We start from the raw sequence: 57,671 nt of genomic DNA, 5'->3' as shown, positions 1-57,671 counted from the left end.
CGTACAGGTCGCGCACCACGGCCGCGCCGGCGCGGGCCGCGGCTGTCGCCACCTCGGTGTCGTCAAGGCCGGTGGTTGTGTCGATCATGGCGCGCAGAGTAGCGGCGAGGGGGCGGCCTTGAGGGTGTGGTCGCGAGGACGGACAGGGAGACACGCGTCACACCGGCGGTTGTCACATCCACGGCCGGTCGGTCCGTCAGAGGTGTGTAGCCATCGACAACGGCAGAGGAGCGGACACCATGGACGCACGCTTGAACTTCTTCACCAGTCCGATCGCCGGCAAGGCCCTGAAGCACTTCACCTCGGCCGGAAAGGCGCTCTCGGACTCGACGCTGCCGACCGCCACGCAGGAGCTGGTGAAGATCCGTGCCAGCCAGATCAACGGCTGCGGATTCTGCCTCGACATGCACACCAAGGAAGCGGCCGCCGAGGGCGAGTCCTCGCTCCGCCTCAACATGATCGCGGCATGGCGGGAGGCGAAGGTCTTCACCGAGGCCGAGCGGGCCGCCCTTGAACTGACGGAGCAGGGCACCCGCATCGCGGACGCGGCCGGTGGCGTCACGGACGAGGCCTGGGCCGACGCGGCCAAGCACTTCGACGAGGAGCAGCTCACCGCGCTGGTCTCGCTGATCGCCCTCATCAACGCCTTCAACCGCCTGAACGTCATGGTCCAGCAGCCCGCCGGCGACTACGAGGTCGGCCAGTTCGGATAGGCCGGACCAGCGGAAGACCCCCAGGGCCCGGGCGAGTTGCCGCCCGGGCCCTGCGGCGTCCCCGCAGGGGTGAGGCGTCTTCGCACAGAGAGCAGAAACTGAGAGCAGAAATGGAGAAGCACGGTCGGCGAGCCACGGCTAGCGTGACCGCCATGCACCATCGCGACGCGCTCGACGGCGACGGCGACGGCGACGGCGACGCCCTCGCGCTCCTCGATCGGTGAACGAGTTGTCCGAATGCGAACTGATGTGCGACGGCCACTGGCTAGTCTGACGCTCCGGACACTCGAAGCCGACCGGATGATCGAGCCAGGCGACGCCGACGGAGCCCGCGAAGACGGCGCCGCCCCGAACATGGAGACACGACACGATGAGCAAGGCCCCGAGTACGGACCCACAGCCGCCCGCGTCGCACCCCGCCGACAGCCACGACCTGATCCGCGTGCACGGCGCGCGCGAGAACAACCTCAAGGACATCAGCATCGAGATCCCGAAGCGCCGTCTGACGGTGTTCACCGGCGTCTCCGGCTCGGGCAAGAGCTCCCTGGTGTTCAACACGATCGCCGCCGAGTCGCAGCGGATGATCAATGAGACGTACAGCGCCTTCGTGCAGGGCTTCATGCCGACGCCGGCGCGGCCCGACGTCGACGTACTCGACGGGTTGACCACCGTGATCACTGTCGATCAGCAGCGGATGGGCGCCGACCCGCGCTCCACGGTCGGCACCGCCACCGACGCCAACGCGATGCTCCGCATCCTCTTCAGCCGCCTCGGCGAGCCGCACATCGGCCCGCCCGGCGCGTACTCCTTCAACACCGCGTCGGTCCGGGCGAGCGGCGGCATCACCGTCGAGCGCGGCGCCGAGAAGACGAAGACCGTGAAGGCGACCTTCAACCGCGTCGGCGGCATGTGCACGCACTGCGAGGGCCGGGGCAGGGTCTCCGACATCGACCTCACCCAGCTCTACGACGACTCCAAGTCGCTCTCCGAGGGCGCCTTCACCATCCCGGGCTGGAAGTCGGACAGCGTCTGGACCGTCGGGGTCTACGCCCAGTCCGGCTTCCTCGACCCCGACAAGCCGATCTCCCGCTTCACCAAGAAGGAGATGCGGGACTTCCTCTACGGCGAGCCGACCAAGGTCAAGGTCAACGGCGTCAACCTCACGTATGAGGGGCTGATCCCCAAGATCCAGAAGTCGTTCCTGTCCAAGGACAAGGAGGCGATGCAGCCGCACATCAGAGCGTTCGTGGAGCGCGCGGTCACCTTCACCGTCTGCCCCGAGTGCGACGGCACCCGGCTCAGCGAGGGCGCCCGGTCCTCGAAGATCGACAAGGTCTCCATCGCCGACGCCTGCGCCATGGAGATCAGGGACCTCGCCAAGTGGGTCCGCGGCCTCGCCGAGCCGTCGGTGGCACCGCTGCTCACCGCGTTGCAGCAGACCCTCGACTCGTTCGTCGAGATCGGCCTCGGCTACCTCGCGCTCGACCGGCCGGCCGGCACGCTCTCCGGCGGTGAGGCGCAGCGCGTCAAGATGATCCGCCACCTCGGCTCCTCGCTCACCGACGTCACGTACGTCTTCGACGAGCCCACCATCGGTCTGCACCCCCATGACATCGAGCGGATGAACAGCCTGCTGCTGCGGCTGCGGGACAAGGGCAACACGGTGCTCGTCGTGGAGCACAAGCCGGAGACGATCGCGATCGCCGACCACATCGTCGACCTCGGCCCCGGCGCCGGTACGGCGGGCGGCACCGTCTGCTTCGAGGGCACCGTGGAGGCGCTGCGGGCCAGTGACACCGTCACCGGCCGCCACCTCGACGACCGGGCCGCGCTCAAGGAGGCGGTGCGGACACCCACCGGCAAGCTGGAGATCCGCGGGGCCACGGCGAACAACCTGCGAGACGTCGCGGTCGACGTCCCGCTCGGCGTGCTCTGCGTCGTCACCGGCGTCGCCGGTTCCGGCAAGAGCTCCCTCCTGCACGGCTCGATCCCGGCCGACGCGGGCGTGGTGTCGGTCGACCAGACCGCCATCAAGGGCTCCAGGCGCAGCAACCCGGCGACGTACACCGGACTGCTCGATCCGATCCGCAAGGCGTTCGCCAAGGCCAACGGCGTCAAGCCGGCGCTGTTCAGCGCCAACTCCGAGGGCGCCTGCCCCACCTGCAACGGCGCCGGCGTCATCTACATGGACCTGGCGATGATGGCCTCAGTCGCCACCCCGTGCGAGGACTGCGAGGGCAAGCGGTTCCAGCCCTCCGTCCTGGAGTACCACCTCGGCGGGCGCGACATCAGCGAGGTGCTCGCGATGTCCGTGACCGAGGCCGAGGAGCTCTTCGGCGCGGGCGAGGCGCGTACGCCCGCCGCGCACAAGATCCTCGAACGGCTCGCCGACGTCGGGCTCGGCTACCTCACCCTCGGCCAGCCGCTCACCACACTGTCCGGCGGCGAGCGGCAGCGGCTCAAGCTGGCGACGCACATGGGGGAGAAGGGCGGCGTCTACCTCCTCGACGAGCCGACCACCGGCCTCCACCTCGCCGACGTCGAGCAGCTGCTCGGCCTCCTCGACCGGCTCGTGGACTCCGGCAAGTCGGTCATCGTCGTCGAGCACCACCAGGCGGTCATGGCGCACGCCGACTGGATCATCGACCTCGGCCCCGGCGCCGGTCACGACGGCGGCCGCATCGTCTTCGAAGGCACCCCCGCCGACCTCATCGCGGCCCGCTCCACCGTCACAGGTGAACACCTCGCGGCGTACGTCGGCACGTCAGCGGGGCGTCCGCGACGCTGAGGACGTCGCCGAAGGCGTGGGGGGTGATGACCGGCCGCGCGGCGTACGGCAGGTCGTAGTGGGTGGGGCGCCGGACCCGGTGTCGGGAGGAGCGCCGATTAACGGTGCGGCTCTTCCCTTGGGCAGGATGGGGCCATGACCGAGATCCGCACGCCCCGCCTCCTCCTCCGCCGCTGGCACGACGACGACCTCGCGCCGATGGCGGACATCAACGCGGACCCGCGGGTCATGGAGTGGGTCGACGACGGCCGGGTGCGCGATCTGGAGGAAACCGCGGAGGCCATCGAGCGGTGGGAGGAGGAGTGGGACGACGAGGGGCTCGGCCTCTTCGCCGTCGAGCTCCTGGCCTCGGGCGAACTGGCCGGCTTCACCGGGCTGTCCTACCCCGACTTCCTGCCGGACGCCGGCCCCGACGCGGCCATCAGCTGGCGGTTCGGCTCCCAGTTCTGGGGCCAGGGGTACGCGTCCGAAGCCGCCCAGGCCACGCTGGAGTTCGCGCTCCAGGACAGGGGGCTCGACCGGGTCGTCAGCTTCAGCCGGCTGGGCGACAGCGCCTCCGAGAACGTCATTCGCAAGCTGGGCATGGTGCTGGAGCGGGAGACGGTGCACCCGGTGTACGGACACGCGCTGCACGTGCACGCGATCGATCTCACCGAGTACCAGGCGTGAGGCACGCCCCGCGGGCGTGACCGTGCCCGAGCGGGCTACAGCAGGTGGGCGTTGGGCGACTTCGCCGCGTCGGCGTACTCGGGCAGTTCGAGGACGGTGACGCCGGCCGCCTCCAGGTGCTCCGTGCCCCGCGCGTCGCCCACGAAGGTGCCGGGCTCGCGCCAGGCCGTGACCACGCGCCGGAGTCCGGCCTCGCTGATCAGCCGGGCGCAGGGGCGGGTCCGCGAAGCGCGCTTCCCGCACGGTTCCAGGGAGCTGTACAGCGTCGCCTCGGAGAGGCGCGGATCGGCGGCGTCGATCTTGGCGAGGGCGCTCTGCTCGGCATGGTCGTCCGCGCCCGTCTCGCGGGAGTGGGCGCGGGCCAGCTCGGTGCCGTCGTCGGCGATGACGACCGCGCCCACGCTGAACGCGCTGTCCGATGGCGGGCACTGCTCGGCGAGCCGGCAGGCGATGGCCAGCCAGGCCCGGTCGGCCACGGTGGGCTGATCGGCGGGGCCGGGCCGGCCGCAGGCGGAGGGGGTACGGTCGTTCATACGGTGCTGGCCTCCTCGATGGCGTATCGCACGAGTACCACGTACCCCGTGGTTCTAGGCCGTGTCAGCGACCTTGCTCCGCACGGTGAGGCGGTCGGCCAGATACCGCTGGAACTGCCACAGGGGACGCTCCAGGTGCGAGAAGCGCCCGCCCGACGGGGCGGGACCGGTGGCCAGGCCGCGCTGGACACCCCGCACGGCGACCAGGTCCTCGTTCTGGATCACCTCGAACTGCCGCCGCGACGCCGCCACGTACGCGTCGAAGTCCGGCTGCCGCTCGGCCTGCGCCGGGACCAGCACCGTCACGAGCGCGTCGTGCGTGACCGGGCCCGTGGGTACCCAGCGCACGAACGTGACGCTGTCGGGCAGCAGGGCCATCACCAGGTTCGGGAAGACCCCCGCGACCGTCATGCCGGACAGCTGCCGCGTGCCGAGCCCGGGAATGAGCGTGCCGACCACGGGCGCGCCCCCTTCCGCCCGCGCGACCCCCGCTCCGGCCACGAACGGGGTGTACATGCTGAACCAGCGTCCGTCGCTCTCGTCGACGACGGTGTCCTTGCCGGGGACGAGGGTGTCGAGCGTGCCGGCGTGCGTTCCCATGTGGTGGTAGTTCTCCGAGCCGTTCTCGAAGGCCACCTTCCAGTTCGCGGGCACACCGTCCCACCGGTCCGTGTACGCCACCACCAGGTCCGCGATGCCGTACGGCGCGAGCCGGTCGCTCAGCTCCGTCAACTGCGGTGCCAGCGGCGGCGCGTCGGGGTCGGCGCAGACCATGAGCAGCCCGTTCCAGACCTCCAGCCGGTGCCGGGGCAGCCGGCACGCCGCGCGGTCGAAGTCGACCTTGCCCATCATCGGGGCTCCGGCCAACTGTCCTACGTACTCGCCGTTCAGCCGGTACGTCCAGGTGTGGTACGGACAGGTGAGGCGCTGCAAGGAGCCCCGCTCGGGGGTGGTCTCGGGCGGCAGGACGTCCATGAAGCGGTGCCTGCACACCCGGGACAGCGCGTGCAGCCCGCCGCCTTCGTCGCGCGTGATGACCAGCGGCTCACCGGCCGCGTCGGTGCGCAGGTAGTCACCGGGCCGGGCGACCTGAGCGACGTGGCCCACGCACAGCCAGTCGCCGCGGAAGACGCGCTCGTGTTCGAGCCGGTGGAAGTCCTCGTCGGTGTAGGCGCGGGCGGGCAGGGTCTCGCCGCGCTCAAGGGGCAGCTCGGAGAGGCGCGCCAGTTCGTCGAGCAGAGGGTCGAGCGCGTGGTGGGTGGGGTGAGGTCCGTCGTGCAGCATGGTGGCACCGCCTTCGTCCGGGATCTCCTTGGATCTCCTTGGATCTCCATGGGGTCTCCTTCCATGCTGGGCGGCCGTCCCCGGCGGTGAATCGCCGCCGAGGACGACATTCCGGTACATCCTTTGGATTACTGGCAAATCGCCTCGACGTCGCGGGCCGGGCAGGGGCCGCCGTCCGGCAGGGTCACGACGTGGTCGGCGGCGGCGATGCCCGCCCGCTCGTGGGTGACCAGGAGAGTGGTGCGGCCGCGGGTGGCGTCGAGGATGTCGGCGAGCACGGCGGCCGCGGTGTCCGGGTCGAGTCCCTCGGTGGGTTCGTCCAGGACGAGCACGGGCGGGTCGGCGAGCAGCGCGCGGGCCAGCAGCAGGCGGCTGCGCTGGCCGCCCGACAGCGCGGAGCCGTCCCCGCCGAGCAGGGTGTCCCAGCGGTCGGGCAGCGACTCGACCCAGTCGAGGAGCCGGGCCCCGCGGGCCGCTTCGCGCAGGTCGGCGTCCGTGGCGTCGGGACGGGCCAGGAGGAGGTTGGCGCGGATCGTGGTGTGGAAGACGTGCGCGTCCTGGGTCATGCCGGTGATCGCGCGGCGGGCGTCGGCGCCCGCGATGTCGCGCAGTTCGCGGCCGCCGACGCGGATGCTCCCGGATTCGTACGGGACGAACCGCATCAGCGCCGCGATCAGCGTCGACTTGCCGGAGCCGCTGGCGCCGAGGAGCACGACCCGGCGGCCGGGCGGCAGCCGCAGGCTCACCCCGTCCAGTGCCCGGGGCCCGCCGGGGCGGTGGCGCACCCGCAGGCCGGTGATGTCGACGCCGAGCGGCTCGTCGCGGGGGAGCGGGACCGGGGCGGGCGGGTCGACCACGGGGGGCGGTGTGTCGAACAGGTCCGCCAGCCTACGGGCCGAGGCCCGCACTTCGGCGAGGCGCCGGGCGGCGGCGGGCAGCGACGCGAGGGCCTCGAAGGAGACCAGGGCGAGGACCGCGAGGACGGTGAGATGTACGGCGGGCAGCGCACCTGCCGCGTGCGCGCGCAGCGCCGACCAGGTGACGCCGACCGTCGCCCCGCCCTGGAGCAGCAGCACCGCGGCCGAGGCCAGCGAGGTGGTCAGGGCCTTGTGGCGCTCCAGCGCGGCGATCCGGGCGGCGGCCCGGCAGACCCGCCGGTGGGCCCGGCCCCGGGCGCCGTACGCGGTGAGGTCCGCCGCGCCCTGGGCCAGGTCCAGGGTGAGCGCGGTGAGTTCGGCGCGCGCCACCTTCTCCGCGCGGCCCGCGCGCCGGGACAGTGCGAGCACCAGGGCGGGCACCAGGAGCCCCGCCACCGCCAGGAGCAGCCCGAGCAGGACGCCCGCCTGCGGCAGCAGTACGGCTGCCGTGCCGGTGGCGGCGACGGCCACCGTCCAGGCGGCGGCGGCCGGGAGCAGGACCCGCAGCAGCAGGTCCTGGGCGGCGTCCACGTCGTCGACGAGGCGGGTCAGCAGATCGCCGCTGCGGAAAGCGGGCGTGCCCGCCGGGGCGAGCGGCACCAGAGCCTCGTACACCCGGGTGCGGAAGCCCGCGACGGCGCGCAGTACGCCGTCGTGGCCGAGGAGCCGGTCGCCGTAGCGCAGCGCTCCGCGTCCCAGGGCCAGCGCGCGCACGGCGACGATCGCCAGGGTCACCGAGGCGAGCGGCGGCTGCTGCGCGGCGCGGGTGATCAGCCAGGCGGCGGTGGCCATCAGCGCGGCGGCGGCGAGTTCGCTGCCGGCCGAGGCGAGCGCGGCGGGCAGCAGTCTGCGCCAGTACGGCAGGAGCTGACGCAGGAGGCGGAAGGTGGGGCGCGGCTCGCGCGCCGGGGCGGGGGCCTTGGCGAGGGCGGTCATGAGGCCACCAGCCCTTTCGTGAGCGGGGTTCGGGGGAGGGCGAGGCTGCCCGCACGCACCGTGACGATCCGGTCGGCGTGGGGCAGCAGGCTCGTACGGTGTGCGACCACGACCGAGGTCCGGCCGCGCATGAGGTCGACCGTGGCGCGCGTGACCGCGGCCTCGCTCTCGGGGTCCAGGTGGGCGGTCGGTTCGTCGAGGAGCAGCACGGGCGCGTTCTTGAGGAACGCCCGTGCCAGGGCGACGCGTTGGCGCTGCCCGGCGGAGAGCCCCGCGCCGTGCTCACCGAGCACCGTGTCGTACGCCTGCGGCAACTGTGCGACGAAGAGGTCCGCCGAGGCCGCCCGCGCCGCCGCCCGCACCTCGGCGTCGCTCGCGTCGGGGCGCCCGAGCCGGATGTTGTCCGCGACGGACGCCGCGAACAGATGCGGGCGCTGCGGCACCCACGCCACCTGGGCGCGCCACTCGTCGGGGTCGAGGTCCGCGAGGTCGGTGCCGCCGACCGCGACCCGGCCCGACGCGGGGACCACGAAGCCGAGGAGCAGTGCCAGGAGCGTCGACTTGCCCGCCCCGCTCGGCCCGACCAGGGCCACGTGCTCGCCGGGGCGCACGGTGAGGGAGACCTGCCGGAGGGCGGGCGCGGCGCGGCCCGGGTACTGGACGGTGACCTCGTCGAAGCACAGGGACGCCACGCGGGCGTCGGGGGTGCGGGCGCGGCCGACGGCGGGCTCCTCCTCGTCGTCGAGGAGCGCGAAGACCCGCTCGGCCACCGCGATGCCCTCGGCGCTGTCGTGGAAGGCGGCGCCCGCGGCGCGCAGCGGCAGATACGCCTCCGGGGCGAGGAACAGCACGGTCAGGGCCGTACGCAGGTCCAGATCGCCCCCGAGCAGCCGCAGCCCGACCGGGACCGCCACCAGCGCCACGGAGAGGGTGGCGACCGTCTCCAGGACGAAGGAGGACAGGAACGCCACGCGCAGCGTCCGCATGGTGGCCCGCCGGTGGGCGTCCGCCATCTCGCCCACGACCTGGGCCTGCTGCCGCTCACGGCCGAACGCGCGCAGCGTCGGCAGCCCGGCCACCACGTCCAGGAAGTGACCGCCGAGGCGCGCGAGCAGCGTCCACTGCCTGGCCGTGCGCCTGGCGGTGTGCATGCCGACCAGCGCGCCGAACACCGGGATCAGCGGCAGCGTCACGACGACGATCAGCGCCGAGGTCCAGTCGGTCCACGCCAGCCAGGCGACGACGGTGAGAGGTATCACGGCGGTGGCCGTCATCGTGGGCAGGTAACCGACGACATAGGGGTCCAGGGCGTCGAGTCCGCGGGTGAGCAGCGTCGCGGTCTCACCGTGGCGGCGGGCCGCGAGCCGCAGAGGGCCGGTCTGCCGCAGCCTGCCGCTGACCCGGTCCCGCAGCGCACGCTTGGCATCGGCCGCGGCGCGCTGCGCGAGCACTCCGCGGGCCCAGGTCAGCAGCGCGCGCAGCGCCATCACGGTGCCCAGCGTGACCAGCGGTACGGCGTGGAACGCGCGCCCGGCGAAGCCGTCCGCGAGGACCGTCGCCAGCAGGACCGCCTGGGCGATGACGAGCCCGGCGCCGAGCAGTGCCAGCGCCGTGGAGCAGGTCATGTGGCGCCGTAGCGCGGGCAGTTCGCGCATGAGCCGGCGTTCGACGGGCTTCATGGTGGGGCCTCTCTCGTCGTGTGCGCGGCTCAGTCGCGTACGCGGCTCAGAAGTAACTGGTGACGTCAGAAGTAGCTGGGGTGACGGCGGCCCGTCCGGCCCCGGAAGGCCCACCAGCTCCACGCCTGGTACGCGAGGATCACCGGCACGACCAGGACTCCGAACGCGCTCAGGATCTTCAGGGTGGCGCCGTCCGTCATGGCGTGGTCGATGTCCAGGCCCTCGCCCGCCGAGCTGATCAGCAGATACGGATAGTGGCCGGCCCCCACGAGCAGCACGGGCAGCGCCGTCGCGCAGCAGGTGGCGACGAACGCGAGGACGTCGTGCCCGCGGGAGAGCCACCACCAGGCGCCCGCGAGCGCCGCCGTGAACAGGACGGTGATGACCGCCGAGGTCGCGCGGTTCGTCATCGAGGCGCCCGCTCCGAAGAGCGTGAGGAGCAGCGCGAGGGAGCCCACGGCGGCGGCCCCGCACAGCAGATCGGCTCCCAACCCCCTTGCCTTGACGCCAAGTTCCGGCTCGGACCGCAGGGCGACGAAGGCCGCGCCGTGCGCCGCGAAGAGCAGTGCGGTGGTGACGCCGCAGGCCAGCACGAACGGTGTGAAGACGTCACCGAACCCGATGTGGAAGCTCCCGTCGGCCCGACGGGGCACGCCGTGCAGCAGCAGCCCCACGACGAGTCCCCAGCACACGGCGGGAAGCCCACCGCCGAACACGATCAGGGCGTCCCACCACCGGCGGCCGAGGGCGCTGCGGGAGCGGCGCCGCAGCTGGACCGCGGCGTTGCCGAGGACCAGGCCGACGAGGATCGCCACGATCAGCGGATACAGGCCCGACAGGAGGGTGCCTTCCAGGTGCGGGAAGGCGCCGAACATGACGCCGGCGAAGGCGACCAGCCAGACTTCGTTGCCGAGGAAGAACGGCGCGATGGCGTCGAGCGCGGCGTTCTGCTCCCGACCGCCGAGCGAGGGGTGCAGCATCTGTACGCCGTAGTCGTAGCCGCCGAGCACGAAGTACCCGGCGAGCAGCAGGCCCAGGAGGGCCAGCCAGAGGATCTCCGGACTCATTTCACTCCACTCTTCTCCATATAGGCGCTGTCGGACAGATCGTCGGGCAGCTCGTCGGGGAGCGGCTCGGTGGCGCCGAGTTGGGTGGCCCCCGGGCCGCGGCGGGCGAATTTCGTGATCAGGGTCCAGTTCGTCACCGCCAACGCCAGGAAGACGGCGATGAACACGGCGCAGGACACGGCCAGGGAGGCGGTGCTGACGTTCGACAGCGCGTCCTCGACCTTCAACTCACCGTGGACGAGCCAAGGTTGGCGTCCGACCTCGCGGACGACCCAGCCGCCCGCAGCGGCGATGAAGGGGAACGGCACCGTCGCCACCAGGACGTGGGCGAGGGGGCGCCAACGGATCAGCCAGTCCTTCCACAGCAGGATGACGGCGATGAACATGATGGTGGACACCGTGTTGCCGATGACCGTCATCACGTCCATCGAGATCCGGATCGCGTCCTGCCAGGGCACGTAGTTCCCCGGCCCGTGCTCCTTGACGAGCTGGGCCTGCACCTCGGCGACGCCGCTGTTCTCCAGGACCGCGTGCTTCATGGGCTGGGTCCGCTCGATCACCGGCCGCTGCATTTCGCCGATGACGACGACGAAGAAGGAGGCGACCATGCTCACCCACACCCCGAGGCGCAGGGAGCCGCGGAACAGTTCGGCCTCCTTGGTGCCCCGGGCGAAGTGCCAGGCGCTGATCCCGGCGACGAAGACCCCGCCCGTGGTCAGTGCGGCCAGCGCGATGTGGCCGAGCGCGACCAGGGCGCTGGAGTTGGTGAGCAGCGCTCCGAAGTCGGTCAAGTAGGCGACGCCGTCGCGCACTTCGTAGCCGACGGGGTGCTGCATGAAGCCGTTGGCGACCATGATCCAGTACCCGGAGGCGTACGCGGTCAGGGCCACCAGCCAGATGAGCGTGATGTGCACGCCTCTGCGCAGGCGACCCCAGCCGAAGATCCACATGCCGAGGAAGGTGGACTCCGCGAAGAAGGCGATGAGGGTTTCGAGCGCCAGCGGGGCGCCGAAGACATTGCCCGCGAACTTGCTGAGGCCGCTCCAGCTGAGCCCGAACTGGAACTCCATGACCAGGCCGGTGACGATGCCGACCGCGTAGTTGATGACGTAGAGCTGTCCCCAGAAGCGGGTCATGCGCTCCCGGACGGCTCTCTTGACGGGGTCACGGGTGTACGCGGCCCGGGTGTGCATGATCGCCACGAGAGGGACGAGCCCCATGGTGAGGATCACGAACAGCCAGTGGATGCCGGTCGTGGCCGCGAACTGGAGTCGGGCCAGATCCGCAGCGCTCATGATGCGACCTTCTTCGGTGAGGGACGGGCGGGTGGTCAGGGGCGGGGCGGTGGCCCCGCTGGAGACGACCGTAGGGAGAATCGCTTATGCGTTCCAAGACCGGTTTCGTCATGTGTAGATGTCCCAGAAGGCATAAGTGAAGGTGGACCGTGGATCTTCTCCAGCTGCGCTACTTCCAGGTCGTGGCCCGTTACGAGCACATCAGCCGCGCCGCCGAGGAGCTGCGGGTCGCCCAGCCCTCGCTCAGCCGTGCCATCGCGCGCCTGGAGGCCGATCTGGGCTCCACGCTCTTCGACCGGCAGGGCCGCCGCATCCGGCTCAACCAGTACGGAGCGATCTTCCTGCGCCATGTCGACCGCGCCCTGAGCGAGCTGGACGACGGCCGCAGGGCCGTGCGTGAGGGCCGCGACACGGGGCTCGGCCGGGTCAGCGTCGCCTCCGAGACCCTCCTGACGATCACGCCGCTCCTGGCCAGCTTCCGGGCCGCATACCCCCGCGCCGACGTGCGGCTCTTCCAGTCGAACGCGGAGGACATGGACCGCCGGCTGCGCGCCAGGGAGGTCGACTTCTGCGTGGCGTCACAGCCGTTGACCGGGGCGAACCTCGAATCGGTCGAGCTGAGCCGGGAGGAGGTGCTGCTCGCGGTCCCACTGGGGCACTGGCTCGACGGGCGGGAGCGCGTGACGATCCCGGAGATCGCCGACGAGCCCTTCGTCACCACGAGGACCGGACACTGGCAACGCGCCCTTCTGGACCGCCTGTTCGCGTCCGAAGGGCTGACCCCGCTGCTGACCTGCGAGGGCGATGAACCGGCCGCCAGCCAGGACATGATCAGCGCGGGACTCGGCATCGGCCTCATCCCGGCGGTGTCCCGCCAGGTCCGTTCGCACATGCGCGTCCCGGTCGCCTGGGTGCATGTGGACGCGCCCGACTGCCACCGCGTACTCACCCTGGTGTGGAACCGCGACACCTACCTGTCGGAAGCGGCCCTGAAGTTCCGGGAGTTCACCACCAGCAGGCCCTTCGCGACACACCACCTGCCGGATCCGCGCCGCGACGGCATCATGTAGGCATGATCACCATTCATCTGACGTACGAGATCGACGCCGACAAGCTTGAGGACTTCGAGGAGTACGGCCGCCGCTGGGTCGGGCTCGTCAACCGCTTCGGCGGGACGCACCACGGCTACTTCCTGCCGAGCGAGGGCGACAGCGACATCGCCTACGCCCTCTTCTCGTTCCCCGGTTTCGCCGCGTACGAGCAGTACCGCACGGACAGCGCGTCCGATCCGGAGTGCCAGGCCGCGGTCGAACTGGCTCGTCGCACGCGCTGCATCAAGCGGTATGAACGCCGCTTCCTCCGGCCGCTCGACGGCGTGTCCTAGGCCGGGGGAGACCGGACCCGCCGCTGACAGGGCGGGCCACCGGACCACCGGGCTACCTGTCCCTGGACAGAGTGAGAAGTTCCGCGAAGAGCCCTCCGCCTTCGGCGAGTTCGTCGTAACGGCCCTGCTCGGTGATGCGCCCGTGCTCCATGACGAGGATGCGGTCCGCCACCCTCGTGTTCTCCAGCTGGTGGGTGACCACGATGGTGATCCGGTCCGCGGCGATGTTCTTGATCCGGGTGAAGATGTCGCGCTCGCCCCGGGCGTCCATCTGCGAAGTGGGCTCGTCCAGGATCAGCAGCGGCGGGCGCCGATAGAGCGCCCGTGAGCACGCCAGACGCTGCCACTGCCCGCCGGACAGTTCGGCACCGCCCCACACCTCACGGGCGAGCAACGTGTCGAGGCCGCCCGGCAGTTCCTCCACCGCGTCGCGCATCCCGACGGCGTCGACGGCGTCCCACACAGGGCCGTCGTCGACGGTACGGGGCTGCCCGAGGGTGACGTTCTCCCGGACGCGCAGCGGCCACTGGGCGAAGATCTGCGGGACGAGGCCGGTGCAGCTCCACACGGAATCCGGATCGACCGAGGCGAGGTCCATGCCGTTCCACAGGACACGTCCCTTGTCCGCCAGGTAGATGCCGGTGATCAGCCGCGTGAGGGTCGACTTCCCGGAGCCGTTCTCCCCGACGACGGCGAGCACCTCTCCGCGCCGCAGGGTCAGGGAGACGCCGTCGACCGCCGGGCGGTCCTTGCCGGGGTACCGGTAGGTCACCTCGTCGAGGCGGATCTCCTCGACCGGCGCGGTGACTTCCCGTCCGCCGCGCTTGGGGGCGCGTGCGGCGGCATCGTCCAGGAACGTCTGCATGTCGGTGAGGTACAGACTGGTGTGGAAGACCGCGGCTCCGTTGATGACGACCTGGGAGAGGGCGGCGAGCGCGGTCTGTACGGCGACGATGGCGGTGGCGGCGATGGCGAGCGGGACACGGCCGGTCACCGCCAGCCACGCGAGACCCGCCCAGGTACCGGCGAGGAAGACGCCGCCGAGGAGCGCGCTGGTGAGGGCGATGCGCAGGTTGCGGGGTGCGGCCGCCAGGGTGCGCCGGTCGATCCGTTCGGACAGGGAGCGGTACCAGAACAGCAGATAGGAGGTCATGCCGTTGGCGCGGACCTCGTCGGCGTACTTGGGCGTGGTGGCCCACCAGCGCGTCATGTGCCGGACGTTGCGGTCGCTGACGTTGGCGTAGTGGACCTCGTAGTCGACACGGGCCGTCATGACCGCACCGACGCCGGCGGGCAGGACCGCGAGCACCAGCAGGGGCAGCATCAGCGGGTGGAGGCAGGACAGCACCCCGCACGCGGTGACCATCTTGATCAGCGCGGACATGAACCGCTGGGAGTCGGTGATCATCACATGCGTGCGGGTCACCCCCATCTCGGCGGCCTCCTGCCGGTCGGCGAAGCCTTCCGCGGCATGGGCGGCGGCCTCGACCCGGCAGACGGCTTCGACGAGCCCCGTATCGGCCTTGGTGATGACCGGCGGGGTCAGACGCCGCTCGGCGTAGGTGGCCACGCCGGTGGAAAGCCGCCCGAGTCCGGCCGCCGCCGCGACGACGAGGAGGGCGGGCAGGGCCTCGTGCAGACGACCGGACACGGACCCGGTGCCGAGGAGCCGGTGCATGGCGCGGGCGGTCGCCGTCAGCAGCACGGCGGCGGACACACCGGTGACGGCCTGACAGCCCAGCAGCAGCACGACGGCCGCGCGGTCGGCGGCCCACGCCATGCGCGCGATCCGCCGCAGCACGGCGGGCAGTCGCAGACAGAGCGCGCCGAACGACGCCTCGCCCAACGGATTGACGCTGTACTCACCGGAGTACTTGATCTCAGCGGGCGGCGGCGCCGGCACCCCACTGTTCGCGGAACCCGTGGCGGTCACACGCTCACCTCCTCGTCTTTGCCACTCGGGAAACAGGGCCTGCCGGTGCTTCGTAACGGTGACGAGGGGACGAAGTCCCGGACGGGAGAGTCACTCCGAAGAAAGTGTCTGCGACCCCGCGCGGCAACGCGCCAGGAACGCCACTATGCGCCTCCCCGGAGCGTTTTGATGAGTACGGCACAAGGGGGGGATCGATCGACGCGGCGAAAGAGGGCCACAGTGGCGTATGGGCCCCTTCTCGCCCGAAGTTGGGAAGCGCCTTCGGTATTCCGGGAATCATCCCGGCGGCCACTGGTCCCGCCCCCTGAGGGCTCAGGGGTCCTCTCTGTGCCTGCCGCGCCCCGTTCCCGCCAGCTGTCCGGCCGCTCCCGCACCGAGGTGCCGGAGCGCGGTCTGCCATGCCCTCGCGAGCGTCGAGACGACGTGCGTGCCGTGGCCGATGCGGTCCTCGGCGTCGGGTGACAAGGTGAAGCTCTTCTCGGCGACCTGAACGCTCTTCAGGTCCGGGTGCGTCTGATCGACCGACCCCGGTGTCCAGGACGGCGGTGGTACGCGCGTTCGTACGACCGTCCCGCGCGCCGGTGCCGCCCGTGAGCGCCGACCAGAGGCCCGCCGTACCGGACTGGGCGTGCTGAACGCCTCGCGGCCCACGGCGGGCAGCGCGCGGCGGTCACGGGCGAGGTCCTTGAAGGTGTCGCCCGCGCGAGCGTTGACCGGCCGGGCCGGTACCCGACGATCAGCGGCAGTGAAGCGCGGTGCACGTCGTCGTACTTGTTTTTGACGAGCTGCGTGACGTCGAAGAGCCGCCGGTCCAGCCTGCCCGCGTCGATCAGGGCCTGGGAGTCCTGCGGCACGACGTACAGGTGCCCGGCCTCGCGCCGCACCGAGATCGTGACCTGCTCGCGGCCCTTGCCGCGGTTGAGCCGAACGACCTTCTTGTTCCCCGCCCTCGCGCTGGGTTCTCTCTTCCCTACGGTCCGGCCGGGTCCCGGAGTCGGCCGAGGCCGCCATCCGATGTGCCTGTGCCCCGACCGTGCTGATGCGGTCGACCGTTACACGCGATCTCGGTCATGTTCGGTTCTCGGGAGGCGGAAGAGATCACCGCGCTGTTGCGCCGAATGCCGAGGCGTCCCGTTTGCGCGTCAACAGCCAGGGATACACGGTCATGGCACTTGGCGCGAGAGGGCCACGAGAGCGCCACGAGAGCGCCACGAGAGGGAAAGGACGGGACACATCATGGGTCACGGCGGAGACGTCATCGCGGAACTGACCACCGACCACCGGGAGGTCGAGGAGCTCTTCGGGAAGATCCAGGCGCTGCCCCCGGGCGACAAGCAGCGCAAGGTCTACGCCGAACAGGCCGTCATCGAGCTGGTGCGGCACTCGGTCGCCGAGGAGGAGTACCTCTACCCGGCCGTGCGCGAACTGGTGCCGGGCGGTGACGCCACCGCCGACAAGGAGCTCAAGGACCACGCCGAGGCCGAACAGACCATGAAGGACCTGGAAGGCGTCGAAGCCGACGACCCCGAGTTCGACCGGCTCATGGGCGAGCTGATGACGGAGATCCGCTCGCACATCCGCGACGAGGAGGACAACCTCTTCCCCCGGCTACGGGAGGCCGCCACCGGCGACACCCTGTCGGAGCTGGGCGACAAGGTCCGCCGGGCGAAGAAGACGGCGCCGACCCGCCCGCACCCCTCTGCCCCCGACACTCCGCCGGGCAACAAGCTGCTGGCTCCCGGCGTGGGCATGGTGGACCGCATCAGGGACGCCCTCTCGGGGCGCGGCAAGGACTCCTGAACTCCTGGCCTCAAGGAGCCCGGGGAAAGGCCTGCTCGGTCCAGATGGTTTTGCCGGAGGGGGTGTAGCGCGTCCCCCACCTCTGTACGAGTTGCGCGACGATGAACAGGCCCCGCCCGCCTTCGTCGTCCTCGCCGCTGTGGCGCAGGTGCGGTGAGGTGTGGCCCCGGTCCGCGACCTCGCACAGGAGGGTGCGGTCACGGATGAGGCGTACTTGGATCGGCCCTTCGGCGTATCTGACCGCGTTGGTCACCAGCTCGCTGACGACGAGCTCGGTCGCGAACGACAGCTCCCCGAGGCCCCAGTGGTGCAGTTGGTGGGTGGTCAGGTCCCGGGCGCGGCCGGCGGCGACCGGTTCCGCGGGCAGTTCCCACTCGGTGACCTGCGCCGTGTCGAGTTCGCGCGTACGGACGAGCAGCAGGGCCGTGTCATCGGCCGTCGAGCCGCCCGGCAGGAGTTCCGCTACCGCCCGGTCACACAGTTCTTCGAGTGAGGCGTGCTGGTCGCTGAGTACCCGTCCCAGGGCGTCGAGTCCGTGATCGATGTCGCGGTCGCGGGCCTCGACCAGGCCGTCGGTGAAGAGAGCCAGCAGACTGCCCACCGGCAGCTCGATCTCCAGGGACTCGAACGGCAGGCCGCCGAGGCCCAGGGGCGGGCCGGCGGGCAGCTCCGGGAAGGACAGCCGGCCGTCCGGGTCGACGACCGCGGGCGGCAGGTGCCCGGCTCTGGCCATGACGCAGCGCCGCGAGACCGGGTCGTAGACCGCGTAAAGACAGGTCGCCCCGGTGGTCACGTCGGCGTAGGCGCCGCCGGACGTCCCCGGCTCGCCCCACTGCTCGTCCGCCGACTGCGCCACCAGATCGTCGAGCCGCGACAGCAGCTCGACGGGGTCCATGTCCATCTGGGCGAACGCGCGTACGGTCGTACGCAGCCGCCCCATGGTGGCGGCCGCCTGCAGACCGTGGCCGACCACGTCCCCCACCACGAGCCCGACCCGGGTCCCGGACAGCGGGATGACGTCGAACCAGTCACCGCCGACCCCTGTCACATCGTCCGTGGGCAGATAGCGGTAGGCCAGGTCGACCGCTGACTGCTCCGGCACCTGGCGCGGCAGCAACTGGCGTTGGAGGGCGAGGGAGGCGGTGCGCTCACGGGTGAATCGGCGGGCGTTGTCGATGGACACGGCCGTACGGGCGACCAACTCGTCGGCCAGCGCCACTTCGCCGCTGTCGAAGGTGGCCGAACCGATGTCGCGTACGAAGGTGACGAGTCCCAGGATGCTGTTCCCGGCCCGCAACGGCACGACCAGGGTCATGTCGTCGAACACGAGGCCCCCCGAGGAGAGGCTGCGATCCTGCGGTGAACCAGACGGGTACTGCACGGGAAGGGGCTGCTGCTCCGGCTTCTTCCGGTCGGCGTCCTCGGCCTCGTCCGCTGAGCATCGGGCGACCCGTACCAGAGACATCGCCGCCGAGCCGCTGGTGGCAGGCACCTCGCCCTCCAGCACCGCCCTCGCGAGGTCGACCGTCACCGTGGTGGCGAACTCCGGTACCGCCACCTCGGTGATCTTCTCGGCCGTGGCCGTCACATCGAGGGCGGTCCCGATGCCGCGGCCCGCCTCGACGAGCAGGGCCAGCCGTCGCTGCGCCTTGTAGCGATCGGAGATGTCGAACGCGTCCTCGCACACTCCGAACACGTGTCCGTCGGCGTCCTGAAGCCGATAGTAGGCACAGGACCAGAGGTGGTCGGTTTCCGGGTCGGTGGGAGGCCGACCTTGAAAGTGCAGGTCAAGAAAGGGTTCTCCGGTCTCCAGTACGTGACGCATCACCGCGTCGAGAGTGGGCGGATGCCCTTTGCTCACGAATTTTCCCTCGGAGTACAGCTCATCGGCCCGAGCGCCGCGGAACTCGGCGAACGGGCGTCCGATCTCCCCTTCGTACGCCGCGTTGCACCAGATCAGGCGCAGGTCGGTGTCGTAGATGGCGAGGCCGACGGGTGACTGGGTGGCCAGTCCGTGCAACAGGGCCAGCCGGGACTCCCACAGCCGCAGATCCCGCAGCTCCGTAGCGACGACGACGCGCGCCGCGGCCCCGGCCCCGGGCCCGGCGCCGGCCAGGGGACACACCGCGGTGGCGACGACCAGCTCACGCCCGTCCCGGTGCCGGGCGATACGGATCTCGTTCCCCCGGAACTCGGGAGTCAGCGGAAGGGCGAAGGGCGCCGGACCAGGACCGGGACCGTGACCAGGACCGGGACCGTGACCAGGACCGGGTGACAACAGAAACGTGGCGAGGGGGCGGCCGATGATCTCCTGCGGCTGATAGCCGAGGAGCCGCTCCGCCCCGGGGCTCCACCCGATGACCATGTCCTGCGCGTCGACGACCGCGGTGGCCGCCCTGGCGATGTCGAGGGGACCACGAAAGTCAGCACTCCGCTCCGCGTTCCATGCAGTCATGACGCCACACCAGCCCCGTTCATTCCCTACAGAATCCGCCGTCCCCGAGGCATGCACAACCGCGCCCGCGCCTGCCGTTGCCGCCGACAGCAACGTCTGGTAAGGCGATCGCCGACTGAACACAACCCTCGTCCCGTCCGTATCCAGGAGCCGAACGTGTTCCCGGCCCAGCCGGTGATCGAACCCGGTATCCCACAGGAGGCGACGAGTTGAGGCACAAACGAATCCCCAAGCGGAAGGCCGTTCTGGCCGGAGCCGCAGCGATGGGCATAGCCACCGCGGGTGTCCTGCTGCAGCATGCCGGTGCCGCGCAGTCCGGGCAGTCCGGGGCGGGGGCCGGGTCGGGGCCCGAGGCCCGACAGGTCGGCGCGGCATCGGCGACAAGGGTTGCCGAGCGGCTGGCCGCGCAGCTCGGCGACGCCTACGGCGGGGCGTTCTACGACGAGCACAAGCAGCAGCTCGTCGTCAACGTCGTAGGCAACGACAAGGACGCGAACGTGCGGGTGAAGAAGGCCGGGGCGGTGGCGCGCAGTGTCCGTAACAGTGCGGGCGCACTGGGGACCGCCGCGCGGACGCTGTCCCACCGCGCCGACATGTCCGGAACCGCGTGGGCCACGGACCCCAGGACCAATCAGATCCTGGTCACGGCCGACCGCACGGTCACCGGAGAACGGTGGGACAGTCTGGAGGCGACCGTCGCGTCGCTCGGTACGGGAATGGCCCGCGTTCAGAAGTCCGCGGGGGAGTTCAAGCTCTTCGCCTCGGGCGGTGACGCGATCTTCGGGGGCGGCGCGCGCTGCTCGCTCGGGTTCAATGTGACGGCCGAGGACGGGCGCCCCGGATTCCTCACCGCGGGACACTGCGGGGTCGCCGCCCAGCAGTGGTCGGAGGACCCGAACGGCGCGCCGATCGGTACCGTCCAGGCGGCGACGTTCCCGGGAGACGGTGACTTCGCGCTGGTGACGTACGACGATCCGGCTGTGGCCGCGCCGGGCGAGGTCGATACGGGCAACGGCCAGGCCACACAGATCGTTCGGGCCGCCGACGCGGCCGTCGGGCTGGAAGTGTCCCGCATGGGCAGCACCACTGGGCTCCGGGACGGAGTGGTCACCGGGCTCGACGCCACAGTGAACTACCCGGAAGGCACGGTCACCGGGCTCATCCAGACCGATGTCTGTGCCGAACCGGGAGACAGCGGGGGTCCGCTGTTCACCCGCGACGGGAGCGCGATCGGCCTCACTTCGGGCGGCAGCGGCGACTGCACCGCGGGCGGCGAGACATTCTTCCAGCCCGTCACCACGGCACTGGCCGCGGTCGGCGCCGAGATCAGTGCCGGTGGCGACTGAAGGCCGCGGGGACGGATTGTTGATACTGGACGTGCCGCGCGCCGCGCCACCGCCCTCAACGAGGCGCAGAGAGAGAAGAGTTCGATCCAGTGAGTACAGGCGAGGACGTCATCAGGCCGATCCCGGAGATCCTTCGGGACCATGTCTCACTCCGTGGGGAGAAGGTCGCCTTCCAGGACCGCCGAGTGCGCAGGACCTACCGGGACCTGGAGCGGCGGACCGGACGGCTGGCCGGTCACCTGGCCGGGCTCGGGCTCGGGCTCGCGCGGGGCGAGCGGGTCGCCGTCCTGCTCGGCAACCGCGTCGAGGCGGTCGAGAGCCTGCTGGCCGCGGTCCGGGCGAGCGCGGTGGGCGTACCGCTGGACGCAGGTGTCCCGGAAGCGGAACTGGATCGTCTGTTGGACGACTGCGGTGCGCGTGTGCTCGTCACCGATGAGGCGAGGCTGAACCGTCAGCCGGGGCTGCGCTCCCGCCCCGGTCTGACTCTGGTGGTGGCCGAGGGCGGCGGTGAGGAGGACGGTGACGGTCGTTTCACCGCCGACAATCCGGGCGTGCGGCCGGACGCGTCCGGTGCGCGGGGCGGTGTCGTCCGGTACGAGGATCTGGCGGGCACGGAGGCGGTGACGCCCGCCCGGGACGATCTGGGGCTGGATGAGGTGGCGTGGATGCTGTACACCTCCGGCTCCTCCGGTGCCCCCAAGGGAGTGCTGTCCACGCAGCGCAACCGCCTGGCGCCGGTCGAGGCGGGCCTCGTCGGTGTGCTCGGCCTGTCGGAACGGGACCGGCTGCTGTGGCCGCTGCCGCTGCACCACGCCATGAGCCAGGTGGTCTGCGTCCTCGGGGTGACCGTGACCGGGGCGAGCGCCGTGCTGCTGCCCCGGTTCTCGGTACGGGATGTCCTCGGTGAACTGCGCCGCGAGGACGCTCCCTGCACACTCCTCGGCGGGGTACCGACCACGTACTCGGCCTTGCTCGACGAGGTGCGGGGCCTCGACGACGTACAGGGTAGGGACGGCGAGCGCCGCGACAGCGGTCTCGGCACGCCCGCGCTGCGCGGCTGCGTCAGCGGAGGCGCCTCCGCCGGACCCGAGTTCCGCAGGTCCTTCGAGGCGGTCTGCCGCGTCCCCTACCTGGAGCACTACGGCAGCACCGAGGCCGGCCCGGTCACCATGACGGCACCCGGCGAGGCGTCGGCGGGCGAGTCCTGCGGCCGTGCGCTGCCGGGCACCCGGATCCGGGTCGGGGGCGGCGTGGACGGACAGGACACCGGTGAGGGCGAGTTGTGGGTGAGCGGCCCCGGAGTCATGGCCGGCTATCACGGCGCGCCGGAGGCCACCGCCGAGGTGCTGCGCGACGGCTGGTTCCGTACCGGTGACCTGGCGAGGATCGAGCCGTCCGGCGAGCTCGTGATCACCGGCCGGGCGAGCGACCTGATCATCCGGGGCGGTACGAACATCCATCCCTCGGAGGTGGAGGCGGTGCTGCGGCGGCTGCCCGGCGTCGCGGACGCCGCCGTGGGCGGACGCCCGCACCCCGTCTTCGGCGAGGTGCCGGTCGGTTACGTGGTTCCCGGGGCCGACGGTGGCGGCACTCTGGACGGAGGCGCTCTGCTGGCCGCGTGCCGCGCGGAACTGTCCGCCTACAAGGTGCCCGCCGATCTGTACGAGGTGGACCACATTCCCCGTACGGCCTCCGGGAAGGTCCAGCGGTACGCCCTGGCGGGCCTGAGCGCGCGGGCGCTGCGTGCCGGGACGGAGACCGGCACGACGGATGACCTGCTGGCCCTGGACGACCCGTCGCCCCTGGATGACCTGCTGGCCCTGGTGCGCGGTGAGACGGCGGCACTGGTCGGCTGTGCGGTGGAGGAGGTGGAGCCCGAGACCGCCCTCCGCGACCTGGGCATGGACTCGCTGACGGCAACCGCACTCCGGGAGCGCCTGTCGGCGGCCACCGGTCTTCCCCTCTCCGAGGCCGTCGCCTTCGACTTCCCCACGGCCGCGGCGCTGGCCGCCCACCTCCGCTCGCGCGGCGCCGCCGCTCAGCGCGCCACCGGCACCGCGCACGCGGGCGCGGGCGTGGGCGGTGCCGGGCCGGACGACGACCCCGTGGTGATCGTAGGGATGGCCTGCCGCTACCCCGGAGGCGTGACCTCCCCCGAGGAGCTGTGGAAGCTGGTGGCCGAGGGAAGGGACGCCATCGGCCCGTTTCCGACCGACCGCGGCTGGGACACGCGGGCCCTGTACGACCCGGACCCCGGGCGGCCCGGCCGGACGTACGTGCGTGAGGGCGGTTTCCTCTCCGGCGTCGACCGCTTCGATCCCGGCTTCTTCGGCATATCGCCCCGCGAGGCCGTCGCCATGGACCCGCAGCACCGGCTGCTCCTTGAAGTGGCCTGGGAAGCCTTCGAGCACGCCGGGCTCGTACCCCGCACCCTGCGCGGTTCGCCGACCGGGGTGTACGTCGGGATGATGTACAGCGACTACGCGAACCGTCTCGCCGAGACGCCCGAGCAGATCGAGGGCTACCTCAGCCTGGGCAACGCGGGCAGCGTCGCCTCGGGCCGCATCGCCTACACCTTCGGCCTGGAGGGGCCGGCTCTCACCGTGGACACGGCATGCTCGTCGTCCCTGGTGGCCCTGCACCTGGCGGCCCAGGCGCTGGAGCGCGGGGAGTGCTCGTTCGCGCTGGCCGGCGGCGTCACGGTGATGTCCGGGCCGTCGTCGTTCGTGGAGTTCAGCCGGCAGCGGGCGCTGGCCCCGGACGGCCGCTGCAAGGCGTTCGGGGCCGGCGCCGACGGCACCGGGTGGGCCGAGGGCGCCGGCATGCTGCTGCTGACCCGGCTGTCCGAGGCGCGCCGCGCCGGGCTTCCCGTGCTGGCGGTGGTGCGCGGCTCGGCGGTCAACCAGGACGGAGCGAGCAACGGACTGACGGCACCCCACGGACCGGCGCAGCAGCGAGTGATCCGGCAGGCCCTCGCGCAGGCGCGGCTGACGCCCGAGGACATCGACGCGGTGGAGGCGCACGGCACCGGTACCCGGCTCGGTGACGTCATCGAGGCAGAGGCGTTCCTGGCGACGTACGGGCGCGAGCCGCGGGAACGTCCGCTCCGGCTGGGCTCGGTGAAGTCGAACATCGGTCACACCCAGGCCGCCGCGGGAGTGGCGGGAGTGATCAAGACGGTGCAGGCGATGGCGTACGGTCTGCTGCCGCGCACGCTGCACGCCGACGTACCGACCGACCGGGTCGACTGGTCGTCGGGGCGGGTGGCGCTCCTGTCCCGGTCGGTGCCGTGGCCGAGGACGGACCGCCCGCGCCGGGCCGGAGTGTCCTCCTTCGGCATCAGCGGCACCAACGCCCATGTGGTGATCGAGGAGGCACCGGCGGACGCGGACGCCCCCTCGTCGATCCCCGTGCCGGTAGCGGCGTCCTTCGCCGTCCCCGTGGCGGCGAGGAGCGCGTCCGAGCTGCGGGCCCAGGCACGACGGCTGTACGCGCGGGTGGCCGCCGACCCGGACGCGACCCCACTGGACATCGGGTACGCGCTCGCCACCACCCGGACCGCCTTCGAGCACCGGGCCGTGGCGGTGGCCCGCGACCGCGCCCAACTACTCACCTCCCTCCAGGGGTTGGCCGAAGGGGCCAGCCCGCCCGGAGTGCGGACGGGCACGTCCCGCCGCCGAGGCCCGCTGGCCTTTCTCTTCACCGGCCAGGGCAGCCAACACCTCGGTACGGGGCGGGAGTTGTACGCGGCACGGGAGCTGTACCCGGGCTTCGCCCGGTCCTTCGACGAGACGTGCTCCCTGCTCGACCCTTGGCTGCCGGTGCCCCTGCGAGACGTCGTGTTCGCCGGTCCCGGCACGGAGACGGGCGCGCTCCTCGCGACGGCCCGGTTCGCGCAGCCCGCGCTCTTCGCCCTGGAGACGGCCCTGTTCCGGCTGTTGGCGGAGTGGGGTGTGCGCCCCGATCTGGTGGCCGGGCACTCGCTCGGCGAGGTGACCGCGGCGCACGTCGCCGGAGTGCTGTCCCTCAAGGACGCCTGCGCGCTGGTGGCGGCCCGGGGCCGGCTCATGGACGCGCTGCCTCCGGGCGGCGCGATGGCCTCCCTGGACGCGAGTGCGCAGGACGTGACGAGCCACCTCACCGGGATGGACTGCATCGGGACGGGTCGTGCCGTGGAGGTCGCCGCCGTCAACGGGCCCTCCTCCGTGGTCGTCTCCGGGGACGAGGCGGCCGTCTCGCGGATCGTCACGGAATTCCGCGAGCAGGGTCGGTCCGCGACACCTCTGCGGGTGAGCCATGCCTTCCACTCCGTACGGATGGAACCCATGCTGGCCGACTTCGCGGAGGCGGTGCGCCCCCTGACCTTCGCCGCGCCGCGGCTTGCCCTGGTCACCGCCGTGTCGGGACGTGCGGCCACCGAGGAGGAGCTGCGCTCACCGGAGTTCTGGGTGGACCACGTCCGCCGCCCGGTCCTCTTCGCCGATACGGTGACCTACCTGCGGGACCGTGGCGCGGCGCACTTCGTAGAGGTGGGTCCGGACGGGGTGCTGTCCGGCCTGGTACGGGACTGCCTCGCCGGGCCCCGGTCTGAAACCGGGCCCGAGTCCAATCCCGAGTCCAATCCCGAGCCGCCTCCGGCGACGCTGATCCTGCCGACACTGCGCAAAGCCCGGCCGGAAGCGGACGCACTGACCGAGACCGTGGCGGCCCTGCACAGCCATGGGGTGCCCGTCGACTGGGAAGCCGTCTTCGCCGGTCACCGCCCTCGGCGCGTTCCCCTGCCCACGTATGCCTTCGAGCGCCGCCGGTACTGGCTCGACGCCTTTTCGCGACACGGGCCCGCGCCCGCACCCGTACCCGCACCCGACAAGCCGGCCCATCCGTTCCTGACCCACCGCACCGCCACGGCCGACGGCGGGCTGCTGCTTGCCGGGCCGCTCTCCACGCATGACCACCCCTGGCTGGCCGACCACACGGTGGCAGGGGCGGTGCTGCTGCCGGGAACGGCCTTCGTGGAGATGGCCCTGCATGCCGGCGCGTCGGTCGGCACGCCCGGCCTGGACGAACTCACCCTGACCACGCCGCTGGTGCTGCCCCCGGACGGAACCGTCGACCTCCAGGTGACGCTGTCGGGCCCGGACGCCGCGGGACGCCGAACTGCCCTCTTCCACGGCCGGCCGCATACGTCGGACGACCACCGCCCCTGGAGCCTGCACGCCTCCGGGACACTCGTACCGGAACGGCAGCCGGAGCACCGCGCCACGGTCGGCACCGATACCTGGCCGCCGCCGGGTGCCGTCCCGCTGCACGCCGACGGGGCGGCCGGTGACCCGTACGACGCGCTGGCCGGGTCCGGGTTGGACTACGGCCCCTCTTTCCGGGGCCTGCGCGGCGCCTGGCGGCACGGGGAGGAGCTTTACGCGGAAGTCGCCCTGCCCGAGGGCGCGTTGGCCGGAGTCGCGCTGCCCGAAGGCGCGCAGGTCCCCCTCACGCGGGGAAGTGGCTCGGACTTCCTGCTGCACCCCGCGCTGCTGGACGCGGCCCTGCACGTCCTCGCTCTCGACAGCCGCTTGCCGCGTCGTGCCGGGCCGGGCCGGGCCGACGGCAACGGGGTGCGTCTGCCGTTCGCCTTCGAAGGCGTGACGCTGCACGCGGACGCCGTCGGCGGGCAACGGCTGCGGGTGCGGATCTCTCCCGGGCCGAACGGCCGGGCCCGGGTGGAGTTGACCGACGGGGGAGGGGCCCTGGTGGCGACGGTGCGTTCGCTGACGCTGCGGCCGCTCCCGGAAACCGGGTCGAGTACGGCGGACCCGGACACCGGTCTTCTCCACCGGATGGACTGGGTGCCCTTGCCCCAGCCGCCCCCCGTATCCGCGACCGCGCCCTCATGGGGCGTACTGGGGCCGGTCGGCACACGGCTGGTCGATGCCCTCGCTCCCCGCGGATCCGGCGTTCCGGTCTACCCCGATCCGGCATCGGCGGGCGACGGTTCACCGGCCGTGATCGTCGCCTCATGTCCGTCGCCGTCGGAGACGCCGCTCGGCGCGCAGGACCCGGCGGCGCAGATGCTGGAGACGGCGAGCCGGGCCCTGCGGCTCATTCAGGACTGGCTCGCCGAGCCACGGCCGGCCGACTCCTGCCTCGTCCTCGTCACCTCCGGTGCCGTCTCCCCGGTCGACGGCGATGCGGCCGGTCCCGACGCCGTTGCCGACGTGAACGCCGACGCGAAGGACTTCGTACCGGCTCACGCCGCCGTGTGGGGTCTGGTCCGCTCGGCCCTCCGCGAGCATCCGGGCCGTCTGGCCCTGCTCGACGTGGACGACCACCCCGACTCCTGGCAGCTCCTCCCCACTCTCCTGGCCGCACCGGCACCGGCACCGGAGACGGCCGTACGGAACGGGAAAGCGTTCGTACCCGAGCTCGTACGCCTGGACCACCGCGAGGAACATCCCCACCGGCGACTCGATCCCGAGGGCACCGTACTGATCACCGGCGGCACCGGTTCGCTCGGCATGCTGGTCGCTCGGCACCTGGTCACCGACCATGGCGTACGGCATCTGCTCCTCGCCGGCCGACGCGGACCGCGGGCGCCGGGAGTGGAGGCACTGGTCGACGAACTCACCGCGATGGGAGCCGACGTGAGGGTGCGGGCGTGCGACCTCACGGACCGGACGCGGCTCGCCGCCCTGCTCGACTCCGTACCGGCGGCCCATCCGCTGACCGGTGTCGTCCACAGCGCGGCCGTGCTGGACGACGGCATCGCCGCCACGCTCACCCCCGACCGCCTGGAACGCGTACTGAGGCCCAAGGCCGCCACGGCCCTCGCCCTGCACGAGCTGACCCAAGGGCAGGGGCACGACCTGGCGATGTTCGCGCTGTTCTCCTCCGTGGCGGGTGTCTTCGGCTCCGCGGGCCAGGCCAACTACGCGGCGGCCAACCACGTCCTGGACGCGCTCGCGCGGCACCGGAGAGAACTCGGCCTGCCGGGCACCTCCATCGCCTGGGGGCCGTGGCAGCAGAGTGACGGCATGACGGCGCACCTCACCGAAGTGGACCTGCACAGGATGGCCCGCTCCGGGTTCGTCCCGCTCGGCCGGGAGGAGGGCCTGACCCTCTTCGACGCCGCCGTGGCCGGTGACGACCCTGAGGTGGTCGCGGCCCGCATCACCCGGGCCGCCTTCAGCGATGCCCTACCGGATGCGGGCGGCCACCGGACACCCGTGCCCGGCGCCGTGGAAGTCGGGTTCGCCGGGCGATGGGCGGCCGCTTCCCCGAGCGAGCGGACAGACCTGCTGCTCACGGAGGTGCGGTCGCAGGCAGCCGCCGTCCTCGGCCACCCGGAGGGGGCGAGCGCGATCGACGCGAGCGACCGGTTGGCGGACCTGGGACTGGACTCCCTGGCCGCGGTAGAACTGCGCAACCAGCTCTCGGCGTCGACGGGGCTGACACTCCCGTCCACGTTGCTGTTCGACTTCCCCACGGCACAGGCGGTCGCCGTCGAACTGGCGGAGCGGTACGTACGGGACGGCGTTTCCGACAGTTCGCCCGGCGCCCCGGAGGTCTCGACACGGGCGGGAGGTGTACCGGACGCCGGGGACGCGCCGGATTCGCTGAGCGCGCTCTTCCGCAGCGCCTGTCTCCGGGGCCGCACCTGGGACAGCATGGTGCTGCTCACCATCGCGGCACGCCTGCGACCGGTCTTCGACGTCGCGGGGGCCGCGCGTGCGGCACTCGAACCCGTCACCCTCGCATCGGGCGGCGCGGGCGCCCCGCTGATCTGCTTCCCGTCCCTCAGCGCGCTCTCCGGGCCCCACGAGTACGGGCAACTCGGCGCCGAACTCCAGGGCTTCCGCCCGGTCTCGGCGGTGCGGCACCCGGGCTTCGGGCCCGGCGAGGCGCTGCCGACCGCGCTGGACGCCCTGGTCACCGCCCACGTCGCGGCGGTCCGCGCCGTCGCGGGGCGGGCACGGCCGGTGCTGCTCGGCAGGTCGGCCGGTGGCTGGGTGGCCCAGGCGGTGGCCGAGCGGCTGGAGGCCGACGGCGCCGCCCCGGCCGCCCTCGTGCTGGTGGACACCTACCCCCACGACGGGGACGACGTCGGGCAGTCGCTCTCCGCGATGACGTCGGACATGCTGCGACGAGCCGCGAGGTCCTCTTCGGCCGACCCCCACCGGCTCACCGCCATGGCCGGCTACTTCGAACTCTTCGCCGACCGGAAACCCGCGCGGCTCGCCGCCCCGACCCTGTACCTACGGGCTCGGGACCCGCTGCCCGGCGCGGAACCCGCCCCGCCCTGGAGCCTGGCACACGCCGAAGTCACCGTGCCGGGCGACCACTTCACCGTACTGGAGGCACACGCCCATACGACGGCACTCGCCACCCACGACTGGCTGACCGAACTCTGAGGCCACACACCGGATACGCGGCCCCGAGTTCCGCGGCCACCCCCCAGGCGCCGCCGGGTCACTGAGCCGCGAGAACCTCTGCTGCCATCTCGTAGTCAGTGACCGCTCCCGGCGGAGCGGCCACGTGGAAGGGCTTGCCGAAGTCGCTGAACGACTCATCGAGGTCCTTGGCCGGATTGGTGACCCGCAGGAGGAACGGGGTGCCTTCGGCAGCGATGTGGAACTCCACCGGCCCTCCCTCCCGCTTGTACGTGATCCTGGTCGTGGGCTGTCCCCGCACCGTCGTCGGCCGCAGCGTCGGGGTCATCTCTCCGAGCTCGTCCAGGGAAGGCAGCCGTTCCTCCAGCCAGCTCCGCCGGGACTTCGACGCACACATGTCACGCATGATCTCGTAGACGCCGGTGTTACGTTTCACCCACCGGTCAGCCACCACCTCCGCGTGTACCGGGTCCTTCTTGGCTTGGGGCGACAGCATGAGGGCTTCCTTGCTGCCACGTGTGTAGAGCGCCGACGGAGTGATGACCCAGTCCAAGCTCGCGGCGCCCTTCCGGGCATGTGCCTCGCATTCCGTCGTGTCACCGCGCACCGCGCTGTGCGTGACGGTGGTGCCCTCAGTTCTCATCCGCCGGGTCGACCGGAGATAGTCCTCATCGAGGGTCACGTTGATCGCCTTGCCGATGAGCCTGGCGGCTCGGGCCCCGCTCGACTCGGAGCCCGATGACGCGGGGGCGCCGGCGGCCGGCCGCTTCGGGCTGCCTGCTGTGCGGGTCTCCTTCGCGTCGTGGTCAACGGAGCCGCACCCGGCCGCTGCGCCGAGCGCGACAGCCACGGCCACGAAAGTTGTCGTCGATCTACGGGCACGTCGGACGAGCGGGCCGGTGATGCTCGGCATCAAGTTCTCCCTGCAAGCAAAACAAATGGTGTAGTCATGATCCACTGTCCACGCCGACGGTGTACGGCATCGCCGACCGGCGGCCACCGAACCGCCCGCACCAGGACGTGACCACCGAAGCAGCAAGCCAAAGCTCACCGGCGGAAGCGGCGCCACGCCCGGCAGGCCGCCGCTGCCGGGCCCGGGCCGACGGCGCGGCCGCCGATGACGTCCGGACCGCGACGGCGGCCACAGCGTCCTTCCTCCGAGGCGAAGCCGACCGTGGTGTGTACGCGCGTACTCACTTACGGGGCTTCCCCGACGACCGGTGCGCCCTCGGGGAAGCGCCCTCCGGTCACGCGCCGTCGGCAGCGCCGGCCAGGTCTCCCGCGCCGATCCCGGCGAACATTCCCTCCATCAGCTCCTCGACGTCCAGCTCGGTGGCGCCGGCCGGGACGGTCGGCTCGATGCCGCCGGTCATCCGTATGACCAGGCCGAGCTTTTTGACCTTGGTGTTCTCGGCGAGCTTGGCGAGGTCGAGGCGGACCTCCTTCAGCTCCCCGTTCTTCAGTGTGATGTCCGCCCTCACCTTGGCGTCCGGGGCGTCCTTCAGATCCTTCTTCGTCGGCAGCTCCATACCGGGCGGCAGCTTCTTCGCCAGCGGGCGGAGCTCGCCGACCAGTTCGGTGGCCAGGGTGCGGAAGGGCGCGGTGGCGGTGATGCGCTCGGTCCCGTCCTCGCCCCCGGCCGACTTCAAGTCGACCTCACGGGCGACGACCTCGCGCACGGCCTTCATGAGCTTCTTCTGCGTCGCGGCGTCGAGGGTGGGCTCCGGAGAGGGCTTGGCCCCCGGCTCTTCGCCGTTCTCGCCGGTGAGCTGCTCCATCTGCTTGCTGTCGATCTTCACCCACTTGCCCTCGAGGACCTTCTTGAGGGCACCGGCCTCCGGGGGCAGGTCCGCCGCCGTCGGCAGGGGGGTGCCCATGGCCTTGCCGAGCGTCTCCACGTTGGTACGGAGGTATGCGTGGTCGCCGATGACCCGGTACTCGACCAGGCGCCCGTCCGGGCCGCTGACCTTCATGGCCATGCGGTCGAAGTCCTTGTCACCGGACTCGCCGAACGGCTTCTTCGACTGCACGGTGACGCTGATCTTCGCGTCGCTGAGCAGCCGCGCGGTCTCGTCCGGCATTCCCTCGCCGGACTCCGGGGCCGAGGAGTCGTCCAGTGCCTTGAGTGACGCGGCGTCGGTGTCCAGGGAGAACTCGAAGGAGAGTGACTTCTTCTGGTCCAGGTCCTGGAAGGCCTGGTCGAGCTTCTGGCCGGCGGACAGCTGCTCCACGGTGCCGCAGGCGGCGGAACCGGCGAGGACCGCGGTGACGACTGCGGTGGCGGTCAGGGTCTTGCGTATGGCGGTGATGATGGTCTCCTCGTGAGTGTGTTCGGTCGGTAGACCCTTACCTGCCTCGAATGGTTGCCCTGTTCCTGACAGGCCACCGGAAGACCGACGCGGAGCCCCTGGGTCACGCTTCGCGTGGAAGGTCCAGTGTCCGTAGGAGCTGGGCCAGTTCCTCGTGGAAGAGCTTTTCCGGGCTGACGGTCTGGTTGCGCAGGTGGCCGTAGACCTCCAGGGACACCAGACCGTGCAGGTGGCCCCAGATCCGCAATGCGAGAGCGACGGCTGCGGGTGGCAGTTCCGGGAATGCCGGGCGCACCTTGTCGAGAAGCCCGGCATCGAAGTCGGACCACTCGAACGCGCTGCCGTCGTAGAACTTCTCGGCGTGAGGCCAGGCGGCCGCTGCCAGTGCGGTGAGTCCGGTGCAGACCCGGCGCGCGGCGTCCGGGGCAGCGCCCTGCTCGGGAGCGCGGTAGCCGGGAACGGGGTCTCCGTAGATGAGGCGGAAGCCCTCGGGGTTGGCCAGGGCCCAGCTCCGGAAGGCGTACGCCCATGCGCGGATCCGAGTGGCGGGGTCCGTGGCAGGTGACGTCTCCCAGGCGGTGTCCACGGCGTCGGCCAGGGCGGTGTACACGTCGTTGACCAGCGCGGTGACCAGGTCGTCGCGGGTGGCGAAGTACCCGTAGATGGCGTTGGCGGTCATGCCCATCTCGCGGGCGATCGCCCGCAGCGTGATGGCGTCGGGTCCGCCCGAGGCCATCAGTTCCAGTGCCACGCGCTTGATCTCGGCCGTTGTCTCGGCGCGCAGGCGCTCGCGTCTTCCTCCGCCGACTGTATTCGTCACGCGAACACTCTACAGCGTCATGTTATTTGGTGCCCGTATTGAAACTACACGCCGTATAGTAGCGGAAACACAGAACACACGGGGAGAGCCATGCACATCGGAGTCATCGGAGCCACCGGAACCATCGGCAGCCGCGCGGTCGCCGAGGCCCTCGACCGCGGCCATCTCGTCACGGCGTTCAGCCGAGATGCCTCGCGGATCGAGGGCGACGAGCGCCGGGACAACATCCGCTGGGCGAGCGTCGACGTCCTGGACCCGGCGGGCATCGCGGCCGTCCTGCCGGGGCTCGACGTGCTGATCAGCGGGTTCCAGCCCGGCAACGCCGCAAGGGACATCGCGGACACCGTGCAGCGTTCGATCGCCGATCCCACCGTCTACGCCACCGCGGCGCGGGCCCTGCTGAAGGCGATGGAGAGCCACCCGAGGACCCGCCTCATCATGATCGGCGGTGCCGGCAGTCTGGAGCTCGAACCGGGGGTGGTGCGCGCCGACTCCGACGAACTCCTGCACGCCGTCCTCGACCAGGTCGGGCTGCCCCGCGAGTACGCGGCAGCAGTACGCGGCCACCGCGACGCCCTGAACGTTCTGCGCACCTCCAACCGACTGTGGACGTACTTCAGCCCGGCCGAGGACATCTTCCCCGGCGAGCGCACCGGTCGCTTCCGGGTCGGCGGTGACCAGCCCGTCCTGGACGCCGACGGCCGCAGCCGCGTTTCGGCGGAGGACGCCGCTGTCGCCCTGATCGACGAAGCGGAGCTGCCGCGCTTCGTCCAGCGCCGCTTCATGATCGGCTACTGAGGCCCGCGACCAGTACCCGCCGGGGAGGCCCGTCCTCGCCGGCGCGACAACACCAGCAGAGGCTCCACGCCGGACTCAGCCCCAGGTCTGGCCTGCCGGTTCCTTGACGGTGCGGTTGAGTCGGTTGAAGAAGTTGGTCAGCGCGATCTCCAGGTTGATCGCGCCGATCTGCTCCTCGGTGAAATGGGCGTTGGCCTCTTCCCAGATCTCGTCGGTGACGCCCTCCGCACCGTCCTGCAGCCGGGTGGCGCCCTCAGTCAGCGCCAGGGCCGCGCGCTCCGCGGCGGTGTAGAACGGCGCCTCACGCCACGCCGCTACGTTGTGCAGCCGCTCGTGGGTCTCACCGGCCTTCTTCCCTCCGGCGACACTGGCGTAGACGCACGCCGAGCAGCTGTTGATCTGGCTGGCGCGCAGGTGGACGAGCGTGAGCAGCTTCGGGTCGACGCCCCCGGCGGCGATCGCCTTGTGGAGGTGCTGGATCGCCGTCCACACATCGGTGTTGTGGGTGTTCTTGTTCTTGAGTCGGTTTTCCATGGGGGAGTGCTCTCCTTCATCGGGTTACGTTGCCGGGCTTGTGCCCGTCAGCCCTATGACGGAGCAGCTTCCATGGAGGTAACAACATGCCCGGCACCCATCCGACGGACCCGGTCGTCGATGCCTTCGAGTCCCACCGCGAACGGCTCCGAGGCGTTGCCTACCGCGTGCTCGGATCACACGCCGACGCGGAAGACGTGGTCCAAGAGGCGTGGCTGCGTCTCTCCCGCCAGGACACCGACACCATCAACAACCTCGGCGGCTGGCTGACCACCGTGGTCGGCCGCATCAGCCTCGATCTCCTCCGTTCGGGCCGGACCCGCCCGAACGTCTCCTTCGACGACCCGACAGCCGAAGTCACCGTGACGCTCGACGACGCTCCTGCTCCGGAAGACCTCGTGGCCCTCGGGGACTCCGTCGGCCTCGCGCTCCTCACGGTCCTCGACTCGCTGCGCCCGGACGAACGGCTGGCGTTCGTGCTGCACGACGTGTTCGCCGTGCCCCACGGGGAGATCGGCGCCATTCTCGGCAAGTCCGCCGATGCGACCAAAATGCTCACCAGCCGCGCCCGCAGGAAAGTACAGGCCGCTCAGCAGCCGGCGAGCGCCGGACGACAGCGACGCGAGGTGGTCCGGGCCTTCCTGGCCGCGGCCGGCGACGGTCGGTTCGAGCAGCTGCTGGAGGTTCTCCACCCCGAAGTGAAGTTCACCGTCCACACGCCGAACGGCCGGTTCGTCACGCTCGGAGCCACCGAAGTCGCCACCCGCGCGCGCGTGGCCGGCAGCGCGGCACGAGGCCATGCGGCGACCGTCAACGGCTGTCCCGGCGTCATCTCCTGGAGCGAAGACGGCACCCCGCTCTCCCTCCTGACCTTCACCGTCACCGACGGCCGCATCGCCGAGATCACCGCCGTGATCGATCCGGCCGAACTCGCGCTCATGGACCTGCCGGACCCGGTGTGAAGCATCTGCGGAGAGTGGTCGAGCCGTCACTCGACCGCACATAGTTGCACATGCTGCAATCAACCGTAGTTTGACCGGCAGTTCGGACAGTTTTCTCATTGAAGCTATTGCGTCACCCCTGTCTCGCTGGGCTACTGTCGTGATCGATCATCGTTCGATGCGTCTTCAACTTCCTTTCCAAGCCGACCCGTTGGTGGAGTGTGACCATGAGAAGGACAAATAAGACAACCGAGTCGAGCGCGGCGAATCAGGGCAGATCGCTGGGTCGAAGATCCCTCCTCACCGGCGCCGCCGCGGTCGCCGGCGGAGCGGCCCTGACCACCGCCCCGCCCGCGACCGCGGCCGCCCAGGCCACCGCACCTTCCGGCGCGGCGGCCGCGACCACCGTCGCCAACGCCCCGCAGGCCGCGGCCGGTACGTCCGACTACATCACCGTCACCCCGGGTGACCCCCGCTTCCCCGACCTGGTGCGCGGCACCAACCAGCGCTGGGTCGCCAAGCCCGACTACGTCCGCCTGGTCACCACGACCGCCCAGGCCGTACGGGCCGTCCAGGACGCGGTCGCCGCCGGCAAGCGGCTGACCGTCCGCAGCGGTGGCCACTGCTACGAGGACTTCGTCTTCAACAAGGACGTCCAGGTCGTCATCGACATGTCCGGGATGACGCAGGTCTACTACGACAGCACCAAGAACGCCTTCGCGGTCGAGGGCGGTGCCTCAAACCTCCAGATCTACGAGGCGCTCTACAAGCTGTACGGCGTCACGCTCCCGGCGGGCTCCTGCGCCTCCGTCGGCGCGGGCGGCCACATATCCGGCGGCGGTTACGGCCTGCTCTCCCGCCTGCACGGCCTGACCGTCGACCACCTCTACGGCGTCGAGGTCGTCACGGTGGACAAGAACGGCACGGCCAAGGCCGTCGTCGCGACCCGCGACTCCACCGACGCCGCGCTCAAGGACCTGTGGTGGGCCCACACCGGCGGCGGTGGCGGCAACTTCGGCCTGATCACCCGCTACTGGCTGCGCTCGCCCGGCGCCACCGGCACCGACCCCTCCAAACTGCTGCCGAAGCCTCCGTCCGAGGTCTTCGTGCACGCCACGGCCTTCCCCTGGAAGGACATGACTGAGGCGTCCTTCACCCGGCTCCTGCAGAACTGGGGCACCTGGCACGAGCGGAACAGCGCGCCGGACTCCAAGTACAACTCACTCTTCGGCCTGCTGAAGCTGAACCAGCGTGCCAACCCCGAACGGTCGGAGATCGTCCTGCTCACGCAGATGGACGCCACCGTCCCCGATGCCCAGGCCCTCCTGGACGACTACCTGGCCGCGGTCTCCGCGGGCGTGGGCGTCACCCGCCGGGCGATGACCCAGCGGTCGGGCGAGCACGCGGCGATGCCGCAGTTCGCGAAGCCGCGCACGCTGCCCTGGTACATCGCCACCGACTACCTCAGCGGCGGCAACCCCACGCTGTACGGCAAGTACAAGTCGGCGTACGCGCGCAAGGGCTTCTCCGCCACCCAGATCAAGGCGATGTACAAGCACCTGACGCGCTCCGACTACAGCAACGGCGACGCGCTGCTCCAGGTCGACTCGTACGGCGGCCGCATCAACAGCGTCAAGCCCGGCGACACCGCGGTGCCGCAGCGCGACTCCGTGCTCAAGCTCCAGTACCAGACCTACTGGACCGACCCGGCCGAAGAGACCAAGCACCTGGCCTGGATCCGCGACTTCTACAAGGACGTGTACGCGGAGACCGGCGGTGTCCCGGTGCCGAACGACATCAACGACGGCTGCTACGTGAACTACCCCGACAAGGACCTCGGCGACGCCGCCTGGAACACCTCGTCGACCGCGTGGAACAGCCTCTACTACAAGGACAACTACGCCCGCCTGCAGAAGGCGAAAGCGGCCTGGGACCCGAAGGACATCTTCCGGCACGCCCAGTCGGTACGCCTGCCGTAACTCGGTCCACCTGCCGTAACCACGCGGCAGACCCCTGTGGCCCCCGCCCCCGCCCCCGCCACCTTCACTCCGCTCGGGGCGGTGGCCACAGGACGTCGTCAGTCCGGCTTCCCCTCCAGCGCACGAGCGCCCGGAGCGCAGCTCTTCCTCAACTCGTCGAGCTCGGTGGCTGTCAGCTGCTTCTCGGCTGAGCCGCGACGGCTGTCGTCGAGCTGGGCGCACGCGTTGTCCAACCACGCCGGGGAAGGGTCGACGCCGACGAACGCGGCGAGACGGGCCAGTTCCTGCCGGGGAGCGTCGAGGAGATCCTCGTAGGCCAGCGTCATGCGCTGATCGGACGGCAGGCCGTCGAGGAACCGCACGCCCTGGATGACGAGTTCGGACCACAGGTCGCCGAACCGTCGCAGGGGGAATTCCCGGTCCCGTACGAGCGCGGGGTCGAAGCTGTCGCCGAGCAAGGGCGCCAAGTCCGACGGTAGGGCGTGGATCTGATTGGCCGTCATCTCCGCCAGGCTGTCGACACCCGTCCGCTCCCCGATCTCACGCATCAGGGTGATCGTGCGGTACCCGGAGTGGCGGCTCATGGACAGGGCGCAGTCCGGTCCGTCCCGGAAGAGGTGCACGAACCTGGCGTACGGGAAGGCGTCGCGCAGCCCTGGCCCCCAGCCCGTCGAGTAACCGGAGCGCTCCACGACAGCGGTGCGGCCGAACCGTGCGCCGAGCAGCTCGAAGAGCGCTTCGTGATGTGCGGCGGCGGTGCGGTCGGGCCAGTCGACGACCGCCGTACGGATCTCGTCGAGCAGACCGTCGGGGTCGTCGGTGAGGTGGGGCAGCACCATGAGGGAGAGCGCGGGGATGCCTGTGGTCCGCGCCGTGTACCGCCCCGGGCGGCGGGTGTAGAGGAATTCCGGCATCAGCAGCCCGCTGCGGATCATGCTGGCGAAGTACGGGGTGGGCCGGAAGAGGGTCTCCCAGAACTCCGGGCCCGACAGCGGGCCGTCAGGGAAGGCCGTGTCCCCGACCGAGGCCATGTACTCGTTGAGGCTGAGCACGTCGGGGTGGGTGTTGAGGATGCGGGACAGCGCGGTGGAGCCGCTGCGGCCCGTACCGATGACGAAGGTCAGACTGCGCAAGGTCACTCTCCGATCCAGACGACCGAGTCCGGTTCTCCGAACCTGTAGCCGTACAGCAGGATCGGTTTCACCGTCTACAGGGCCAGCATGCGGTCGGTCTCCTGCTCCTCGTACGTGAGGTCCGCATAGGGGACCAGCAAGGGGTGGCTGTGTCTGCGGTCGCTGCGGCGTCGGCCGCGGCATCGCCAGCCCTCCGCTGCCGTGCCCAGTTGACGTGCGCGTGCTCCGCGAGGACCTCGACCAGTGAGTACAGGCTCTCAGGGACCTCCACGCCGTGTCGGTCTTCGGCGGATCAGCAGGAGGCCAGGAGCGACGCGGCACTGCTCGTCGCCCGCTACGGCAAAGCCCTGACCAGGGAGGTCAGCGGGATCACGCATACGTTCCCCGCAGTCGAGCCCCTCGCGCGGCCGGCGCCGGGTGAGCTGGCCAGCACCCACGAGCGGGGCTCCGCGTCAAGGCGATCGCCATCGCCCTCGCCGCCGAGGACCTGGTCCTCGACGGCGGCGTCGACCGGGACGAGGCCTGGCACCCGTGGTGCTCGTACGCTGTTCAGCAGCTGCAGGCCGCCATGGAGGACACACGTTGATCCACCAGGACCAGGACGCGCTTTTCGGGCGCCCACCGCTCGTGCTGCGCGACGGCGCGGTGCTGCTCCCGCGGTGGCTCGACGCCGAACGGCAGCGGACGCTGCTCGAGGCCTGCCGGGAGTGGGCCCGCGGAGCCGCGGGACTGCACCGCCCGGTGATGCCCGACGGCACGCCGATGCGCGTGCAGTCGGTCTGCCTCGGCTGGCACTACTCCGTGGGCTTCGGATACACGCGGACCACGCCCGACTCGGTCCCGGTCAAACCGCTGCCCGGGTGGCTCACCGAGCTCACGCGCGACGCCGTCGCCGAGGCCGCCGCACTCGACCGGGAGGTGTGCCGAAGGCCCCGGGCACATACCGCCGACGCCTCGATCGTGAACTTCTACGACGACCGGGCCCGACTGGGAACGCACCAGGACCGTGCCGAGGAGAACAGCGCGCCGGTGGTCTCGTTCAGCCTCGGGGACAGTTGCGTGTTCCGCTTCGGGAACAACGAGACGCGTACGCGCCCCTGGCAGGACGTGACGCTGCACAGCGGCGACCTGTTCGTCTTCGGCGGCCCGGCGCGGATGGCCTACCACTCGGTGATGCGCACCCTGCCCGGCACCGCCCCGGCCGAACTGGGCATCCGCGGGGGTCGGGCGAGCGTCACGGTGCGCGAGACCGGCCTCGTCGCCGGTCCCGCGGCACGGCGCGGTACCTGACGGCGGCGGCCACGCCAGGGGTATATCGGCGGCATCTCAAGGTCGGCTGACACGGTTGCTCGCACAAGAGGCCCAGTGGTGACGGCGACCCCCGCACACGTGTCTTTCCCTCGTATCCGGCGAAAGGTCTGCTGCTCCAGCAGGAGGCGCCGGTCTGGCCCATCACTCTGGCCACGGGGTTCCCCGCGCTGTTCGTCAGCGCGTACGACGACGTCAGGACCGCACTCTCCGACCCTCGCTTCAGCCGCGACGCGCTGTTCGAACCCGGTGCTCCGCGCTCCCAGCTCGCCGAGCCCGAACGGGACAGTGTCATCAGCATCGACCCGCCGCGCCACACGCGGCTGCGTGGGCTCACCAACCGGGAGTTCAGCCGGCGACGAGCGTCGCCAGTTCGGCCACCGCATCGCCGGCTTCCAGGTGGTGTCACACCGTATCGCCGACATGAAACTCCGGCTGGAGGCGGGGCGGTTGCCGCTCTACCGGGCCTGCGTCTGCCTAAACCGGAGCGAGGCCGAGCCCATGGACGGCGCGCTCTCCAGGCTCGCGAGCCACGCACGTACGCGGACCGGACATCACAGAGCCCCTGGGCAGATGTGGTCGACGGCGCCCGCGACACCGGCCTCGCTCAGCGGCTCCGCAGGTGCTCCCCCAGGCTTCGTACGATCTCGGTGCACAGGATCGCCTGGCCGCGGGCGTTGAGATGCAGGCCGTCGGTGCTGAAGATTTCCTCGTTGCCCGCGGGGTGCCGGGGCAGGTCCACGTGGACCGCTCCGAGCCGCTCTGCCACCTGCTTGGTCCGCTCCGACCAGGCGGCGATGCGCTCGCTCATCGGCTTGCGGTACCGCTCGGCGACGTACGGGGAGACCGTGATGTCGAAGAGGCCCGAGGTGACGACCGTGCACCCCGATTCCAGCAACGGCGTGATGATGAGCGACAGTTCGGACTCGACGGCGTCGACGTCGAAGTGCCGCTGCAACATGTCGTTGCCTCCGCAGAACACGACGGCCAGGTCCGGCCGGAACTCCAGCGCCGGTGCCAGCTGCGTCTCGCGCACCTGCGCGGCGAAGAGGTCGCACAGCCCCAGTTCGAGGGCCTCCAGGTCCGGCTGCACGGTCCGCAGCTCCTGGATGAAGCGCTTCCCCCAGGGCAGGTGCCGATAGCCCTCGTACGCCTCGGTGACTCCTTCGGCGCCACTGTCCCCCAGCACGGCAAGCCGCTTCCACGGGGCGGCGGCCAGCACACGGGCGCCTTCGCCCGGGGACAGCAGGTAGGGGTCGGCGGCTTCGGCTGCGTACTCGCTCGTGTCGGCCATGTGCGGACTCCTCTGAAGGCTTCGCGGGATGAGGGGTCAACGATGCCAGCCGGTGGGCGGCCGGGCTGGCGAGAATCCGGCGCCATCCTCCGACGCCGCTCCGGCGTCCGGACGGCCCGGCCCGGCAGCCTTCATCAGTCACGGGCCGTCGCGTGCCGGACCAGGACAAGATCGTCGCCCACCACGACCGGGCCCAGCACCACGGGCGTGATGAGGCGTCCGGCGTGGACGCCTTCGACGTTTCGAGGCGGGCGTCCCGCACTGCCGCGAACGCAGCCGGACCGAACCGCTTGAAGATGCTTCGTCACTGCCGCCCGACTTCACGACCTCGCCCTCACAGGATGAGGGAGACGGCTCCCTCGCGGTCTGGCCGTCGCGGAGGATGCTCAGTCGAGACAGAACTCATTACCCTCGATGTCCTGCATCACGATGCACGACTCGTTGTCGTCATCAGCAAGCAGCGTTCGTACGTGTGTCGCACCGAGCGCGACCAGCCGTGCGCACTCGGCCTCCAGCGTGGCGAGGCGCTCTTCACCCACGAGCCCGGTGCCGGCCCGCACGTCGAGATGCACCCGGTTCTTGCAGATCTTCCCTTCGGGAACGCGTTGGAAGAGCAGGCGCGGGCCCGTGCCCGAGGGGTCACTGCATGCGAAATAGGCGTCCTGATCCTCATGCCGCAGCGAGTGCTGATAGTCCTCCCAAGTGGCAAATCCCTCCGGGACCGGCGGTACGACGTATCCCAACACCTCGCACCAAAAAATGGCGAGGCGCGCGGGTTCCGCACAGTCGAAGGTGACTTGAAACTTCTTGATCGTTGACATCGGCGCACCATAACAGGGGGCCCCGCAGGCCGAACCGCTGAGTGATGAGGGGGAGAGCGGACGTACGGCACTCCAGGGGCGCGAGGTTGTACGCGACACGCGTGTTGATCAACACAATGATGAAGCCTTGGTGAAGAACGTAAAGTCGTCGCGTCAACAACAACCTTGCCGGGCAGCCCATTTCGCCCCGGCGTCATCCCGTGGGGGGATTCATGCGACACCGCTTCCGTATCGCCGTGCTCAGCTCGGCCCTGGCCGTGACCGGCTTCGCGGCACCCGGTGCCTTCGCTGCCGCGTCCGACGACGTGACCATCGACAAGGTCACCGTCAACGGCGGCAAGCCGATCGTGCTCGGCACCACCGCCGCGCAGTCCTTCTCGGTCTCTGTGACGGCGTCCGACGACTCGGGCATCGACGAGGCTGACATCACGCTGTACGGCCCCAGCTCCGCGGTAGCCCTGCCGGCGTCGGCGCCCACATGCGTGGCGTCGAGCGCGACGACCTCGACGTGCACCGCGAAGTTCACGCTGGACCCCGACACCGACTTCTACGACAACAGCCCGGCCGGCACCTGGTACGTCGACGCGCTGGTGACGGCGAAGGACATCGACACCATCCTGGCGGAGAAGGCCGGTTCCTTTAAGGTGCAGCGCCTGTCCAAGCTGACGGCGGACGCCTCGCCGGAGCCGATCAAGAAGGGCAAGACGCTCACCATCACCGGCGCGCTGACCCGCGCCAACTGGGAGACCCACAAGTACGCGGGCTACACCAACCAGTCCGTGAAGCTGGAGTTCAAGAAGAAGGGCACGACGACCTACACGGCCGTGAAGACCGTGAAGACCGACACCAAGGGCAACCTGAAGACCACGGTCAAGGCCGCCACCGACGGTTACTTCCGCTGGAACTTCGCCGCGAACTCGACGACTTCCGCGGTCAAGGCCGCTGGCGACTACGTCGACGTGCGCTGATCACCGAACAGTAGCTCTCTCGACCTTTCGGCAGGTGTGGACGTCTCCGTCCGCACCTGCCGATCGCGTCGCGGGGGCCGTGCGGATCCTGCCGCCTGCAGCCGTCCCTCCGTAAGCGGACGCTCAGGCGAGGAGTTCAGCGAGTTGGGCCATCTCGGTGGGCGGGTCGATCACCGGTTGGATGAGGAGCTCATCGATGCCCACCTGTTGCAGGGCGGTGATGCGGACGAGGAGGTCGTCGCGGGTGCCGACGAGGGCCACGCTGTGCATCAGCGAGGGCAGGACCAGGTCCCGGTCCTGCGGTGCGATGCGTCCGAGGTAGTTGGGGTAGAGCTTGGTGTACCGGTCCCGCGCGGTGGCGGTGGTGCCACGCCGGTCGAGGAGTTCTCGCACCGCTTCGCGTTCCTCGGGGCCGAGTTGCCCGGCGAAGGCGGGTTTGTCGGCGGCGAAGTCCAGCAGCGACAGGACGAGGTGACCTGTCGCGTCCCGGGCCGCGTCGCAGTCGGAGTCGTCGTTGTCACGCAGCAGGTGGAGCGCGGTGACCACGTAGGAGTGCGCGGGGGAGCCAGGGCCGCGGAGTGTGCCGTGGGCGGCTTGCCTGCGGGCGTCGTGCAGTGCCTGCCAGGTGGTGGGATCGAGCAGGCCGAAGGAGATGAGGCCGGCGCCGCGGCGGCCGGCGACAGCGGCGGCTTCGGTCCCGAGCGCGGCCACGACGAACTCGATCGGATCGGTGGCATTCACGTGCGCCCCGGTGTGCAGGAACCGGATGTCGCGGACCCGGTCACCTTCGCGGTACTCGGTTGATCGCCCGGCACATAGATCCTGCAGTGCCGCGGTGAAGTTCTCCAGCGCAGCCACCGCGGTCGGCCGCATGCCCAGAGTGCGCCGAGCGGTGTTTCCGGTACCGACCCCGCAGATGATCCGGCCCGGTGCCAGGGCGTTGAGGCTGGCGAACCCGCTCGCGGCGGCCGGGGCCGAGCGCAGCGCCGGTGAGGTCACGCCGATACCGAGCCGGATGCGGCGGGTGGCCTTCGCACACAGGGCCAAGGCGATGAAGGGGTCGCCGTGGACCATCGGGGTGTCGTTGACCCAGAAGCTGTGCAGACCCAACTGCTCGGCTCGCACCGCCAGTTCCTCCACACCGGGGTGCGCGGCGACCACGACGCCTGCACGCATCAAACCTCCAAGGTACGAGGATCGAATCGAGGCTGCTCATGCTGGCAGGTCCGAAGGCTGAAGCCCATGGCCGTGCCGCTGCCGACGGAACGCCGGGCGCCGGGCCCACCCGCTGCGGCCCCCGGTCTGCGTCACCGTCCGCCACCCCGGCCAGGACGGGGCTCGACGAGGCGTAGATCGCCGCCGCGATGGGCGAAATCCTCCACGCCGGTCCCGGCCTGCACACCACCCGGCACGACATCCTGCCTGCCCCGCCCGCGCAACGGCTCGCTCTCGACGACCTGCGTCGGGCGGCCGGGATCGCACGCGGGGACATGACTCGACATCGATGCGTTCGACGCGTTCGTCACCGCTGACGCCAAGGCGTCTGCTGTCCGGGTGGACGGCGGGTGGAGCGCCGCTCCCACCCGAGTTGTACTGACCCGCCCGCACGACATCCGGAGACACGCCATGATCACCTACCACCTACCACCTACCACCCACCACCTCAACCCTTGGCGACAATCAGGCCGAGGGGCTCGGCTCCGTCAGCCAACTCACCCTGGCCCGCGTTTGGTAGGGGCCCGACGGGGCCTCCGCGCGGGACGTGAGACGAGGAAGCCGCACCGGAACGCTCCGGTGCGGCTTCCTCGTCGGATCGGCTGCGCCGGCTGCTATCGCCGGATGACGGAGCGAATCCAGCGCAGCTGCTGGGAGACCTCTCCGGCCTCCGCGCTCTTCTCCCGGTCGGAGCCGTTGAAGACGCCGATGAGCGTTTCGGTGCCACGCGGGCCGACGGTCATCACCGGGCCCCCGGAGTCGCCCCCGGCGGGAATCCCCTTCACCTTCTTCATGCAGAAGTCGGGGCCGCCCGGTGCGGTGTGACCCGCGCACAGGGGGTCGTTCGGCCGTACGACCTTCAGGTCCGACTGCTTGAGGACGGGAGACTGGCAGGCGCTCTCGTCCCTGGTGCAGGTGGCGCCCCACCCGTACTGCCGCACCGCCTGACCGCGGTGGACGCCCACCGTGGCCAGGCGCGCCGTGCGGACGTTCATCGGCGGGACCTTGACGAGCATCATGTCGGCGTGCGCGCTGCCCACGCGCTTGCCGGGTATGGGGCGGACCTTGGTGCCCTTGCGCATATCGAGGTCGCCCACCCGGAAGGAGATCCGCTTGTCGGCGACCGGCAGCGCCTGCTCGTAGAAGCAGTGGGAGGCGGTGAGGATCCACTGGCGGGCGACGGCTGTCCCGGTGCACGCCGGTTTGCCGTCAACGAGCATGCGTACTGCCCACGGGCCGTAGGTACTCTTCGACCCGCCGATGACGGCGGAGGCCGGAGCGGACGACATCACCGAGGCCATTACCAGCGCCAGGGCGGCCAGCAGCAGTACACGAACGCGACGCACCATCCAGAACAACTCCTCTCAGGGGTACAGCAGTACAGGTAGTGAGAGACCCTGCTGAGCCAAAACGTTCCACACGAGCCGGCGCAAGATTCCAGTTGGCTCCGCATGGCGGAGCCGTCCGCTTCCGCCGGTCCGGTACCGGTCAGCGGCCGGCGGAGAGCCGGGGTGTGCGCCGTTAGCTCGGCGATGGGTTCAAGGTCGGGCGAGCGCGTGGTGGCGCAGACGGTCAGCGAACCGGTGTCGCCGAGCAGCACGCCGTAGTGGGCGATGCCGTTCGTAGGACCTACGTAGGGTCAAGGGCGAGTCGGATCAGAGGCAGAGGCAGAGGCAGAGGACCTCCATGCAGAGGACCTCCATGAGGTAGGCAAGGCCGCGTGGCGCATCGGCCGTTGTGCGTGTGCGTGTGCGTGTGGGGGGCTCGGCACGCAGAGACGGGTCCGGCCTGGCGCAGGCCGGTGTGTGTGGGGGGGCAGTCACGGTGGATGATCGGGAGGTGCGGCTCCGCGCTCCACGGCATCCGGCGGCGTGTTCCGACCGTGTGCCACCGACGGTTGAGCAGCACTCCCACTCGGCGGCGTCTGGTCAGGGCTTCACGGCCACTGCGCCGAACTGGGGGAGTACGACACGAGATTCCGACGCAGCGCGCCATTGCGAGCACGACACGAGGCCGGGAGCGAGGAAGTCCAGCCCTTCGAAGAACGCGCTGATCTCCGCACGGCTTCGGGCGGTGATCGGGGGCGTGGCGTTCTCGTTCCAGAACTTCATTGCCTCGACGTTGCCCTCGCCACCGAGGTCGGTGTCGGTGGTCGGGTGTGTCATGGCGAGGTAGCTGCCGGAGGGCACCGAGGCCATGATGCGGCGCACGATGTCCAGCGCCTGTTCCGTGTCGAGGATGAAGTTGAGGATGCCCAGCATCATGACAGCGACGGGCCGGTCGAGGTCAAGAGTCGCTGAGGCGCCCTCGATGATGCTGTCCGGGCTGTGGACGTCGGCATCGATGTAGTCGGTGGCTCCCTGCGGGGTGCCGACCAGCAGGCTGCGGGCGTGGACGAGCACGATGGGGTCGTTGTCGACATAGACGATCCGGGACTCGGGCGCGATCCGCTGGGCGATCTCGTGGGTGTTGTCCAGGGTCGGCAATCCGGTGCCGATGTCCAGGAACTGCCGCACTCCGCAGTCGGCGGTCAGAAACCCGACCGCGCGGCCGAGGAAGTCGCGGTCCGCGCGAGCCACGTCGCGGATCACGGGGAACATCGTGGAGACCTGGTCACCGACCTGCTGGTCGACCTCGTAGTGGTCCTTCCCGCCGATCCAGTAGTTCCACACCCGTGCGTTGTGCGCGATCCCGGTGTTCAGCCTGTCCGATACAGCGGACGGGTGTTGGCTCCCACTCACGTCTTTCCCTCTCCGTGCGCACGCATGTGCTGTCCTGGGTGCGCAGCCGTCATGGCGACAATGGACCGTGTTGCCATTGTCGTGGTCGTGGATCACGGTGTCCGGAGATTCGGCTCTCCAGAGCGAGAAGCGGACCAAGCATCAATGCGGCGGCGATCAACGACGCCGTGCACATCGTGTGTCCCGGTACGACCTTGTCCGCCCATCAGGGCAGGCCCGCGTCGACCAGTACGTCGATGATGCCGTGGGTGCGGGCCGCCCTGATGTCATGGGGTGTCCATCAGCGCGTCCCCGGACGCGGTGGGCAGTACGGACACCGGCCCAACCGACACCAGCTGCGTCACCCCGGCCGCCGGGAGCCCCTCCGCGGGGTGCGGGCCACGGCGGGGAAGAACTCACCGGGGTGCGCGCCGGGGTCGTACACGGCGACGATCGCCGCGTCGTGCACGGCCGCGAGCCGCGCTACGGCAGCCGGGTCCGTCACCTCCCCGTCGGCCCGCCCTGCCGTCGTGACCTCGTGGCCCCGCCGCCGGGCCTCCGCCACGGCCGCCCGGCCGACCCGGCCGCCTGCCCCAAAGACGATGATCCGGGCCCCTCTGGATCCCGAGATGTTCGACCCTGTCTATCCGTCCCCGCTGATGCCGTTCCGCGTGGGTGACAAGCGGGCCGCGCTGATCCTGCGCTGCCCGCACGATGGCCCGCGCCTATTCTCGGAGCTAAAGGTTCCGCTGCGTGGCGTCACGGCCAAGTCACTGAGCGCCGTGTCGAGTACGCCCTGACCCCGCTCGGCCTGGGCCTGCTGGGCCCGCTCGACGCCACCTGCGAGTGGACGCGGGGGCTGACACCACTTGTCGCACGTCGCACGTCGCACGTCGCACGTCGCTTGTCGCTCAGAGCAGGGAACGCCCCGTTTTCCCCGGAGGGTCCTGCCGCGCGCAACGGTCTTCACCCGGGACCGTCGATCACTGCGTGGCCTGCGTGGCCTGCGTGGACTACATGGACCGCAGGGGCGGGTGCCGCGTCGTTATCCCTGAGGGCTGGAGCAGTGGCGGAGCTTCGGGGCCGGGATCCTCGGTGACGACGACGCCGGCGGCCGCGTGGTCGAAACCGGCTGGCCAGCGAGTGTGCTCGCTGGCCACCGCGCCGGTCAGACAGGCCTGGAGAAGGTCGGCCGTACTCAAGTCGGAGCCACGCAAGTCGGCCAGGCGCAGGTCGGCGCGGCGGAAGACAGCACCGCCTGCGTCGGCCTTGCGCAGGTTCGCCTCGCGCAGGTCGGCCTCGGTGAAGTCCGCGTCACGCAAGTCCGCTTCGACCAGCCGGGCGCCCCGCAGGTCAGCCAGAACGCAGCGGGCCCGGCGCAGGATCGCCGTCTTGAGGTCGGCGTGCCGCAGGTTGACCGAGACGAGAGACGCCTGCGTCAGGTTGGCGTGGTACAGGCCCGCCGCCTCCATACAGGACCGGTCGAGGTTGACCTCATGCAGCCACAGTCCGTCGCAGTCGGCCCGCCGCAGGTCCGTGACGCCGAGGTTGACCCAGGACTGCTCCCGGGGTTGCAGCAACAACACGCCCAGCCCGGTCAGCGCCACCTGGGCGTCGGCGGCACGGACCTCCAGCGGCACGACGTCGTTGATCGGCACGTCCCTGGCTGGAGCTCGCGGTGCGGCGGGCGGCCAGGGCAGATGTGTGCGCAGGTAAGCAGCCTGGATGGAGATGACGGCCTCGCGGTCGCGGGCGGAGTGCTCCGCGATCCGCCACAGCGCGTGGAGCCCGCCAATGCGTGTCTCCAGCTTGTCACTGCCGAGCTGATCGACGGCCGTGCTGAACCGGTCCGTGACATAGCCTTCCTGCGTGGCGCGCAAGCCGTCCTGACTGACGCGTAGTTGCCGCCAGGTGGCGTACGCGCCGAACAGCACGACCATGCCGCCCACGGCCTGCAGAAGTGTCGTGCGGACGTCGTTCACCGCTTTCAGCCGGTCCTGTGCAGCGACGCTCGCCCCGGCGAGGTCGTGGTCGACCACCACACCCGGCAGGACGACGAGCACCGCGCCCAGAACGGCCAGCCCCGAGGCCCCGGCCAGCAGGGCCGCGACCGCACGATGCCTGACCAGCCGGTCGCGCCACGGCCTGCGACCGCGGTCCGGCTCCCCCGTCTCCATGGGCATGGGAGCCTAGGCGCCGCGCAGAAAACGATCAAGACGCACGACTTGGAGCGCGGCGCTCCACTCCCACTGGCCCGACGGGCAACCACTGGCACCACGGCCCGATTCTGGCGTGAACCAACGGTCAGGACCGGGAACGCATCCACCCACAATGGCGAGATGAGGCACGAGTTCGGCCCGGCCGGAACCTGGGAAGTGGCAACCGCTCTGCCCGCCCCCCGGCTGCGCTCCCGTGTCGTGCGCTACCGCGGATTCAGGTTCCGCCTGTCCGCGCCCCGGCGGCGGCTCGAACTCCCCGACTGCATGACGACACTCGTCATCCTCTTGGCACAGAAGCTGCGCGTGTCCGGCACCACAGGCGAGGATCCCGCCGCGGCCCCCTCGTTCACCTCCCTGCTCTCGGGCCCGCAGTCGCGCGCCCGCCTCGGCGAGCACGACGGTGGGCTGTACGGCGTGGAGGTCGTCATGGCCCCCTGGGCCGCGTACGCGTTCTTCGCCACCCCGATGGACCAACTCGCCAACTCGCTGATCGAACCCGCCGAGCTGCTCGGCCGCCGGCTCTACGCACTCGACGAGCGGCTGAGCGACTGCCCTGACTGGCCGGGACGCTTCGCGCTTCTTGACACCGTGCTGACGCGCTGGCTCGAAGACGGGCCGACCGTCTCCGCACGCGTTTTGTGGGTATGGGACCGGCTCTCCAGAGCGGCCGGAAACGTGCCCGTCCATCTGCTCGCCCGCGAATGCGGCTGGAGCGAACGGCACTTGGAGCGGCGCTTCGAGCAGCAGATCGGGTTGCTCCCCAAGGAGGCCTCCCGCGTCCTGCGGCTGCGCGCGGCCCTTCGGCTGACGGCCGACGGGCACCCGGGTGCCATCGCCGCCTCCCTCTCCGGCTACTCCGACCAGCCCCATCTGAGCCGGGAGTTCAAGTCCATGACCGGCTGGACCATGTCGCGCTTCCTGCGTGCCCGCACCATCGGCCACCCAGGGCCTCCGGACGTGGACCGGGTCGGGGGACAGCCGACCAGCCTCGTACTGCCGTTTGAGCCAACTTGAGGGCGACCTAGGGCGAGTTGAGGGTGAGGTCGGTTTTCTTCAATACCGCCCCCGGACGACGTTGCGAGGCTGCATCCGCACGCGAGGCGGTGACCCAGGAGGGATCCACGGCATGCCCCTGCCATGTGAGTCGAGCGTACGAGCCGCACTCAGCGCCGACGGCTATGCCGTCGTGGCTCCGCCGGGCGGCCAGCGAGACGCGATCGAGCTGCTCCAGGACATCGGCCGCTTCATCCCTCAGTACACCGGCATGGTGGAACACGAGGTCGTCCACCGTCCGGGAAACGACGGCCGCGCCTACTCCCAGAGCCGTAACACCATCCGGGCCCACACCGAAGCGCCGGGCTGGGACCCGAGCCCCCGCTATCTGGCCCTGTACTGCCACCAGCAGGCCCGCTGCGGGGGCGGCCACACCGATCTGCTCGACCTCAGGGTCCTGGAGAAGCTGCTCAGCCCGACCGAGCACGCGCTGTTGACCGGACCGAGCCTCGTCTTTCCCGGTCCGGGGAGCGACACCGAGCCCGTGATCGTTCCCATGCTGTACGACGACCGGGGCCGTCCCGTCCTGCGGTTCAGCTACAACCTGCTGACGGCGGCCGACTACGACGCCCCCCTCGACTCGGCCCCGCCGCCGGAAGAACTCCCGCTCGGGCAGGCCGGGGCCGACCTGGCCCACCGGGTGAGCGCGCTGTTCGACCAGTACCGCACCCAGGTGCTCATCCCCGACGGCTCCCTGCTCATCTGGGACAACCAGCGGATGGTGCACGCCCGTTCGCGGTACGAGGACGCGCGCCGCCACCTCACCAGGTACTGGATCGCCGCCTGACCGCGCCCCCAGCAGAAGGGCACACCCCTCAGATGACCATCGCCGAACACGCCGTCTCCGCGACACGCACCGTGTCAGGACGCAGGCTGGCCGCGCTCGTCCGCGACCGGTGCGGGGACGACCGGCTGGCGCACGACGTGGAAGTGGTCGGCCAGGTACTGCCGTTCAAGGTCAGCGGTCATGTCATCGACTGCCTGATCGACTGGGAGAGCGTTCCCGACGATCCGCTGTACCGGCTGGTCTTCCCGCATCGCGACATGCTCGACCCGCAGGATTTCAACGCCGTCGATCGCGCGCTGGGTGACCCGGCCGCGCTGCGGGACACCGTCGACGCCATCCACCACCGTCTGAATCCACACCCTGGCGAGCAGCTGACCCGCAACATCCCGGTCAGCGGAGTGCAGCACAAATACCCACAGACCGCGCTGGTCTTCCCCCGGCACGGACAGACCTGCCACGCGTACTGCTCCTACTGCTTCCGCTGGGCCCAGTTCGTCGGCCGACCGGAACTGCGCATCGCGGATGACGGCCCGCAGCACGTCACCGCGTACCTGCGGGACCATCCCGAGATCAGCGATGTGCTGTTCACCGGCGGCGACCCGCTCGTCATGCGCACCGAACTGCTGGAACCGTACGTCGACGCGCTGCTGCGCCCCGGTCTTGAGCACGTCACCACCATCCGTATCGGCACCAAGGCGCTCTCCTTCCATCCCGCCCGCCTGGTCACGGGACCGGACGCGGCCGGCCTGCTGCGCCTGTTCGAACGCGTGGTGCGGGCCGGACGCCAGCTCGCGGTGATGGTGCATGTGTCGCACCCCCGGGAACTGGAGCCCGACCTCGCCCGGCTCGCCGTCGCCGCTCTGCACGGAGTGGGGGCCCAACTGCGGTCCCAGGCGCCTGTCGTACGCCATGTCAATGACGATCCGGCGGTGTGGGCGGACGCGTGGCGCGCGCAGCTCCGCCTCGGCATCCACCCGTACTACCTGTTCGTGGAGCGGGACACCGGCGCGCGACGCTACTTCGGCCTCCCGCTCCAGCGCGCGTACGAGATCCACCGCGAGGCCGTGCTGCGTCTTTCCGGCCTCGGCCGCACCGCCCGCGGCCCTGTGATGTCGACGGCCGAGGGAAAGGTGACCGTGGACGGGGTGACCGAACTGCCGGGCGGACGGGCCTTCGCGCTGCGCTATTTGCAGGCCCGGACACCGGACCTGGTGGACCGGCCGTTCCACGCCCGGTGGGACCCGGCCGCCCAGTGGTGGTCCGAGCTGGTCCCGTTCGGCGGACCCGACCGGGCCTTCTTCCCGCAGGCGGCCACCGTACGGGAACGACCGTGCTGAACACCGTCCGCCCGGCCGGGGCGGCCACGGGGGCCGGCCTCGCCATACTGTCCGCCTGTACCTTCGGCACGGTAGGACCGGCCACCAAGGTGCTGGCGGCGGCGGGACTCTCGGCGCCCGAGATCGCCCAGGCCCGGCTGACCATCGCGGCGGTGCTGCTCCTCGCGTACGTGGCCGTCACCCGGCCCCGGCAGCTGCTGGCGACCCGACAGGAGTGGGCCGTCATCGCCGTCCTCGGGATCTTCTCCTTCGCCGCGCTGCAGACGCTGTGCGGCGTCGCGGTCGCGCGGATCCCGGTCGGTGTCTTCGTGGTGCTGCAGTTCCTTTCACCGGTGATCGTCGTCGTCTGGTTGCGCTGGGTGCGGCGCATTCGGCAGCCGCGCCTGGCCTGGGCGGGCACAGCCGTCGTACTGAGCGGTCTGCTGCTGGTCGGCGAGGTGTGGTCGCGGCTGCGACTCGACCTGATCGGAGTGCTTGCCGCCCTCGGAACGGCGGCGGCGCTGTCCGTACGCTTCCTGCTCGCGGGCCGGGCACTGCTCCACCGCGATCCGGTCGCCGTGGCCGCACTGGGCATCGCCGTCGGCGCCGTCGCACTCAACGTCCTGTACCCCCTGACCGGCTTCCCCTACGCGGCCCTGGGAGACACCGTCAGCTACGGATCGCTCTCCGCCCCCGTATGGACGGTGGTCCTGTGGGCAGGCGTCGTGGCGACACTCGTCGCCTACCTCAGCGGTATCGCGGCCCAGCAGTTCATGGAGCCGTCCACCGCGAGCCTGTTCGCGACGCTGGAGGTCGTGGCCGGGGCGGGGGCCGCGTTCCTCCTCCTCGGCGAGACCCTGACAGCCGTGCAGTGCGCGGGAGTCGCCACGGTCCTGGCCGGGGTCCTGCTCGCCCAGCGGTCCATGCGTACGCGACCGCCAGGACCGGGCACACCCCCCGATGCCCCCGGAGCACGAGAGGAACATGAAGGATGGACGAGCGGTTCATCAGCAACCCCGAGGAAGACGAACTCGGCAGCGCCCTGTTCGGCGCCGTCGACAACCCGGTGATCCACCGCCTGGCGGCCAACTGGCGGCGCAGGGCCACGGTCAAGCGGGACGACCCCGAGCTGCTCGACCTGTTCGACCTCACCCTGCCGGACTATCCCGAGGACATCGTCCCGTTCGCCGACCACCCGGTCTACCTGGGCCTGTCCCCGGAGCAGCGGGGCGCCGTCCTGACCTGGGCCATGATCGCCCTCAACCGGAACACCGAGTACTCGGAGACCCATGTGGTCAATCCGGCCTTCGGACTGATCCTGCGCGGCGAGTTCCCCGGCCTGTGGGGCGAGGCCCTGGAGGTCTCACTCATCCAGGCCATGGTGGACGAGCAGTACCACATCCTCATGCACCGGATGGCCAGCGACGTCACCCGGGCCCGACGCGGCAGCCACTTCCGGGCGAAGGAACTGCCGCTGCCGTACGTCGCCGAGACGCACCGCGCGCTGACCGGGCAGGTGCCGGAGCGCTGGCAGCGCAGTCTGTACACGCTCGCGTTCGCCATCACCACCGAGCTGTCCATCGGCGCCTATCTGGAACTCATCGCCAAGGCGTCGGGCGTCCAGCCGATGATCGTGGAGCTCTCCCGGCTGCACCGGCACGACGAGGTCTGCCACGGATCCATCAGTGGTGAACTCCTCAAGGTGCTCTATCCCCAACTGGGCAAGGAGCAGCAGCGATTCCTGCTCAGCGCGCTCTGCCGGGCGCTGGAGGCGTACTCCGCAAACGACTACCGGGCCTGGGAAGCGATCATGCGGCTCGTCGGGGTGCCGGACGGAACCCGGATGCTCCAGGACTGCAGGTCCGCCGGGCGTACCGCGCTGCTGCGTGACTACAGCGGACTCCACCGGGTCCTCACCGAACTCGATGTCATCGACGAGGTCGACTTCGACTGGTCGAGCGTCAAGGTGGCCGGCGACCTTCCCTATGTCCTGTGAGGAGGGCCCCGTTCCCATGACACCGGACGAGACACCCGACGAGACAGCGTGGACGTACCGCATCGGTGCCGACACGGCCCGCAGGATCGTACTGAGCGCCCTCGCCGAACGCGGCGTCGACGACGCGGCCCGCGCGGCCGTCGCCGACGCACTCGTGGAGACCTCGATGCGGGGCATCGACACCCATGGACTGCGGCTGCTGCCGCGCTACCTCGACGACCTCGCACAGGGCATCGCCAACGCCAGGCCGGAGATCCGGATCATCAGGGAGACCGGCCCGAGCGCGCTCCTCGACGCCGATGCCGCCCTGGGGGTCGTCGCCGGCGCCGCGGGGGTACGGGCGGCGGTGCGGCGCGCCGGTGAGCACGGTGTCGCGGCCGTCGTGGTCCGCAACTCCAACCACTTCGGGGCCGCTTCGCTCTACAGCCGCGCCATGGCCGGGGCCGGGATGGTCGGCTGGGCCATGACGTCCGCTTCCTCGCGGGTGGCCCCCTACAACGGGCGGGGTCCGCTGTTCGGCACCAACCCGGTCAGCGTCGCGGCGGGGCAGGGCGACGGCGAGTTCGCCCTCGACATGGCCACCAGTGAGGTGTGTCTGGGTGAGATACGGGAACGGGGGCGCCGCGGTCTGCCCCTCGACCCGGGCTGGGCGACGGCCGCGGACGGCCGCGGCACCCGGGAGGCGTCCGAGGTGGCGGCTCTGTCCCCGCTCGGCGCCGGGTACAAGGGCCAGGGCCTTGCCATGGTGGTGACCCTGATGACCGCGGTGCTCGCCGACGGCCCCCTGGACTGGGAGCTCGACCACATGGATCAGGCGGCGCCCGGCAGGGGCCGCGGGGTGGCGCACTTCCTGCTGTGCCTGGATCCGGCCGCCTTCGGTGGGCGAGACGCCTTCGAGGGTCGGCTGCGAGACCTCGTACACACCACGCGAGGGGCACCGGCCGCGGGCTCCGAGCCGGTGCTGTGCCCCGGGGATCCGGAGCGCCTCCAGGAGTCCGGCGCCGCCCGGGACGGCATTCCCCTTGACCCGGACACGGCACGCAGGCTGTACGCGCTGGCACAGCGCCACCACATCGAAGCCCCCGCGCCTCCGGGCGCCCGGAGGAGGACACCGTGACCGTACTGTCCCCGGCCGAGTTCATCTGGATGGACGGCCGGCTCGTCCTTTGGGACGACGCACAGATCCATGTGCTGACACAGTCCCTGCACTACGGATGGGCGGTCTACGAAGGCATCCGGGCACACGAGACCGTGGACGGCACAGCGGTCTTCCGGCTCCGCGACCACCTTGCCCGGCTCCGGCGCTCGGCCCGTGTCTACCTGATGGACATCCCGTACATCGAGGACGAGCTGATCGACGCCACCACCGAACTGATCAGGGCGGGCGGTCCCGGTCCACGCTATGTCCGACCCCTCGTCTATCTCGGATACGGCAGCATGGGGGTCGCCCTCGATCTGTCCGCCGTGCGCGTGACCATCGCAGCCTGGGCGTGGGAGGAGCAGCAGCCGTCCCGTCACTGGCGCCTCATGACGAGCGGCTGGCGGCGCAACCACCAGGACACCATTCCTCCGCTGGCGAAGGCCACCGGCGCGTACCTCAACTCCTCACTCGCCAAGATCGCGGCTGTCAGGGCCGGTTACGACGACGCCCTGCTGCTGACCGCGTCCGGGCACATCTCCGAGAGCTCCGCCGCCAACGTCTTCCTCGTCAGCTCCGGCGTCCTGCACACCCCTCCGGTCGAGCAGGGCATACTGCCCGGGATCACCCGCTCCACCGTGCTCGAACTGGCCCGCGGCGCAGGCATCCCCACTGCCGAACGACCCTTGGCACACGCCGAGGCATACACCGCCGACGAGATCTTCCTGACCGGGACCGCCATCGGTGTCGTACCGGTCGAGTCGGTCGACGACCGCCGCACCACGACGGACGGCTGCGGTCCGGTCACGGGGGCGCTGCGCGACGCCTACCGGGACGCGGTCGGCGGAAAACCCCCGGCAGCGGCCGACTGGCTCACCAGGGTGTGACAACTCTGCCCGAGCACCTCTCGTAGAGCGCATGACGGTGCCCCGACTGCTTCTCTCAGCCGCGGCACCGTTGCTCTGTCAGCGACGACGGCTATACGCGCCTCGGCCGCGCTGTTCGGCAGCACCGAGTGAGCCGCCGCCGCTTGGGCAGGCCGCGCCTCTCACCCGTCACGATGGGCTCCACTGGTAGCGTACGCTCTGCGTTTGCTCCGTAACAGATCGTTGCCAACTGCTACTGCCTTTCCGTCCCTTCGGCATCGCGGCGCGCGTTTCCGGCTGTGACGGAGAGGCCCTGTGGAGGAGAAGATCGTGAGAACCCAGCACTCTCTGCCGGTCAGCGACTCGGCCCTCGGCGCGGCGGCATGACGGCAGCGGCGCGCCCCCGCCCGGCCCATGTCCACATCCAGAGCCGGGAGTGCGACCCGGAGATCTTGAAACGGCTGACCGGCGCCGCGTACTTCCCGGAGCGGCTGCTCGGTTCGGCGATCATCGACACGGTGTGCCGGTCCGACGGCGACCTTCTGTATGTCGCCGCTCCGGGGGTGCTGGACGCCGACGAACAGGTGGGCTACTACCTGGGGCTGCTGGGTGCCGATTGCGGCGAGGCCCGGGGCCGGGTGCGCATCGTGGACCTGGACGACGCGGGTTCCCGATGGCTGAGTGACAAGGTCCTCGATGCGGAGAACCCGCAGGCCGCACAGGTCCGTGCGGCCATCCGGGCCTTCGTGATCGACCGTCAGCGCGCCGGTGCCGACGTCCGGCTGTGCTACTTCGAACCCTCGGCGCCGCTGGAGCGCTACGCCCGGGAGCTGGGAGTGCCGGGCGACCAGCCGCATTCGTCCCGCATCCCGCTGGGCACCAAACACACCGGCCGCCGGCTCTTCGCCGAGGCGGGCGTGCCCGTCCCCGCCGGTTCCCCCGCGCCGTGCGACACCCTCGACGGCCTCGCCGGGGAAGTGGCGCGGATGGTGCGGGCGGGACACCGTGCGGTAATCGTCAAACTCGACGACCCCGCTTCCGGGGCCGGCCTCGGCAACGCGCTGCTGGATCTCGATGACGTGGAACCGTCACTCGGCGCGGATGACGACACCCTGGTCGGACACCTGCTCGACGTACTGCCCCGGGCCACCCTGGTGGACACCAAGATCACCTGGGATGACTACGTACGGACAATGGAGAGAACCGGCGCCGTCGTGGAGGAGTGGATCCAGGACGACACACTGCGCAGCCCCAGCTTTCAGGGCAGGATCACCGACGCGGCCGAGGTCGAGGCGGTCTCCACGCATGACCAGGTGCTCGCCAACCACGGCCAGAGTTATATGGGGTGCCTCTTCCCGGCAAGTGCCGAGTACCGGCACACGCTCATCGACTACGGGTTGCGCATCGGCCGAGCGTTGCGGGAACGGGGCGTGGAGAAGGGCGACTACGGAGTCGACTTCCTGGCCAGGCGCACCGGCGGCTCCTGGCAGCTTCTCGGATGTGAGGTCAACCTGAGATCCACCGGAACCAAACACGCCTTCGGCATGGTCACGGGACTCTTGGGGACACGCGCCACGCCGGACGGCCGACTGGTCGTCGGCGGCCCCGTGAACAACGGCGGGCCCACGGAGCATGAGCGTGTGTACGAGGCATCGGACAACATCATGGACCCGCGTTACACAGGACTGCGACCGGCCCAACTCATCCGCGCCGTCACCCGCTCGCCCCTGGGGTACGACCCCGAGCGCGCGACGGGCGTGGTGCTGCACATGATGAGCTCCGCCGCCGAGGTGGGAAAGTTCGGCGCCGTGTGCATCGGGGCCGACCATGCCGAGACCGCATCGCTGATGCGGAGGCTGCGCGAACTGGCGGACTCCCTCGCCGCGGGGCCCCGCCAGGGGCTGCCGGTCGGACGCCACACCTGAGCGTTGATGCCGACCGCCGACCGCCGACCGCCGACCGCCGATCGCCGGTGCGGTTCCCCGACGCCCCACGTCCAGTTCGGGTCAACCCCCACACCTGCGTAAACGGGCGAGGCCGCTCCCGCGCCGACCCCCTAAAGAGCCGACTCAAGCGTCGAGCCGAATCCGCACCCTGCGGTTCTGGCGGCCCTTGCTCTCCACCTTGGTGACCGTGACGCGCCCCACCTGACGGGTGGACGCCACATGGGTGCCGCCGTCGGCCAGTTCGGCAAGGACGGCGTCGCCAACATCGACGAGGTCACCGGCGTGACCCGCAAGCTCATCGAGGCCGGGCAGGACGCGCTCACCGCC

Annotated in this window: 45 protein-coding genes and 1 pseudogene (1 of these 46 running past the window's edge); 22 read left to right on the top strand and 24 right to left on the bottom strand. The window is 70.7% G+C overall.

The features are described from left to right. Nucleotides 1-88 carry the start of an inositol monophosphatase family protein gene (locus ACWDVB_RS32260; protein ID WP_451516931.1) on the bottom strand. Its footprint begins 740 nt before the window's first position, so 88 of the gene's 828 nt are visible here — the first part of the coding sequence; the start codon lies at nt 86-88; its stop codon lies beyond the left edge, outside the window. Nucleotides 89-239: 151 nt separating this feature from the next. On the opposite strand from ACWDVB_RS32260, the gene ACWDVB_RS32255 reads away from it, so the two are divergent. The 3 genes from ACWDVB_RS32255 (at nt 240) to ACWDVB_RS32245 (ending at nt 4,170) form a co-directional block, all read left to right on the top strand. Further along, the gene (locus ACWDVB_RS32255; protein WP_451516932.1) at nt 240-713 is read left to right on the top strand and encodes a carboxymuconolactone decarboxylase family protein; all 474 of its coding nucleotides are present in this window, start codon (nt 240-242) and stop codon (nt 711-713) included. 370 nt (nt 714-1,083) lie between these two features. Then, complete coding sequence (locus tag ACWDVB_RS32250) at nt 1,084-3,501, top strand: ATP-binding cassette domain-containing protein (RefSeq protein WP_451516933.1); 2,418 nt, start codon at nt 1,084-1,086, stop codon at nt 3,499-3,501. Nucleotides 3,502-3,636: 135 nt separating this feature from the next. Continuing rightward, nucleotides 3,637-4,170, top strand: coding sequence for a GNAT family N-acetyltransferase (locus tag ACWDVB_RS32245; protein WP_451516934.1), 534 nt, complete (start codon nt 3,637-3,639; stop codon nt 4,168-4,170). Between the two features lie 35 nt (nt 4,171-4,205). Here ACWDVB_RS32245 and ACWDVB_RS32240 read toward each other — a convergent pair. The 6 genes and pseudogenes from ACWDVB_RS32240 to ACWDVB_RS32215 form a co-directional block, all read right to left on the bottom strand. Beyond that, nucleotides 4,206-4,670, bottom strand: a pseudogene (locus ACWDVB_RS32240) (deaminase); the annotation flags it as partial. A gap of 87 nt (nt 4,671-4,757) precedes the next feature. Then, complete coding sequence (locus tag ACWDVB_RS32235; protein WP_451516935.1) at nt 4,758-5,987, bottom strand: aromatic ring-hydroxylating oxygenase subunit alpha; 1,230 nt, start codon at nt 5,985-5,987, stop codon at nt 4,758-4,760. 128 nt (nt 5,988-6,115) lie between these two features. After that, complete coding sequence (gene cydC / locus ACWDVB_RS32230; RefSeq protein ID WP_451516936.1) at nt 6,116-7,840, bottom strand: thiol reductant ABC exporter subunit CydC; 1,725 nt, start codon at nt 7,838-7,840, stop codon at nt 6,116-6,118. Continuing rightward, the gene (cydD, locus tag ACWDVB_RS32225) at nt 7,837-9,519 is read right to left on the bottom strand and encodes a thiol reductant ABC exporter subunit CydD (RefSeq protein WP_451516937.1); all 1,683 of its coding nucleotides are present in this window, start codon (nt 9,517-9,519) and stop codon (nt 7,837-7,839) included. Before cydD ends, cydC begins: the two co-directional genes overlap by 4 nt. A gap of 65 nt (nt 9,520-9,584) precedes the next feature. Next, nucleotides 9,585-10,586, bottom strand: coding sequence for a cytochrome d ubiquinol oxidase subunit II (locus tag ACWDVB_RS32220; RefSeq protein WP_451516938.1), 1,002 nt, complete (start codon nt 10,584-10,586; stop codon nt 9,585-9,587). Beyond that, on the bottom strand, nt 10,583-11,881 hold the full coding sequence (locus ACWDVB_RS32215) for a cytochrome ubiquinol oxidase subunit I (RefSeq protein ID WP_451516939.1): 1,299 nt from the start codon (nt 11,879-11,881) through the stop codon (nt 10,583-10,585). Before ACWDVB_RS32215 ends, ACWDVB_RS32220 begins: the two co-directional genes overlap by 4 nt. A 149-nt stretch (nt 11,882-12,030) precedes the next feature. Between ACWDVB_RS32215 and ACWDVB_RS32210 the strand changes: the two genes are divergently transcribed. Then, nucleotides 12,031-12,951 (top strand): LysR family transcriptional regulator, encoded by a 921-nt coding sequence (locus ACWDVB_RS32210; RefSeq protein ID WP_451516940.1) that lies wholly within the window; start codon nt 12,031-12,033, stop codon nt 12,949-12,951. A gap of 2 nt (nt 12,952-12,953) precedes the next feature. Beyond that, nucleotides 12,954-13,265 (top strand): NIPSNAP family protein, encoded by a 312-nt coding sequence (locus ACWDVB_RS32205; RefSeq protein ID WP_451516941.1) that lies wholly within the window; start codon nt 12,954-12,956, stop codon nt 13,263-13,265. A 52-nt stretch (nt 13,266-13,317) separates the two neighbouring features. Here the strand turns inward: ACWDVB_RS32205 and ACWDVB_RS32200 are convergent, their stop codons facing one another. Further along, the gene (locus ACWDVB_RS32200; protein WP_451516942.1) at nt 13,318-15,198 is read right to left on the bottom strand and encodes an ATP-binding cassette domain-containing protein; all 1,881 of its coding nucleotides are present in this window, start codon (nt 15,196-15,198) and stop codon (nt 13,318-13,320) included. A 312-nt stretch (nt 15,199-15,510) separates the two neighbouring features. Continuing rightward, entirely contained in the window at nt 15,511-15,663 is a 153-nt protein-coding gene (locus ACWDVB_RS32195) for a hypothetical protein (RefSeq protein ID WP_451516943.1), read from the bottom strand. Nucleotides 15,664-16,434: 771 nt separating this feature from the next. Between ACWDVB_RS32195 and ACWDVB_RS32190 the strand changes: the two genes are divergently transcribed. Further along, on the top strand, nt 16,435-16,998 hold the full coding sequence (locus ACWDVB_RS32190; protein WP_451516944.1) for a hemerythrin domain-containing protein: 564 nt from the start codon (nt 16,435-16,437) through the stop codon (nt 16,996-16,998). A 10-nt stretch (nt 16,999-17,008) separates the two neighbouring features. On the opposite strand, the gene ACWDVB_RS32185 is transcribed toward ACWDVB_RS32190, so the two are convergent. Then, the gene (locus tag ACWDVB_RS32185) at nt 17,009-19,453 is read right to left on the bottom strand and encodes a SpoIIE family protein phosphatase (protein ID WP_451516945.1); all 2,445 of its coding nucleotides are present in this window, start codon (nt 19,451-19,453) and stop codon (nt 17,009-17,011) included. Nucleotides 19,454-19,662: 209 nt separating this feature from the next. Between ACWDVB_RS32185 and ACWDVB_RS32180 the strand changes: the two genes are divergently transcribed. Together ACWDVB_RS32180 and ACWDVB_RS32175 are read left to right on the top strand one after the other, a co-directional pair. Continuing rightward, nucleotides 19,663-20,799 (top strand): S1 family peptidase, encoded by a 1,137-nt coding sequence (locus tag ACWDVB_RS32180; RefSeq protein ID WP_451516946.1) that lies wholly within the window; start codon nt 19,663-19,665, stop codon nt 20,797-20,799. Between the two features lie 89 nt (nt 20,800-20,888). Continuing rightward, a complete protein-coding gene (locus tag ACWDVB_RS32175) occupies nt 20,889-29,204 on the top strand; it encodes a type I polyketide synthase (RefSeq protein ID WP_451516947.1) in 8,316 nt (2,771 codons plus the stop codon). Between the two features lie 58 nt (nt 29,205-29,262). On the opposite strand, the gene ACWDVB_RS32170 is transcribed toward ACWDVB_RS32175, so the two are convergent. The 4 genes from ACWDVB_RS32170 to ACWDVB_RS32155 form a co-directional block, all read right to left on the bottom strand. After that, nucleotides 29,263-30,096: a hypothetical protein gene (locus ACWDVB_RS32170; RefSeq protein WP_451516948.1), complete on the bottom strand. Its 834-nt coding sequence runs from the start codon at nt 30,094-30,096 to the stop codon at nt 29,263-29,265. Nucleotides 30,097-30,230: 134 nt separating this feature from the next. After that, the gene (locus ACWDVB_RS32165; RefSeq protein ID WP_451516949.1) at nt 30,231-30,380 is read right to left on the bottom strand and encodes a hypothetical protein; all 150 of its coding nucleotides are present in this window, start codon (nt 30,378-30,380) and stop codon (nt 30,231-30,233) included. A 50-nt stretch (nt 30,381-30,430) separates the two neighbouring features. After that, a complete protein-coding gene (locus tag ACWDVB_RS32160) occupies nt 30,431-31,414 on the bottom strand; it encodes a hypothetical protein (RefSeq protein ID WP_451516950.1) in 984 nt (327 codons plus the stop codon). A gap of 181 nt (nt 31,415-31,595) precedes the next feature. Further along, nucleotides 31,596-32,312 carry a TetR/AcrR family transcriptional regulator gene (locus ACWDVB_RS32155; protein ID WP_451516951.1) on the bottom strand — a complete coding sequence of 239 codons (717 nt, stop codon included), beginning with the start codon at nt 32,310-32,312 and terminating at the stop codon, nt 31,596-31,598. 90 nt (nt 32,313-32,402) lie between these two features. On the opposite strand from ACWDVB_RS32155, the gene ACWDVB_RS32150 reads away from it, so the two are divergent. Beyond that, nucleotides 32,403-33,110 carry an NAD(P)-dependent oxidoreductase gene (locus ACWDVB_RS32150; RefSeq protein ID WP_451516952.1) on the top strand — a complete coding sequence of 236 codons (708 nt, stop codon included), beginning with the start codon at nt 32,403-32,405 and terminating at the stop codon, nt 33,108-33,110. A 75-nt stretch (nt 33,111-33,185) separates the two neighbouring features. Here the strand turns inward: ACWDVB_RS32150 and ACWDVB_RS32145 are convergent, their stop codons facing one another. Further along, nucleotides 33,186-33,644 (bottom strand): carboxymuconolactone decarboxylase family protein, encoded by a 459-nt coding sequence (locus ACWDVB_RS32145; RefSeq protein WP_451516953.1) that lies wholly within the window; start codon nt 33,642-33,644, stop codon nt 33,186-33,188. Nucleotides 33,645-33,730: 86 nt separating this feature from the next. On the opposite strand from ACWDVB_RS32145, the gene ACWDVB_RS32140 reads away from it, so the two are divergent. Beyond that, the gene (locus tag ACWDVB_RS32140) at nt 33,731-34,606 is read left to right on the top strand and encodes a sigma-70 family RNA polymerase sigma factor (RefSeq protein WP_451516954.1); all 876 of its coding nucleotides are present in this window, start codon (nt 33,731-33,733) and stop codon (nt 34,604-34,606) included. A 206-nt stretch (nt 34,607-34,812) separates the two neighbouring features. Continuing rightward, nucleotides 34,813-36,564, top strand: a complete 1,752-nt coding sequence (locus tag ACWDVB_RS32135; RefSeq protein ID WP_451516955.1) for an FAD-binding oxidoreductase — start codon at nt 34,813-34,815, stop codon at nt 36,562-36,564. 98 nt (nt 36,565-36,662) lie between these two features. On the opposite strand, the gene ACWDVB_RS32130 is transcribed toward ACWDVB_RS32135, so the two are convergent. Further along, nucleotides 36,663-37,703 carry a sulfotransferase gene (locus tag ACWDVB_RS32130; RefSeq protein WP_451516956.1) on the bottom strand — a complete coding sequence of 347 codons (1,041 nt, stop codon included), beginning with the start codon at nt 37,701-37,703 and terminating at the stop codon, nt 36,663-36,665. 576 nt (nt 37,704-38,279) lie between these two features. Here ACWDVB_RS32130 and ACWDVB_RS32125 point away from each other — a divergent pair. Together ACWDVB_RS32125 and ACWDVB_RS32120 are read left to right on the top strand one after the other, a co-directional pair. Next, the gene (locus ACWDVB_RS32125) at nt 38,280-38,987 is read left to right on the top strand and encodes an alpha-ketoglutarate-dependent dioxygenase AlkB (protein WP_451516957.1); all 708 of its coding nucleotides are present in this window, start codon (nt 38,280-38,282) and stop codon (nt 38,985-38,987) included. Nucleotides 38,988-39,062: 75 nt separating this feature from the next. Beyond that, nucleotides 39,063-39,686 (top strand): acyl-CoA dehydrogenase family protein, encoded by a 624-nt coding sequence (locus ACWDVB_RS32120; protein ID WP_451612012.1) that lies wholly within the window; start codon nt 39,063-39,065, stop codon nt 39,684-39,686. Here ACWDVB_RS32120 and ACWDVB_RS32115 read toward each other — a convergent pair. After that, nucleotides 39,613-40,299 (bottom strand): SGNH/GDSL hydrolase family protein, encoded by a 687-nt coding sequence (locus ACWDVB_RS32115; protein ID WP_451516959.1) that lies wholly within the window; start codon nt 40,297-40,299, stop codon nt 39,613-39,615. The two genes, ACWDVB_RS32120 and ACWDVB_RS32115, sit on opposite strands and share 74 nt — an antisense overlap. Nucleotides 40,300-40,685: 386 nt before the next feature. Then, entirely contained in the window at nt 40,686-41,120 is a 435-nt protein-coding gene (locus ACWDVB_RS32110) for a VOC family protein (RefSeq protein ID WP_451516960.1), read from the bottom strand. 212 nt (nt 41,121-41,332) lie between these two features. On the opposite strand from ACWDVB_RS32110, the gene ACWDVB_RS32105 reads away from it, so the two are divergent. Continuing rightward, nucleotides 41,333-42,088: a DUF5707 domain-containing protein gene (locus tag ACWDVB_RS32105; protein ID WP_451516961.1), complete on the top strand. Its 756-nt coding sequence runs from the start codon at nt 41,333-41,335 to the stop codon at nt 42,086-42,088. A 123-nt stretch (nt 42,089-42,211) separates the two neighbouring features. Here ACWDVB_RS32105 and ACWDVB_RS32100 read toward each other — a convergent pair whose 3' ends face one another. From ACWDVB_RS32100 to ACWDVB_RS32080, 5 genes are all read right to left on the bottom strand, one after another. Beyond that, complete coding sequence (locus ACWDVB_RS32100; protein WP_451516962.1) at nt 42,212-43,264, bottom strand: LLM class flavin-dependent oxidoreductase; 1,053 nt, start codon at nt 43,262-43,264, stop codon at nt 42,212-42,214. Nucleotides 43,265-43,917: 653 nt separating this feature from the next. Further along, nucleotides 43,918-44,652, bottom strand: a complete 735-nt coding sequence (locus tag ACWDVB_RS32095; protein WP_451516963.1) for a S1 family peptidase — start codon at nt 44,650-44,652, stop codon at nt 43,918-43,920. Between the two features lie 579 nt (nt 44,653-45,231). Continuing rightward, nucleotides 45,232-46,044 (bottom strand): SAM-dependent methyltransferase, encoded by an 813-nt coding sequence (locus ACWDVB_RS32090; protein WP_451516964.1) that lies wholly within the window; start codon nt 46,042-46,044, stop codon nt 45,232-45,234. Nucleotides 46,045-46,384: 340 nt separating this feature from the next. Further along, nucleotides 46,385-46,588, bottom strand: coding sequence for a hypothetical protein (locus tag ACWDVB_RS32085; RefSeq protein WP_451516965.1), 204 nt, complete (start codon nt 46,586-46,588; stop codon nt 46,385-46,387). 448 nt (nt 46,589-47,036) lie between these two features. After that, nucleotides 47,037-48,200 (bottom strand): pentapeptide repeat-containing protein, encoded by a 1,164-nt coding sequence (locus ACWDVB_RS32080; protein WP_451516966.1) that lies wholly within the window; start codon nt 48,198-48,200, stop codon nt 47,037-47,039. Nucleotides 48,201-48,362: 162 nt separating this feature from the next. Here ACWDVB_RS32080 and ACWDVB_RS32075 point away from each other — a divergent pair, with 162 nt between their 5' ends. The 8 genes from ACWDVB_RS32075 to ACWDVB_RS32040 all read left to right on the top strand — a co-directional run bounded on the left by ACWDVB_RS32075 (nt 48,363) and on the right by ACWDVB_RS32040 (nt 57,323). Beyond that, the gene (locus ACWDVB_RS32075; protein ID WP_451516967.1) at nt 48,363-49,256 is read left to right on the top strand and encodes a helix-turn-helix domain-containing protein; all 894 of its coding nucleotides are present in this window, start codon (nt 48,363-48,365) and stop codon (nt 49,254-49,256) included. A gap of 112 nt (nt 49,257-49,368) precedes the next feature. Then, nucleotides 49,369-50,082, top strand: coding sequence for a TauD/TfdA family dioxygenase (locus tag ACWDVB_RS32070; RefSeq protein ID WP_451516968.1), 714 nt, complete (start codon nt 49,369-49,371; stop codon nt 50,080-50,082). Between the two features lie 32 nt (nt 50,083-50,114). Next, nucleotides 50,115-51,419 carry a KamA family radical SAM protein gene (locus tag ACWDVB_RS32065; RefSeq protein WP_451516969.1) on the top strand — a complete coding sequence of 435 codons (1,305 nt, stop codon included), beginning with the start codon at nt 50,115-50,117 and terminating at the stop codon, nt 51,417-51,419. Then, a complete protein-coding gene (locus ACWDVB_RS32060; RefSeq protein ID WP_451516970.1) occupies nt 51,413-52,468 on the top strand; it encodes an EamA family transporter in 1,056 nt (351 codons plus the stop codon). The genes ACWDVB_RS32065 and ACWDVB_RS32060 overlap by 7 nt, the downstream gene beginning before the upstream one ends. Next, nucleotides 52,390-53,394 carry a diiron oxygenase gene (locus ACWDVB_RS32055; RefSeq protein WP_451516971.1) on the top strand — a complete coding sequence of 335 codons (1,005 nt, stop codon included), beginning with the start codon at nt 52,390-52,392 and terminating at the stop codon, nt 53,392-53,394. The genes ACWDVB_RS32060 and ACWDVB_RS32055 overlap by 79 nt, the downstream gene beginning before the upstream one ends. A 16-nt stretch (nt 53,395-53,410) precedes the next feature. Then, nucleotides 53,411-54,511 (top strand): Ldh family oxidoreductase, encoded by a 1,101-nt coding sequence (locus ACWDVB_RS32050; RefSeq protein WP_451516972.1) that lies wholly within the window; start codon nt 53,411-53,413, stop codon nt 54,509-54,511. After that, nucleotides 54,508-55,419, top strand: a complete 912-nt coding sequence (locus tag ACWDVB_RS32045) for a branched-chain amino acid transaminase (protein ID WP_451516973.1) — start codon at nt 54,508-54,510, stop codon at nt 55,417-55,419. The genes ACWDVB_RS32050 and ACWDVB_RS32045 overlap by 4 nt, the downstream gene beginning before the upstream one ends. 362 nt (nt 55,420-55,781) lie before the next feature. Beyond that, nucleotides 55,782-57,323, top strand: a complete 1,542-nt coding sequence (locus ACWDVB_RS32040; protein ID WP_451516974.1) for a peptide ligase PGM1-related protein — start codon at nt 55,782-55,784, stop codon at nt 57,321-57,323. A 144-nt stretch (nt 57,324-57,467) separates the two neighbouring features. Here ACWDVB_RS32040 and ACWDVB_RS32035 read toward each other — a convergent pair whose 3' ends face one another. After that, nucleotides 57,468-57,584 (bottom strand): hypothetical protein, encoded by a 117-nt coding sequence (locus tag ACWDVB_RS32035; protein ID WP_451612013.1) that lies wholly within the window; start codon nt 57,582-57,584, stop codon nt 57,468-57,470. Nucleotides 57,585-57,671 lie beyond the last annotated feature (87 nt).

It is taken from the genome of Streptomyces sp. NPDC003379 (genome assembly GCF_053589195.1).
The sequence above is the reverse complement of the archived record's forward strand: the minus strand, read 5'-3'. Positions and strand labels throughout refer to the sequence as shown.

Coding starts and splice junctions, on each gene's coding strand:
- cydD (WP_451516937.1), bottom strand. CDS start 9,519: ATGAAGCCCGTCGAACGCCGGCTCATGCGCGAACTGCCCGCGCTACGG.
- ACWDVB_RS32170 (WP_451516948.1), bottom strand. CDS start 30,096: ATGCCGAGCATCACCGGCCCGCTCGTCCGACGTGCCCGTAGATCGACG.
- ACWDVB_RS32095 (WP_451516963.1), bottom strand. CDS start 44,652: ATGGTGCGTCGCGTTCGTGTACTGCTGCTGGCCGCCCTGGCGCTGGTA.
- ACWDVB_RS32150 (WP_451516952.1), top strand. CDS start 32,403: ATGCACATCGGAGTCATCGGAGCCACCGGAACCATCGGCAGCCGCGCG.
- ACWDVB_RS32190 (WP_451516944.1), top strand. CDS start 16,435: ATGGGTCACGGCGGAGACGTCATCGCGGAACTGACCACCGACCACCGG.
- ACWDVB_RS32080 (WP_451516966.1), bottom strand. CDS start 48,200: ATGGAGACGGGGGAGCCGGACCGCGGTCGCAGGCCGTGGCGCGACCGG.
- ACWDVB_RS32135 (WP_451516955.1), top strand. CDS start 34,813: ATGAGAAGGACAAATAAGACAACCGAGTCGAGCGCGGCGAATCAGGGC.
- ACWDVB_RS32065 (WP_451516969.1), top strand. CDS start 50,115: ATGACCATCGCCGAACACGCCGTCTCCGCGACACGCACCGTGTCAGGA.
- ACWDVB_RS32250 (WP_451516933.1), top strand. CDS start 1,084: ATGAGCAAGGCCCCGAGTACGGACCCACAGCCGCCCGCGTCGCACCCC.
- cydC (WP_451516936.1), bottom strand. CDS start 7,840: ATGACCGCCCTCGCCAAGGCCCCCGCCCCGGCGCGCGAGCCGCGCCCC.
- ACWDVB_RS32140 (WP_451516954.1), top strand. CDS start 33,731: ATGCCCGGCACCCATCCGACGGACCCGGTCGTCGATGCCTTCGAGTCC.
- ACWDVB_RS32070 (WP_451516968.1), top strand. CDS start 49,369: ATGCCCCTGCCATGTGAGTCGAGCGTACGAGCCGCACTCAGCGCCGAC.
- ACWDVB_RS32075 (WP_451516967.1), top strand. CDS start 48,363: ATGAGGCACGAGTTCGGCCCGGCCGGAACCTGGGAAGTGGCAACCGCT.
- ACWDVB_RS32235 (WP_451516935.1), bottom strand. CDS start 5,987: ATGCTGCACGACGGACCTCACCCCACCCACCACGCGCTCGACCCTCTG.
- ACWDVB_RS32105 (WP_451516961.1), top strand. CDS start 41,333: ATGCGACACCGCTTCCGTATCGCCGTGCTCAGCTCGGCCCTGGCCGTG.
- ACWDVB_RS32185 (WP_451516945.1), bottom strand. CDS start 19,453: ATGACTGCATGGAACGCGGAGCGGAGTGCTGACTTTCGTGGTCCCCTC.
- ACWDVB_RS32115 (WP_451516959.1), bottom strand. CDS start 40,299: ATGGCCGACACGAGCGAGTACGCAGCCGAAGCCGCCGACCCCTACCTG.
- ACWDVB_RS32220 (WP_451516938.1), bottom strand. CDS start 10,586: ATGAGTCCGGAGATCCTCTGGCTGGCCCTCCTGGGCCTGCTGCTCGCC.
- ACWDVB_RS32110 (WP_451516960.1), bottom strand. CDS start 41,120: ATGTCAACGATCAAGAAGTTTCAAGTCACCTTCGACTGTGCGGAACCC.
- ACWDVB_RS32215 (WP_451516939.1), bottom strand. CDS start 11,881: ATGAGCGCTGCGGATCTGGCCCGACTCCAGTTCGCGGCCACGACCGGC.
- ACWDVB_RS32050 (WP_451516972.1), top strand. CDS start 53,411: ATGACACCGGACGAGACACCCGACGAGACAGCGTGGACGTACCGCATC.
- ACWDVB_RS32255 (WP_451516932.1), top strand. CDS start 240: ATGGACGCACGCTTGAACTTCTTCACCAGTCCGATCGCCGGCAAGGCC.
- ACWDVB_RS32040 (WP_451516974.1), top strand. CDS start 55,782: ATGACGGCAGCGGCGCGCCCCCGCCCGGCCCATGTCCACATCCAGAGC.
- ACWDVB_RS32205 (WP_451516941.1), top strand. CDS start 12,954: ATGATCACCATTCATCTGACGTACGAGATCGACGCCGACAAGCTTGAG.
- ACWDVB_RS32245 (WP_451516934.1), top strand. CDS start 3,637: ATGACCGAGATCCGCACGCCCCGCCTCCTCCTCCGCCGCTGGCACGAC.
- ACWDVB_RS32100 (WP_451516962.1), bottom strand. CDS start 43,264: ATGCGTGCAGGCGTCGTGGTCGCCGCGCACCCCGGTGTGGAGGAACTG.
- ACWDVB_RS32055 (WP_451516971.1), top strand. CDS start 52,390: ATGGACGAGCGGTTCATCAGCAACCCCGAGGAAGACGAACTCGGCAGC.
- ACWDVB_RS32145 (WP_451516953.1), bottom strand. CDS start 33,644: ATGGAAAACCGACTCAAGAACAAGAACACCCACAACACCGATGTGTGG.